The 55,352-nt window shown below is 72.0% G+C and carries 56 protein-coding genes, 1 tRNA gene and 1 pseudogene (1 of these 58 running past the window's edge); 30 read left to right on the forward strand and 28 right to left on the reverse strand.

The genetic code is table 11. The annotated features are described in order from the left end of the window. Positions 1-614, forward strand: a pseudogene (locus IEZ17_RS33760) (Rossmann-fold NAD(P)-binding domain-containing protein); the annotation flags it as partial. A gap of 451 nt (positions 615-1,065) precedes the next feature. On the opposite strand, the gene IEZ17_RS33765 reads toward IEZ17_RS33760, so the two are convergent. Beyond that, positions 1,066-1,130 (reverse strand) — tRNA-OTHER (locus IEZ17_RS33765). A 219-nt stretch (positions 1,131-1,349) separates the two neighbouring features. After that, positions 1,350-1,451 (reverse strand): bL33 family ribosomal protein, encoded by a 102-nt coding sequence (locus IEZ17_RS43245; RefSeq protein WP_229852890.1) that lies wholly within the window; start codon positions 1,449-1,451, stop codon positions 1,350-1,352. Between the two features lie 148 nt (positions 1,452-1,599). Here IEZ17_RS43245 and IEZ17_RS33770 point away from each other — a divergent pair, with 148 nt between their 5' ends. The 6 genes from IEZ17_RS33770 (at position 1,600) to IEZ17_RS33795 (ending at position 6,406) form a co-directional block, all read left to right on the forward strand. Further along, the gene (locus tag IEZ17_RS33770) at positions 1,600-2,586 is read left to right on the forward strand and encodes a metal ABC transporter solute-binding protein, Zn/Mn family (RefSeq protein ID WP_189306922.1); all 987 of its coding nucleotides are present in this window, start codon (positions 1,600-1,602) and stop codon (positions 2,584-2,586) included. A 9-nt stretch (positions 2,587-2,595) separates the two neighbouring features. Beyond that, positions 2,596-3,534, forward strand: a complete 939-nt coding sequence (locus tag IEZ17_RS33775; RefSeq protein WP_189306924.1) for a metal ABC transporter ATP-binding protein — start codon at positions 2,596-2,598, stop codon at positions 3,532-3,534. Beyond that, positions 3,521-4,426: a metal ABC transporter permease gene (locus IEZ17_RS33780; protein ID WP_229852891.1), complete on the forward strand. Its 906-nt coding sequence runs from the start codon at positions 3,521-3,523 to the stop codon at positions 4,424-4,426. The genes IEZ17_RS33775 and IEZ17_RS33780 overlap by 14 nt, the downstream gene beginning before the upstream one ends. Continuing rightward, positions 4,423-5,286, forward strand: coding sequence for a metal ABC transporter permease (locus tag IEZ17_RS33785; RefSeq protein ID WP_189306928.1), 864 nt, complete (start codon positions 4,423-4,425; stop codon positions 5,284-5,286). Before IEZ17_RS33780 ends, IEZ17_RS33785 begins: the two co-directional genes overlap by 4 nt. Positions 5,287-5,300: 14 nt before the next feature. After that, the gene (locus IEZ17_RS33790) at positions 5,301-5,750 is read left to right on the forward strand and encodes a Fur family transcriptional regulator (protein WP_189306930.1); all 450 of its coding nucleotides are present in this window, start codon (positions 5,301-5,303) and stop codon (positions 5,748-5,750) included. Positions 5,751-6,112: 362 nt separating this feature from the next. Beyond that, a complete protein-coding gene (locus tag IEZ17_RS33795) occupies positions 6,113-6,406 on the forward strand; it encodes a hypothetical protein (RefSeq protein WP_189306932.1) in 294 nt (97 codons plus the stop codon). 152 nt (positions 6,407-6,558) lie between these two features. Here IEZ17_RS33795 and IEZ17_RS33800 read toward each other — a convergent pair whose 3' ends face one another. From IEZ17_RS33800 to IEZ17_RS33810, 3 genes are all read right to left on the reverse strand, one after another. Continuing rightward, complete coding sequence (locus tag IEZ17_RS33800; RefSeq protein ID WP_189306934.1) at positions 6,559-6,870, reverse strand: ArsR/SmtB family transcription factor; 312 nt, start codon at positions 6,868-6,870, stop codon at positions 6,559-6,561. A 106-nt stretch (positions 6,871-6,976) separates the two neighbouring features. Continuing rightward, on the reverse strand, positions 6,977-7,414 hold the full coding sequence (locus IEZ17_RS33805; protein ID WP_189306936.1) for a (2Fe-2S) ferredoxin domain-containing protein: 438 nt from the start codon (positions 7,412-7,414) through the stop codon (positions 6,977-6,979). Beyond that, on the reverse strand, positions 7,411-7,725 hold the full coding sequence (locus tag IEZ17_RS33810; protein WP_229852892.1) for a WD40 repeat domain-containing protein: 315 nt from the start codon (positions 7,723-7,725) through the stop codon (positions 7,411-7,413). Before IEZ17_RS33810 ends, IEZ17_RS33805 begins: the two co-directional genes overlap by 4 nt. A gap of 98 nt (positions 7,726-7,823) precedes the next feature. On the opposite strand from IEZ17_RS33810, the gene IEZ17_RS46065 reads away from it, so the two are divergent. Then, positions 7,824-8,486, forward strand: a complete 663-nt coding sequence (locus tag IEZ17_RS46065; protein ID WP_506005271.1) for a TroA family protein — start codon at positions 7,824-7,826, stop codon at positions 8,484-8,486. Positions 8,487-8,606: 120 nt separating this feature from the next. Here IEZ17_RS46065 and IEZ17_RS33820 read toward each other — a convergent pair whose 3' ends face one another. Together IEZ17_RS33820 and IEZ17_RS33825 are read right to left on the reverse strand one after the other, a co-directional pair. Further along, complete coding sequence (locus tag IEZ17_RS33820) at positions 8,607-9,059, reverse strand: DUF4442 domain-containing protein (protein ID WP_189306938.1); 453 nt, start codon at positions 9,057-9,059, stop codon at positions 8,607-8,609. 147 nt (positions 9,060-9,206) lie between these two features. Then, a complete protein-coding gene (locus IEZ17_RS33825) occupies positions 9,207-9,377 on the reverse strand; it encodes a DUF4442 domain-containing protein (RefSeq protein WP_373300025.1) in 171 nt (56 codons plus the stop codon). Between the two features lie 273 nt (positions 9,378-9,650). Here IEZ17_RS33825 and IEZ17_RS33830 point away from each other — a divergent pair, with 273 nt between their 5' ends. Continuing rightward, positions 9,651-10,928, forward strand: coding sequence for an MFS transporter (locus tag IEZ17_RS33830; RefSeq protein WP_229852893.1), 1,278 nt, complete (start codon positions 9,651-9,653; stop codon positions 10,926-10,928). Here IEZ17_RS33830 and IEZ17_RS33835 read toward each other — a convergent pair. The 3 genes from IEZ17_RS33835 to IEZ17_RS33845 form a co-directional block, all read right to left on the reverse strand. Continuing rightward, positions 10,915-11,790, reverse strand: coding sequence for a spermidine synthase (locus IEZ17_RS33835; RefSeq protein ID WP_189306942.1), 876 nt, complete (start codon positions 11,788-11,790; stop codon positions 10,915-10,917). The two genes, IEZ17_RS33830 and IEZ17_RS33835, sit on opposite strands and share 14 nt — an antisense overlap. Before the next feature lie 131 nt (positions 11,791-11,921). Next, entirely contained in the window at positions 11,922-13,097 is a 1,176-nt protein-coding gene (gene tuf / locus IEZ17_RS33840; RefSeq protein WP_189306945.1) for an elongation factor Tu, read from the reverse strand. Between the two features lie 109 nt (positions 13,098-13,206). After that, positions 13,207-13,383 (reverse strand): hypothetical protein, encoded by a 177-nt coding sequence (locus IEZ17_RS33845; RefSeq protein WP_189306947.1) that lies wholly within the window; start codon positions 13,381-13,383, stop codon positions 13,207-13,209. A gap of 191 nt (positions 13,384-13,574) precedes the next feature. On the opposite strand from IEZ17_RS33845, the gene IEZ17_RS33850 reads away from it, so the two are divergent. Continuing rightward, positions 13,575-14,276: a TVP38/TMEM64 family protein gene (locus IEZ17_RS33850; protein ID WP_189306949.1), complete on the forward strand. Its 702-nt coding sequence runs from the start codon at positions 13,575-13,577 to the stop codon at positions 14,274-14,276. A 30-nt stretch (positions 14,277-14,306) separates the two neighbouring features. On the opposite strand, the gene IEZ17_RS33855 is transcribed toward IEZ17_RS33850, so the two are convergent. The 7 genes from IEZ17_RS33855 to IEZ17_RS33885 all read right to left on the reverse strand — a co-directional run bounded on the left by IEZ17_RS33855 (position 14,307) and on the right by IEZ17_RS33885 (position 20,934). Beyond that, positions 14,307-14,993, reverse strand: coding sequence for a pyridoxamine 5'-phosphate oxidase family protein (locus IEZ17_RS33855; protein WP_189306951.1), 687 nt, complete (start codon positions 14,991-14,993; stop codon positions 14,307-14,309). A gap of 200 nt (positions 14,994-15,193) precedes the next feature. Continuing rightward, the gene (locus IEZ17_RS33860; RefSeq protein ID WP_229852894.1) at positions 15,194-15,967 is read right to left on the reverse strand and encodes a hypothetical protein; all 774 of its coding nucleotides are present in this window, start codon (positions 15,965-15,967) and stop codon (positions 15,194-15,196) included. A gap of 357 nt (positions 15,968-16,324) precedes the next feature. Further along, complete coding sequence (locus IEZ17_RS33865) at positions 16,325-17,206, reverse strand: SCO6745 family protein (RefSeq protein ID WP_229852895.1); 882 nt, start codon at positions 17,204-17,206, stop codon at positions 16,325-16,327. A gap of 583 nt (positions 17,207-17,789) precedes the next feature. Further along, the gene (locus tag IEZ17_RS33870) at positions 17,790-18,014 is read right to left on the reverse strand and encodes a hypothetical protein (RefSeq protein ID WP_189306953.1); all 225 of its coding nucleotides are present in this window, start codon (positions 18,012-18,014) and stop codon (positions 17,790-17,792) included. A gap of 2 nt (positions 18,015-18,016) precedes the next feature. Then, positions 18,017-18,274, reverse strand: a complete 258-nt coding sequence (locus tag IEZ17_RS33875; protein ID WP_189307016.1) for a DUF6400 family protein — start codon at positions 18,272-18,274, stop codon at positions 18,017-18,019. Between the two features lie 380 nt (positions 18,275-18,654). Continuing rightward, on the reverse strand, positions 18,655-19,833 hold the full coding sequence (locus tag IEZ17_RS33880; protein WP_189306955.1) for a PP2C family protein-serine/threonine phosphatase: 1,179 nt from the start codon (positions 19,831-19,833) through the stop codon (positions 18,655-18,657). Positions 19,834-20,229: 396 nt separating this feature from the next. Beyond that, complete coding sequence (locus IEZ17_RS33885) at positions 20,230-20,934, reverse strand: TetR/AcrR family transcriptional regulator (protein WP_189306956.1); 705 nt, start codon at positions 20,932-20,934, stop codon at positions 20,230-20,232. Positions 20,935-21,296: 362 nt separating this feature from the next. Between IEZ17_RS33885 and IEZ17_RS33890 the strand changes: the two genes are divergently transcribed. Both IEZ17_RS33890 and IEZ17_RS33895 read left to right on the forward strand, forming a co-directional pair. Next, complete coding sequence (locus IEZ17_RS33890) at positions 21,297-22,787, forward strand: APC family permease (protein ID WP_189307017.1); 1,491 nt, start codon at positions 21,297-21,299, stop codon at positions 22,785-22,787. A gap of 83 nt (positions 22,788-22,870) precedes the next feature. Further along, positions 22,871-24,526, forward strand: a complete 1,656-nt coding sequence (locus IEZ17_RS33895; protein ID WP_189306959.1) for an amidohydrolase — start codon at positions 22,871-22,873, stop codon at positions 24,524-24,526. Between the two features lie 35 nt (positions 24,527-24,561). On the opposite strand, the gene IEZ17_RS33900 is transcribed toward IEZ17_RS33895, so the two are convergent. Then, on the reverse strand, positions 24,562-24,972 hold the full coding sequence (locus tag IEZ17_RS33900; protein WP_189306961.1) for an organic hydroperoxide resistance protein: 411 nt from the start codon (positions 24,970-24,972) through the stop codon (positions 24,562-24,564). 148 nt (positions 24,973-25,120) lie between these two features. Here IEZ17_RS33900 and IEZ17_RS33905 point away from each other — a divergent pair, with 148 nt between their 5' ends. The 6 genes from IEZ17_RS33905 to IEZ17_RS33930 all read left to right on the forward strand — a co-directional run bounded on the left by IEZ17_RS33905 (position 25,121) and on the right by IEZ17_RS33930 (position 30,321). Then, positions 25,121-25,582, forward strand: coding sequence for a MarR family winged helix-turn-helix transcriptional regulator (locus IEZ17_RS33905; protein WP_189306963.1), 462 nt, complete (start codon positions 25,121-25,123; stop codon positions 25,580-25,582). A gap of 298 nt (positions 25,583-25,880) precedes the next feature. Continuing rightward, positions 25,881-26,114: an acyl carrier protein gene (locus IEZ17_RS33910; RefSeq protein WP_189306965.1), complete on the forward strand. Its 234-nt coding sequence runs from the start codon at positions 25,881-25,883 to the stop codon at positions 26,112-26,114. Beyond that, positions 26,111-27,352, forward strand: a complete 1,242-nt coding sequence (locus IEZ17_RS33915; protein ID WP_189306967.1) for a beta-ketoacyl-[acyl-carrier-protein] synthase family protein — start codon at positions 26,111-26,113, stop codon at positions 27,350-27,352. The genes IEZ17_RS33910 and IEZ17_RS33915 overlap by 4 nt, the downstream gene beginning before the upstream one ends. Before the next feature lie 44 nt (positions 27,353-27,396). Then, entirely contained in the window at positions 27,397-28,296 is a 900-nt protein-coding gene (locus IEZ17_RS33920; RefSeq protein WP_189306969.1) for an alpha/beta fold hydrolase, read from the forward strand. A 103-nt stretch (positions 28,297-28,399) separates the two neighbouring features. After that, positions 28,400-29,251, forward strand: coding sequence for an SRPBCC family protein (locus IEZ17_RS33925; RefSeq protein WP_229852896.1), 852 nt, complete (start codon positions 28,400-28,402; stop codon positions 29,249-29,251). 380 nt (positions 29,252-29,631) lie between these two features. Further along, entirely contained in the window at positions 29,632-30,321 is a 690-nt protein-coding gene (locus tag IEZ17_RS33930; RefSeq protein WP_373300031.1) for a transglycosylase SLT domain-containing protein, read from the forward strand. A 130-nt stretch (positions 30,322-30,451) separates the two neighbouring features. Here the strand turns inward: IEZ17_RS33930 and IEZ17_RS33935 are convergent, their stop codons facing one another. Next, positions 30,452-30,667: a hypothetical protein gene (locus tag IEZ17_RS33935; protein WP_189306973.1), complete on the reverse strand. Its 216-nt coding sequence runs from the start codon at positions 30,665-30,667 to the stop codon at positions 30,452-30,454. Between the two features lie 553 nt (positions 30,668-31,220). On the opposite strand from IEZ17_RS33935, the gene IEZ17_RS33940 reads away from it, so the two are divergent. From IEZ17_RS33940 to IEZ17_RS33950, 3 genes are all read left to right on the forward strand, one after another. Then, positions 31,221-31,877 carry a transglycosylase SLT domain-containing protein gene (locus tag IEZ17_RS33940; protein WP_189306975.1) on the forward strand — a complete coding sequence of 219 codons (657 nt, stop codon included), beginning with the start codon at positions 31,221-31,223 and terminating at the stop codon, positions 31,875-31,877. Between the two features lie 300 nt (positions 31,878-32,177). Further along, positions 32,178-33,056, forward strand: coding sequence for a lysozyme (locus tag IEZ17_RS33945; RefSeq protein ID WP_189306977.1), 879 nt, complete (start codon positions 32,178-32,180; stop codon positions 33,054-33,056). Between the two features lie 155 nt (positions 33,057-33,211). Next, a complete protein-coding gene (locus IEZ17_RS33950; protein WP_189307021.1) occupies positions 33,212-33,664 on the forward strand; it encodes a spore-associated protein A in 453 nt (150 codons plus the stop codon). 35 nt (positions 33,665-33,699) lie between these two features. Here IEZ17_RS33950 and IEZ17_RS33955 read toward each other — a convergent pair whose 3' ends face one another. The 5 genes from IEZ17_RS33955 to IEZ17_RS33975 form a co-directional block, all read right to left on the reverse strand. After that, positions 33,700-34,386 (reverse strand): response regulator, encoded by a 687-nt coding sequence (locus tag IEZ17_RS33955; RefSeq protein ID WP_189306978.1) that lies wholly within the window; start codon positions 34,384-34,386, stop codon positions 33,700-33,702. Beyond that, positions 34,383-35,702, reverse strand: coding sequence for a sensor histidine kinase (locus IEZ17_RS33960; RefSeq protein ID WP_229852898.1), 1,320 nt, complete (start codon positions 35,700-35,702; stop codon positions 34,383-34,385). Before IEZ17_RS33960 ends, IEZ17_RS33955 begins: the two co-directional genes overlap by 4 nt. A 10-nt stretch (positions 35,703-35,712) precedes the next feature. Further along, positions 35,713-36,966, reverse strand: a complete 1,254-nt coding sequence (locus tag IEZ17_RS33965; protein ID WP_189306981.1) for an acyltransferase family protein — start codon at positions 36,964-36,966, stop codon at positions 35,713-35,715. Then, positions 36,959-37,981, reverse strand: coding sequence for an alpha/beta hydrolase (locus IEZ17_RS33970; RefSeq protein WP_189306983.1), 1,023 nt, complete (start codon positions 37,979-37,981; stop codon positions 36,959-36,961). Before IEZ17_RS33970 ends, IEZ17_RS33965 begins: the two co-directional genes overlap by 8 nt. A gap of 277 nt (positions 37,982-38,258) precedes the next feature. Next, positions 38,259-39,353, reverse strand: a complete 1,095-nt coding sequence (locus tag IEZ17_RS33975) for a LacI family DNA-binding transcriptional regulator (RefSeq protein WP_189306985.1) — start codon at positions 39,351-39,353, stop codon at positions 38,259-38,261. A gap of 251 nt (positions 39,354-39,604) precedes the next feature. On the opposite strand from IEZ17_RS33975, the gene IEZ17_RS33980 reads away from it, so the two are divergent. Genes IEZ17_RS33980 through IEZ17_RS34005 form a run of 6 tightly spaced genes read left to right on the forward strand, consistent with a single transcriptional unit; the run spans position 39,605 to position 49,354 of the window. After that, the gene (locus IEZ17_RS33980; protein WP_189306987.1) at positions 39,605-40,900 is read left to right on the forward strand and encodes an ABC transporter substrate-binding protein; all 1,296 of its coding nucleotides are present in this window, start codon (positions 39,605-39,607) and stop codon (positions 40,898-40,900) included. Between the two features lie 8 nt (positions 40,901-40,908). After that, entirely contained in the window at positions 40,909-41,874 is a 966-nt protein-coding gene (locus IEZ17_RS33985) for a carbohydrate ABC transporter permease (protein ID WP_229852899.1), read from the forward strand. 56 nt (positions 41,875-41,930) lie between these two features. Then, a complete protein-coding gene (locus IEZ17_RS33990; RefSeq protein WP_229852901.1) occupies positions 41,931-42,779 on the forward strand; it encodes a carbohydrate ABC transporter permease in 849 nt (282 codons plus the stop codon). A 53-nt stretch (positions 42,780-42,832) separates the two neighbouring features. Next, positions 42,833-44,110 carry a glycoside hydrolase 5 family protein gene (locus IEZ17_RS33995; protein WP_189306989.1) on the forward strand — a complete coding sequence of 426 codons (1,278 nt, stop codon included), beginning with the start codon at positions 42,833-42,835 and terminating at the stop codon, positions 44,108-44,110. A gap of 48 nt (positions 44,111-44,158) precedes the next feature. Next, the gene (locus IEZ17_RS34000; protein WP_189306990.1) at positions 44,159-46,261 is read left to right on the forward strand and encodes an endo-beta-N-acetylglucosaminidase; all 2,103 of its coding nucleotides are present in this window, start codon (positions 44,159-44,161) and stop codon (positions 46,259-46,261) included. 45 nt (positions 46,262-46,306) lie between these two features. Next, positions 46,307-49,354, forward strand: a complete 3,048-nt coding sequence (locus IEZ17_RS34005; protein WP_189306992.1) for an alpha-mannosidase — start codon at positions 46,307-46,309, stop codon at positions 49,352-49,354. 43 nt (positions 49,355-49,397) lie between these two features. Here IEZ17_RS34005 and IEZ17_RS34010 read toward each other — a convergent pair whose 3' ends face one another. Continuing rightward, complete coding sequence (locus IEZ17_RS34010) at positions 49,398-49,718, reverse strand: hypothetical protein (RefSeq protein ID WP_189306994.1); 321 nt, start codon at positions 49,716-49,718, stop codon at positions 49,398-49,400. Positions 49,719-49,910: 192 nt separating this feature from the next. Here IEZ17_RS34010 and IEZ17_RS34015 point away from each other — a divergent pair, with 192 nt between their 5' ends. The 3 genes from IEZ17_RS34015 (at position 49,911) to IEZ17_RS34025 (ending at position 51,816) form a co-directional block, all read left to right on the forward strand. Beyond that, on the forward strand, positions 49,911-50,936 hold the full coding sequence (locus tag IEZ17_RS34015; protein WP_189306996.1) for an alpha/beta hydrolase: 1,026 nt from the start codon (positions 49,911-49,913) through the stop codon (positions 50,934-50,936). 64 nt (positions 50,937-51,000) lie between these two features. After that, entirely contained in the window at positions 51,001-51,195 is a 195-nt protein-coding gene (locus IEZ17_RS34020) for an antitoxin (RefSeq protein WP_189306998.1), read from the forward strand. A 45-nt stretch (positions 51,196-51,240) separates the two neighbouring features. Then, positions 51,241-51,816, forward strand: coding sequence for a GNAT family N-acetyltransferase (locus IEZ17_RS34025; protein WP_189307000.1), 576 nt, complete (start codon positions 51,241-51,243; stop codon positions 51,814-51,816). 97 nt (positions 51,817-51,913) lie between these two features. Here IEZ17_RS34025 and IEZ17_RS34030 read toward each other — a convergent pair whose 3' ends face one another. The 3 genes from IEZ17_RS34030 to murJ form a co-directional block, all read right to left on the reverse strand. Continuing rightward, a complete protein-coding gene (locus IEZ17_RS34030; protein WP_189307002.1) occupies positions 51,914-52,126 on the reverse strand; it encodes a cold-shock protein in 213 nt (70 codons plus the stop codon). Positions 52,127-52,418: 292 nt separating this feature from the next. Continuing rightward, on the reverse strand, positions 52,419-53,633 hold the full coding sequence (locus IEZ17_RS34035; protein WP_189307004.1) for a D-alanyl-D-alanine carboxypeptidase family protein: 1,215 nt from the start codon (positions 53,631-53,633) through the stop codon (positions 52,419-52,421). Between the two features lie 261 nt (positions 53,634-53,894). Continuing rightward, a protein-coding gene (gene murJ, locus IEZ17_RS34040; protein WP_229852902.1) for a murein biosynthesis integral membrane protein MurJ crosses the window boundary here: on the reverse strand, positions 53,895-55,352 show its 3' portion. The gene runs 111 nt beyond the window's last position; 1,458 of the gene's 1,569 nt are visible here — the last part of the coding sequence; its start codon lies beyond the right edge, outside the window; it ends in the stop codon at positions 53,895-53,897.

A 55,352-nucleotide genomic window follows, 5' to 3' on the forward strand; every position in this document is an offset into this window, starting at 1 on the left:
GCCGAGGAGAGCGCCGCCCTCGCAGCCCTCGGCGAGGAACTCGTCGGCAGCGACCGCCCTTTCGTGACCGTCTCGGGTACGCCCCAGGCCCCGGGCCGTGTCTCCACCGAAGCCGACCCAGTGCCGACCGACGGACCGGTCGGCGGTCGCGGCCGCGCGGTCACAGCGGTCCTGGGCCTTGCCGCGCGCGGGGTCCGGAGCACGGCCGTACGCCTGCCGCGCACGGTCCACAACCAGGGCACGGGCGGGTTCGCCGGCCTGCTGACCGACATCGCACGCCGGACCGGGGTGTCCGGCTACCCGGGCGACGGCACACAGCGCTGGCCGGCCGTCCACGCGCTCGACGCGGCGGCCCTCCTCCGGCTCGCCCTGGAACACGCGGAAGCCGGCAGCGTCTGGCACGCCGTGGCCGACGAGGGGGACAAGGTACGGGACATCGCGGCCGTCATCGGCCGAGCCTGCCGGTCGAGTCGGTGCCGTCGCAGACGTACGGCCCTCTCGGCCCGATCTTCAAGGCCGACCAGCCCTCGTCCAGCGCCCACACCCGGCAGACCCTCGGCTGGGAGCCGAAGCACCCCAGCCTCTTGGAGGACCTGGAGAACATCCAGCCCTGACCGGCGACCGGGAGGCCCGCTTACGGCGCTCGCGCCGACAACGGCAGACCCTCACCCCTCACCTACGTCACTCGCGGTCAACGCGGCTCCGGCTCTCGACTTGATCCCCACGTCTTCGCCGACAGCCATGCCCGCGAGTCAGTGGGCCGCCGCCAACGGCGTCCCGGTCCTGACCTCCGTCATCGCCGAAAAGACGTTTTATGGGACCCCCCAAGAGCGCCCTCGACCACGTTCCTTTGATGCACCGTGGACGCGCCCCGGGGATCGTCCACTCATCACCCAACGGCAATCACCTGCTTGTCCACCGCTCTGCACGCTCGCTGCACGCCTGTCCACCGGATGTCCACCGGTAGCGATCACGGCTTCCACGAAGCGCCGCCCCGCTGCCACAGAATGATCACAGTAAGAGCAAAGGTCCAGGTCAGAGGCTATCTGACCTGGACCTTCCCAGAGCCCCCTGTCGGATTCGAACCGACGACCTTCAGAAGGTCTTCTCCCAGATTTCTCCCAGGGAGCCGAGGCCAGCCTGTCGCCGCACGGCAACTGCCGCTTCGTCAGGGTTGCCGAGATGAGGGCCGCAGGCGCCGGATCTATGCCCCCCCGCGCACACTGCTGCCGGCGGAGTGCGGATTGCTTGCGCGAAGGAATCCCGCTGCCGGGACAGAGGCGTGACGGGCCCGGCCGCGGCCCCGCTTCAGGAGCGGGATCGAATACCTGGTCGGGAGCGCTGGGGGCTCAGCGCTCCTCCCGGAACTCGATGTGGCGGCCGACGACGGGGTCGCGCCGGCGCCGGGTGAGCCGGTCGGGGGTGTTCGCAAGGGCGGCTGATAGCGGCATCGCCGGGGTGATATCGCACGCCAGGTCAAAAGATGGCAACGGTTTTCATCTCTCATTGATATGAAAATCATTCCCATCTAGCTTGTGGGGGTGTCCCTGTGGCTGGATCGCGCCGCTCCGCGTCCGGCATTGCCCGAAGGAGCCTCATATGTCCCCCCTCTCTGTCCGCGTCCCACGTTCCGTCCGACGAACCGTACGCATCGCGCTCGGTGCCGCGGTGGCAGTCGTGACCGCCGCGACGGCCACGGCCTGCTCGACCTCGTCGCCGAAGACCGCCAACGCCGGCGATGCCGCCTCCACCGGGGGCGGCTCGGGCAAGACGGTCCAGGTGGTGGCGGGGGAGAACTTCTGGGGCAGCATCGCCTCCCAGCTCGGTGGCAGCCATGTGAAGGTGACCAGCGTCATCACCAACCCGGACACCGACCCGCACGACTACGAGCCGACCGCCGCCGATGCCCGCACGGTGGCCGGTGCCCAGTACGCGATCGTCAACGGCATCGGCTACGACGCCTGGGCCGACAAGCTGCTCGCCTCCAACCCGGGCAGCGGGCGCACCGAGCTGAAGGTCGGCGACCTGGTCGGGATCACGCCAGGGGGCAACCCGCACCGCTGGTACTCCCCGGCCGACGTCCACAAGGTCATCGAGAAGATCTCCGCGGACTACAAGAAGATCGACCCGGCCGACGCCGCCTACTTCGACCAGCAGAAGACGACCTTCGAGACCAAGTCGCTCGCCGGCTACAACAACCTCATAGCCGACATCAAGGCGAAGTACGCGGGTACCCCGATCGGCGCCTCCGAGTCCATCGTCACGCCACTGTCGGACGGCCTGGGGCTGAAGATGCTCACCCCCGAGACGTTCCTGGACGCGATGAGCGAGGGCACCGACCCCACGGCCAAGGACAAGGCCGCCATCGACGACCAGATCAAGAACAAGCAGATCAAGGTCTACGTCTACAACTCCCAGAACTCCACCCCGGACGTGCAGACGCAGGTCAAGGCGGCCAAGGATGCGGGCATCCCGGTCGCCACCGTCACGGAGACCCTGGCCCCCGCCGGGGCGACCTTCCAGCAGTGGCAGACCACCGAACTCCAGGGCATCGAGCAGGCCCTGGCCAAGGCGACCGGGAAGTGAACTGACGCCATGAACCCGATAGCGAAGGTCCGCGAAGCCGTGGCCCACAGCGGTCACACCGTCCCCGCGCCCCGAACCGAAGACCACGACACGGCCGCAGAAGCCGGAAGCGGCCCGGTGGTCGCCCTGCATGACGCCGCCGTGCGGGTCGGCGGGCGCACTCTGTGGTCGGGCGTGGACCTTCGCATCGGGCCCGGCGAGTTCACCGCCGTCCTCGGTCCCAACGGGGTCGGCAAGTCCACCATGATCAAGGTGCTGCTCGGCGCGCTGCCCGCCGCAGGCGGCGAGGTCAGGGTCCTCGGCGCTCGTCCGGGGCAGGCCAACGGCCGGATCGGCTACCTGCCGCAGCGCCGCAGCTTCGACGCCTCGATGCGCGTCCGCGGCACCGACGTCGTCCGCCTGGGCCTCGACGGTGACCGTTGGGGCGTGCCGCTGCCGTTGCCGACCGCCCGCCGCCGGGCCGTGCGTGAACGCGTCGCCGAGGTCGTCGAGTTGGTCGGGGCGTCGGGGTATGCGCACCGGCCGATCGGGCAGTGTTCCGGTGGCGAGCAGCAGCGGCTGCTAATCGCGCAGGCGCTGGTCCGCCGCCCCGAACTGCTGCTGCTGGACGAGCCGTTGGACAGCCTGGATCTGCCCAACCAGAGCGCGGTGGCCGCGCTGATCGGCCGGATCTGTCATCAGGAGGGGGTGGCGGTGGTGATGGTCGCCCACGACGTGAACCCGATACTCCACCACCTCGACCGGGTCGTGTACCTGGCCGAGGGCGGCGCGGCCACCGGCACCCCGCAGGAGGTCATCACCTCCCGGACGCTGACCCGGCTCTACGGGACCCCGGTCGAGGTACTGCGGGCCTCAGATGGGCGGCTGGTCGTGGTCGGCCAGCCGGAGGCGCCCGCCGTGCACACCGACCGGCACGGGATCCCGGGAGGCGTCCGTGCTGCTGGCTGACACCGCCGTACCTGCCTGGTCCTGGAACCTCATCGCCGACTTCCAGCAGATGTGGTCGTTCCCGTTCATGGTCAACGCCTTCCGCGCGGGAGCGGTCACCGCCGTGGTGTCGGCCGTGGTGGGGTGGTTCGTGGTGCTGCGGCGGCAGACGTTCGCCGCGCACACCGTCTCGGCGGTGGCCTTCCCCGGCGCGGCCGGGGCGGTTCTGCTGGGGGTCAGCGCGGTATACGGGTACTTCGCCCTGTGCGTGGCCGCCGCCCTGGTCATCGCGGCCCTGCGAGGCAGCGGAGACCACGAGGAATCCGCGCTCACCGGAACCGTCCAAGCCTTCCTCCTCGCTGCCGGCTTCCTCTTCATCGCTCTGTACAAGGGGCTGTTGGAGGGGCCGCAGACCATTCTGTTCGGCACGTTCCTCGGCATCACCTCGACGCAGGTGACCGTGTTGACGGGTGTCGGCATCGGGGTGCTCGCGGTGCTGGCGCTCATTGGGCGACAGCTGCTGTTCGCTTCTATCGACCCGCAGGTCGCCGCCGGGCGCGGGGTGCCCGTGCGTGCTCTCTCCGTCGCCTTCCTCGTCCTCTTGGGTGCGGCCACCGCGGAAGCCAGCCAGATCACCGGGACACTTCTGGTCTTCGCCCTGATGGTGATCCCCGCAGCAACCGCCCAGAACCTCACCGCCCGGCCAATTCTGAGCCTTGCGCTCGCCGTGCTCCTGGCGCTCGCGGCCACCTGGCTCGGGCTGACCGCCGCCTACTACTCGCCCTACCCGCTGGGCTTCTTCGTGACCTCGTTCGCCTTCGCCGGATACGTCACCGCCCGGGGCATGCACGCGCTGCACACGATCCGCGGCCGGATCAGGCCCTCCCTGCCGGCCAAGGAGGTCACGGCATGACTGATCTGCTGGCCGCATCGCCGCTCTCCCAGCCCTTCTTCCAGCACGCCCTCCTCGCCGGGACCGCCATCGCCGCCGCCTGCGGGCTCGTCGGTTGCTTCCTCGTCCTGCGCGCCCAGGTCTTCACCGGCGACGCCCTCAGCCACGTCGCCTTCACCGGCGCCATGGCCGCCCTCGCCTTCGGCTACGACCTCCGCCTCGGGCTGTTCGCCGCCACCGTCGCCATGGCGCTGCTCTTCGGCACCCTCGGCCGCAAAGCCCGGCCCGATGACGTCGTCATAGGGAGCGTCTTCTCCTGGATCCTGGGCCTGGGAGCCTTCTTCACCACCCTCTACACCACCTCCCGTAGCACCTCCAACGGCACCGCCGGGGTCAGCGTGCTGTTCGGCTCGATCTTCGGCATCTCCGCCGGGCGGGCGACCGTGGCGGCTCTGGTCGCCCTTGGCGTCTGCCTGCTGGTATTGCTCATCGCCCGCCCGCTGCTGTTCGCCACCCTCGACGAAGCGGTGGCCGCCGCCCGCGGCGTGCCGGTCCGCCTGCTCGGATACGGCTTCCTCGCGCTGGCCGGGGTCAGTGCCGCCGAGGCCGCCCAAGCGGTCGGATCCCTGCTGCTGCTCGGCCTGTTGGCCGCACCCGCCGGCGCCGCGATCCGGCTCACCGATCGCCCCTACAGGGCCCTCGCCCTCTCCGCCGCACTGGCGGTGCTGGAGATGTGGGCAGGGCTCTTCGCCTCCTACGCGGTCCCCACGATGCCACCGAGCTTCGCCATCATGGCCGCCGCCACCGCCGTCTACGCCGCCACCTTCCTGATACGGCGGCCCACCACCCGTACCCCCACCCCAGCCCGCGCGGGGGCCTGAACGAAAGCACGGTGATGGCACGCAACCGACCGCGCACCGCCGCACCTTCGCAGGAAGTGGCGCTGATCGGCCGTCTCACCCAGCAGCGCGCCATCGTGCTGGAGGCCCTCATGGCGGTGGAAGGCTTCGTCGGCGCCCAGGCCCTGCACAACCGGCTGACCGGCGACGGAACGCCGGTCGGCCTGACCACGGTCTACCGCACCCTGACCGCCTTCGCCGAAGCCGGCCGCGCCGATGTCGTCCGCGAAAGCAACGGTGAACGCCTCTTCCGCTACCGCCCCGGCCCCGACCACCGCCACTACCTGATCTGCACCGGATGCGGCCTCAGCCTCCCGGTCGACTCGGAACCCGTCGAGACCTGGGCCGAGAAGATCGCCCGCACCTCCGGCTTCGCGAACGTCCGGCACACCGTCGAGCTCGCCGGCCTCTGCCCGGACTGCAACCAGCGGGCGCGCGGGCGATGACAACACGGGCGCGGGCGGACCCGGCGTCCACCCGCCGGCACGCGGTGTAGGGCCCATACGTACACCGCGTCTGCGTCCCCGCCCGGCGGGGCCACGACGCCCCCTGGATCGCCAGGTTCGCCGACCTGCCCTTGCCCGCGGGTCAATCCCGCCGGCCACGAACTCCACTGGCACCTGGACACCACCGCCCCTGGAAGGCCCACGTCACGACAGCTCGTGCAGCCCACGACACCTGCGCGGAGGGCAAACCGGCTGTGACGGCAGCCAATTGCTCACCTTTCACGCCCCGTTGACCGGCCAGCTCGCAAGGTGCCCGCATGAAAATCCGGTTTCTCCCGCTTACCCGGCGCACGACGGCCTCCGTGCGTCCCGTACTGACGCACTGCACGCTCCAGGCCGTGTGCGATCGCCGCGTCGAGAAGAAGGTACGCGCCCTGTGCTTCCGCGCGTTCGCCGAAACCGACACGCGCCTGCACAGCGTGCACACCATCAATCGGGACGGCAGCGTCGATGTTCTCCTGCAGATGGCACTCACCCCGGAAAGCCCCGCAGCCGCTGCCCTGGAACGGCTGGTCGTCCTGCTGACCCGCGAACCTCAGGTGCGTGATCTGCGCTGGCACCTGTACCCCGACCACACCCCTCCGAACACCGCCTGACCGTCCGCCCCCTGGTGCGCGGAGCCTGACCGTCAGCGGTACCGGGCGCTGCCCGATCGGCGTGACACCGCTGACCTGTCCCGGCACCGAGCTTCCACAGTTGTCCGTGTGCCGGGTGCCGTGTGCCGTGTGCCGTGTGCCCGTGGCGGCCTCTACGCTCGGCTGTCCCGGATCCCGAGCGCGCGGTGCTCGATGTGGTGGACCGCCTCATCGAGGAGTTGGGCGACGTGGTTGTCGTAGAGGCGGTAGACCATGCGACGCCCCGCCCGCTCGCCGGCCACCAGGCCGAGGATGCGCAGCAGGCGGAGCTGGTGGGAGACGGCGGACTGCTCCATGCCGATGGCGGCGGCGAGTTCGGTGACGGAGCGCGGCTCTTGCCGGAGTGTCGTGAGGATCTGCGGGCGGGAAGGGGCGGCGAGGGCCTGGAGGGTGCCGGCGACGGTCGTGATGGTGGCTGCGTCCATAGGGGTCGCCGCACTCGCACGCGGTGGGGTCGGTTCCCGTACGGCCGAGGCGGTAGGCGCCGGGCACTTGGGCCATGGGCATCGGGAGAACCGATCGGCCGCAGCCTCACCTGCGTGCACGGCCCCGCCTGCCTGTCCGCCTGCGTACCTCGCCCGGCGGGCGGATGAACTGCAGCTCCGACGTGGGCGGCGGCTCGGCGATCCCCGGACCGCCGTCGGCGGCCCAGCGCAGGACGTCGTCGGTGGCGGCATCGTCCATGGCCCAGCCGATCCACGTGGCGCGCCCGCCGCGGCGCCGCCCCTCGCCGGAGGGCTGGACCACGATGACGTTGGCCTGGTCGCACGGGCCCAGGCAGTCCGTCGTACGGACCGTGAATCGGCCTTCGGAGTCGCTGGCTGCCGAGTACAGCCGGTCCAGTTGCCACTCGTGGTCGCTGCCGGGGTGCTTGCGCGGGTTGCCGCAGCAGCATCCCCGGCACACCACCAGCGTGCACGGCCGTTCGCGGGACGCGCCGATCACCGTACGAGCCGTGCCCGCGGTCACAGGACGGTCCGGGAGGGCAGGTGGTGGGCGCTCACCCGCCCGTCCTGGTAGGCGGCGATCAGGAGATGCGGTCCGGCCCAGGCCAGGGCGGCCACCGCCGCGTCGCCGTCGAGCGTGCGCTCCGGGCGCAGCCGGGCTTCCGGCCGTCCTGCGGTCGCCCGCCACAGGGCGATCGTGCCGTCGTGGCCACCGCTGGCGAGGTGGCCGCCGGCACCCGGCCGCCAGGCCAGGGCGGTGACGGGCTCGTGGCAGCGCAGCGAACGCGGCGCGGTGCCGGCCGGGCCCTTGCCGGAGAAGTCCCACACCGTCACGTCCGGGGCACCGTCCGACCGAGGAGGAGTTCAAGGCGGCCGGGATCAGGCACATCTACCTGAAGTCCACCGCCTGCGCGGCGCGGAGCAAGAGCCCGGTGACGGACCTGTCGGCGGTCGAGGCCGACATCACCTCGCTCGGCGCGGTCACCGGCACGAGCGCCAAGGCGAAGGAACTCGTCGCGGGGATGAAGGAGAAGGTGGGCGCTGTGCAGAAGGCGGTCGGCGGTACGGCGGAAGGCAAGCGGCCGACGTACTTCTTCTTCGACTACGAGGCCGGTACCAAGCAGCCCACCGTCATCTGCAACCGCCAGGTCGCCAACGCGGTGATCACCCTGGCCGGAGCCCGCAACGTCTTCGCCGACTGCAACAGTGACCGCAAGCAGGTCGGCTGGGAGGACGTGATCGCCAAGAACCCGGACTGGATCCAGCTCGGGGTACGCAACCGGGGCAGCGACGCGGCGAACAAGAAGTTCCCGCGCTCGTCGCCGCCATGGCCACCCCTGCGGCCCGGCTCCGTGCACCTATCGCTCACACCGACTACAGCGAGCGGCTGTCCGGGGGCCCCTCACCCCGTGAGCACAACTCTCGCCCCCAGCAACGGCAAGCCGTGGGTCTCCCTCGGCGGAACCGACGGCTTCCTGAAGGCCGTAAATGACAAGGGCAGTTCATGGAGCCAGCTGAGCCAGGTCGGACCACGGGCGCGTGCAGGCCCGAGTACCAGCCCTCAGCCGTCTCCCACAACAAGAAGCGGTACGTGATGTACCAGCGTCAAACGTGATACACCGCCACTGAAGAGCGTGCCCGGTGAGACCAGCGACAGGACCCACCGGACACGCTCTGGGAAGGTGCCGAAGTCCTCGTGTCTCCGGTCCCCCAACTCAGCTGTTGGGACGGAGAGTCCACACCACGGTCATCTCACCCGTGACCGCCTCGTCCTCGCGCTGGATGGCAATGCTCACCGGGAACTCCGGACGCTGCCCCGCGTCGAGTTCCGCGACGACCTCGGCAATCGGGCGCCCCAGCGTGGCCGTGGCCGTCACCGCTCCCTTGGCAAGCTTCTTGTAGCCGATCTCGGCCCGCACCGCCAGTGGGACGGCCCGTGAGAGCTGGTCTCCGAACGCGGAGAGGACGATGGCACCACTGGCCGACTCGGCCAGCGTAAACATGGCACCCGCATGCGGGCCGGCGATGTGGTTGTGGTAATCCGGCTGGTCAGGGAGCCGGAGCACGGCACGTTCCGGAGTGACTTCCAGGAACTCCAGGTTCAGGGTGCGCACCATCGGCACCGTGGAAGCGAGCATCTCGCCGATCGGCGTCTTCTCAACTGTCATGGACTCAATGTTACCCATCAGTAGAATCGCCCGCCATACCCGTTCCCGGCACACCGCCAGCCCGATAGAGACCCCTCGGGTCGCGGACTCGCCCCGCCGCCGAAATCAGCAACTCCGTGCGGAACCCCGAGGTGTACCTATGGGGCATCACGCCCCCGCGTGCGGCCCGCCGACGTGGTTGTGGAAGTCGGGCTGGTCGGGCATGCGGACCACGGCACGCTCGACGGCGGTCTCGGTGAACTCGGGTTTCAGGGTGCGGACCATCGGCACGGATGCCGCCATCATCTCGCCGATCGACGGCAGGGTCTCTGAGGGCATGGCGTCATGTTACCTATCGGTAGCTTTGCTGTGAAGAGGTCCCGCGACCGGGCACGGAGGGCGCATCCGACCGGCGGGCGGGGCGGATCCGGCGCACCGGCAGGGCGCGATCCGGCGTCCCGTACCCGCCCGGAATTCGCTGTCGATCGCCGCCCCTGCCCGCCTATCGTGGGCCGTCATGGGGTCGGGACAACAGCACACCAGGCACTGGCAGCACCACGGGGGCGGGCGGCACGAGGGGCGCGGGTGGTCCGCGGACCCGCGGGTGCGGTCTTGGTGAGGGCCCGCCCGCCGTGGGCGGGGCGCAATTTCCTCCTGCTCAGCGCCGCCACCGTCGTCGCCGGCCTGGGCAGCAACGGGGCGCTGATCGCGACCTCCTTCGCGGTCCTGGGCGCCGGCGGTTCCGCCACGGACGTCGGGCTGGTCTCCGCGGCCCGCATGATCCCGCTCGTCTTCTTCCTCCTCATCGGCGGCGCGATCGCCGACCGGCTGCCCCGGCACCGGGTGATGGTCGCCGCGAACAGCGTCAACTGCGTTGCGCAGGGCCTCTTCGCGCTGCTCGTCCTGGCCGGCGAGCCCCGGCTATGGCAGATGGCGCTGCTGGCCGCGGTGGGCGGCACCGGGCAGGCGTTCTTCGCCCCGGCGGCCGAGGGCATGCTGCTCGCCAGCGTGTCCGGGGAGGACTCCGGGCGCGCGTTCGCGGTCTTCCGTGTCGGCGTGAACGGCGCGACCATCGGCGGCGCCGCGCTGGGCGGCGCCCTGGTCGCCGCCGTCGGCCCGGGCTGGGTGCTGGCGATCGACTCCGCCTCCTTCGCCGTCGCGGGAGCGCTGCGCGCCTTCCTCGACGTGAGCGGCGTTCCGGCGCGCGCTCCCAGCGGCGGCGTGCTGCACGACCTGCGCGACGGCTGGCGCGAGGTCGCCGGCCGGCCCTGGCTGTGGGGGATCGTGGTGCAGTTCTCCATCGTCAACGCGGTGATCATCGCGGTCCAGTCGGTCTACGGTCCGCTCGTCGCCGAGGAACACCTGGGCGGCGCCGGGCCCTGGGGGCTGGCGCTCGCCGCGTTCGGCGCGGGCACCGCCGGCGGCGCCCTGCTGATGACCCGCTACAAACCGCGCCGGATCCTCCTCGCCGGCACCCTGTCCGTCTTCCCGCTCGCCCTGCCGTCCGCCGCCCTCGCCGTCCCGCTGCCGACGGCCGGGCTCGCCGCGGTCCTGTTCGGCAGCGGCGTCTCGATCGAGGTCTTCGCGGTGACGTGGATGCTCGCGCTGCACCAGGAGATCCCCGAGGAGAAGTTCTCCCGCGTCTCCTCCTACGACTGGCTCGGCTCGCTGGCCATGGTCCCGGTGGCCACCGCGCTGGCCGGCCCCGCCCAGGACCTCGTGGGACGCCCGGCCGCCCTCTGGGGCTGCACGGCCCTGGTCGTGCTGCTCACGGCAGCCGTCCTGTGCGTACCGGACGTCCGGCGCCTCACCCGCCGTACGGCCGTCGTCGCGGACGGGGACGGCGACGCGGCGGACGACCGGGGCGGCGCGCGCATCACCCCACGCTGAACGCGCCGTCCGGTGGCTCCGGTGACGCGACCGCGTCGGCATCCCGTACGGGCGCCGCGTCCGCGATCAGCCGGCGCAGCGCCGCGCCGTGCTCGACGCGCGCCGGGAACGGGTCTCCGGCCACCCGCCGGGCCAGCGCCGCCACCGGGATCTCCGCCGGCGAGGCGACCAGCACCGCGTTGCCGAAGCGCCGGCCGCGCAGCACGGACGGCTCGGCGATGAGCGCGAGGTGCGGGAACACCTCGGCGAAGTTGGCGAGTTGGCTGCGCAGGAAGGTGAACGGCGCGCCGTCGGCGAGGTTCGCCGCGTAGCAGCCGTGCGGGCGCAGCACCCGGGCGGCAGAGCGCGCGTACTCGACCGAGGTGAGGTGCGCGGGCACCCGCGAGCCGCTGAAGACATCCGCCACGATCACATCGACGCTGTCCCGCGGCGCCGCCTCCAGCGCCGCCCGCGCGTCCTGCGCGTGCAGCGCGATACCGGAGCCGTCCGGCAGCGGCAGCTCGTCCGTCACCAGGGCGAGCAGTCCCCGGTCGGCGTCGACCACGTCCTGCCGGGAGTGCGGGCGGGTCGCGGCCAGATAGCGGGGCAGGGTCAGCGCTCCGCCCCCGAGGTGCAGGACGTCCAGCGGATCGCCGGGGGCGGCGGCCTCGTCCAGCACGTGGGCGAGCCGGCGCACATACTCGAATTCGAGGTGTGTGGGTGCGTCGAGATCGACGTACGACTGCGGCGCACCGTCCACCGTCAGCAGCCACGCGCGGGGCCGGTCGACATCCGGCAGCAGCTTGGCGGTGCCGTGGTCCACGGCCCGGGTGAGGGGTATGGGCTCGGACTCGGGGCCGGGCCGGTGTGTTGCGTCGTCCACCGTGCCATTGTGCCGGGTGGCCGCGGACGGGCCGGGGCGAGTGCCGGGAACGGTGCCGGTCCGGTCGATCGTCGTGATCGGCCGGACCGGCCCCGCAGGCCGGCACCCCGCTGTGCGCCTGCCGGCCGCGCTCAGTCCTCGACGGTACGGACCGTGCCCGCGCCGACCGTCCGGCCGCCCTCGCGGATGGCGAAGCCGAGGCCCGGCTCCAGCGGCACCTCGCGGCCCAGTTCGACGGTGGCGGTCACCGTCGCGCCGGGGCGGGCGACGGCCCGCTCACCGAGATCGAGGTCGCCGACCACGTCCGCGGTCCGGATGTAGAACTGCGGGCGGTAGCCGGTGGTCACCGGTGTACGACGGCCGCCCTCCTCCGTGGAGAGGAGGTACACCTCGGCGGTGAAGCGGCGCCGCGGTGTGACGCTGCCCGGCGCCGCGATCACGAATCCGCGGCGCACGTGCTCGCGGTGCACCCCGCGCAGCAGCAGCGCGACATTGTCCCCGGCCTCGGCGGACTCCATCGGCTTGCCGAAGGTCTCCAGCCCGGTGACGGTCGTCTGCACCGTGTCCCCGCCCAGCACGGCCACCTGCTCGCCGCACCGCACCGTGCCGCGCTCGACGGCTCCGGTGACGACCGTGCCGCGCCCGGTGATGGTCAGCACGTTCTCGACCGGCAGCAGGAACGGCGCGCCCACATACCGCTTCGGCATCGGGACGTAGGTGTCCACGGCGTCCAGCAGCGCGTCGATCGCCGCCGTCCAGTGGGGGTCGCCCTCCAGGGCACGCAGTCCGGAGACCCGTACGACGGGGACGTGTTCACCGTCGTAGCCCTGCGCGTCGAGCAGTTCGCGCACCTCCAGCTCGACCAGGTCGGTGAGCTCGGGGTCGCCGGCGTCGGCCTTGTTGAGGGCAACGACGATGTGCCGTACGCCCACTTGCTTGGCGAGCAGCACATGTTCGGCGGTCTGCGGCATGATCCCGTCGAGCGCGGAGACGACGAGGATCGCGCCGTCGAGCTGCGCCGCGCCGGTGACCATGTTCTTGATGAAGTCGGCGTGGCCCGGCATGTCCACATGGGCGTAGTGCCGGGTACCGGTCTCGTACTCGACGTGCGAGATGTTGATGGTGATCCCGCGGGCGGCCTCCTCCGGGGCCCGGTCGATCCGGTCGAACGGGACGAACGTGCCGCTCCCCCGGTCGCTGAGGACCTTGGTGATGGCGGCGGTGAGCGTCGTCTTGCCGTGGTCGACATGGCCCATGGTGCCGATGTTCAGATGCGGCTTGGTGCGTACGTATGCCGTCTTGGGCATGGTGTTCTTCCTCGCAACACTGCGGTGAGAACGGCGCGGTGGCGCCGTGGGGACCCCTGAGCCGCTCCGACCCTCCCCTTGCGGGGTCCGCCGGACATTCCGGAGAGGGTCAGATTCGGGCGCCGTCGGCCGCTGCTGCGGCGGCGGCCGGGACGGCTGCCGCGACGGTGGCGGCTGCGGCCACGGCGAGCGCGGCGGCATCGGCGACTGCGGTGAAGAAGACGACGGCAGCCTTCGGCGCGTCCGCGACTGCGGACGACAGCGAGAGGAAGGCGTGCCGGAACATGCGTCCTATGGTGCCGGGTTGGGACTGCGGCGTCGAATGATTTTCCGGCCCGGTGCCGGCCGCCGCGGCTCCGGGACCGCTGTGCCGCCGAGGGCTCCACCGGACCCCTTCCCGTGTGCGGCGGAAACGGTTTCGGTGCCGTGCCGCCCGGATTACGGCCGCTCGCCACCTTGGTCGGTTACGCTCCCGGGATGCTCGAACCCGCTGCAACGCCCGACGGCCCCGCCGCGCGCTGCCTGCGTGTGCTGCTCTCCCCCTGGTCCCGGCTTGCCCTGCTGCTGGTCCTGCTGGCCTGTGCCGCGGTCGCGATGGTGCTGTTGCATCCCCAGCGGCTGCTGGCCGGCGGCTGGCCCGGGCAGCTGTCCGGGCCGACCGCCCTCGTGGTCTTCGCGCTGGCGTACGGCGTCTGCACCACCGCCTTCGTCCCGCGCCCGGTGCTCAACCTCGCCGCGGGCGCCCTCTTCGGGAGCCAGGGCGGGATGGCGACCGCGCTGGCCGGCACGGTGCTGGGCGCCGCGCTGGCCTTCGGGCTGGGCCGGCTGCTCGGCCAGGACGCACTGCGCCCGCTGCTGCGGGCCCGCTGGCTGACCGCCGCCGACCGGCAGCTGAGCGAGCACGGCTTCCGCTCGATGCTGGCGATCCGGCTCTTCCCGGGGCTGCCGTTCGCTGCCATGAACTACTGCGCCGCGGTCTCCCGCATGCGCTGGTCGTCCTACCTCCTGGCGACGACCGTGGGCAGCATCCCGAACACCGCGGCCTACGCGGTCGCGGGCGCCCGGGCCGCGACGCCCACCTCACCCGCGTTCCTGCTCTCCACGGGCTTCATCGCAGTCAGCGGCCTGGCGGCACTGGCCGTGGCCTGGTACAAGCGCAAGGCGCTCCGCGGGGACTGACACCGGTGCCGTGCGTGCACCCGGTGGCCGTCACGACGCGGGCCTCCCCGCCCGGTCCCCTATATGGGCGGGCGGCACCGCGTCCGCGGCGAGCAGCGGGTCCGGCTCGGGAGTTCCCCATTCCGTACGGAGCGGCAGCACCCCGGCCCACAGCCCCAGTTCGGCGTCCGGCCCCTCGCCGTCATCGGGTGCGCCGGTCCTGAGCTTCACGGATGCCTCGTCGAGCGAGAGCGCGAGCAGCGCCGTGGCGGCCAGCTCCTTGCGGTTGGGCCGCCGGGCGTAATCCCACTGTCCGGGCGCGGACTGCTCGGTGAGGCAGCGCAGCCCGGCGCGCTTCTCCGCCTCGTCGGTGACCAGGCGCGGCACCCCGTAGACCATCGCGCTGCGGTAGTTGACCCCGTGCTCGAACACGGAACGGGCCAGCACCAGCCCGTCCACATGGGTCACCGTCACACAGACCGTCGCCCCAGGGGACGCCACCAGGCTGCGGCTGGCGACCGAGCCGTGGAAGTACAGCGTGCTGCCGTCCGACCCGTAGACGGTGGGCACCACCATCACCGTCCCGTCCACCGTCACCCCGAGATGGCAGACGAACCCGGCCGCCAGTACGGCATCGAGCTCGGCGCGGTCGAGGCTGCCCTGCTCACGCAGGCGGCGGTGCCGGGTGCGCTCGGTCACGGGCAGCGAGGAACCGGGGGCGGAGCGGGGCGCGGTCATGACGGTCTGCCGATCTGGGGCCGGGAGCGGGCTGCACACGAGACGGGCAGCCCGGCAGGAACACCCCTCAGGCTACTGATTCCACGCCAGTCGGGCCAGGTATATAACTAAATTCGTTGAGAATGGGCACTGCGACAACTAATTCCCTAAGCACCTCGTCGTCCGACCGCAGCCCGACCACCGTCGGACCGTCGTCCGGGCTAGGAACTGAGGTGGTACTGCGCCCACGGCTGGTGGGACGGTGCGGACTCCTCACGGGCGGGCGCGATGGTGCCCCACGGGGCGAGCGCGCTGTCCCATTCGGACGAGAGGGCGGCGACATCGGTAACGGCTTCAGTCGACGGCATCGCGCCCGAATGCCAGGCGGCGGCCATGTGGTGGGCGGGGGGTGCGGTGGCATTCCAGGAAGCCGACTGCTGGGCGGGGATGGTGTATTCGGCCTCATGGACATCGCCGGGGCCCCGGCGGTGGCGGCCCGCGTGGGATTCCGCCGGGCCGGGATAGAAGCGCCCCTGCGCCGAGAGCTGCTGGGCACGGGTGACCAGCCTCGTGAGATCGAGGCCGAATTCGGAGGCCAGCTCCCGCAGGTCCACTCCGGTCTGCCAACTCCCGATCAACACGGCGTCTATAGCGGGCGACCAGTTCTGCTCCGTCGTGACGCCGGAATCGCGCGCCGCACCCGTTTGACGGACCCCCGCGGACGCCGCCGCAGAGGAGAAGTCCGCAGCATGATCGGGCGCCGGGGACGGCTCTTCCGGCTCCTGGGGCTGCACCGGAGGGGCGGAGAGCAACTCCTCGGCGACGGCGCGGGCGTCGTCCTTTCCCACCGTGCGCCGGGCGACCCGCACTTCCCGTTCGTTCAGACCGAACAACCCCGCCACGGCGCCCGTACTGCCCACCGTCACCGCGAACGCCGCCAAAATCCGCGAGCGGTCGGCCTGCGCCTCGTCAAGTCTGGCCTGTGCCTCACGCACACGTTCGTCACCCAGACAAAACGCCTCTGCCAGCACAGCGTTCCGGTCCCACAATTCTCTCGGATCCATACTCAGACAACGCCCCTTCCGTCGGAGGTGATCCGATCTGTCGCTGCAAAGCACCCCAAAGCACCCATCGAACCACCAAATGACAATCACGTCGCAGCTCAACGGCGTCCGGCCGCACAGAAGTCGATCTTGCGTGCGGGCCGATTGTCAGTGCCGCGGGTTACCGTCTGCATCAGTCGCAACTTCCCCGTCCGTGCGGGGTGTTGGTGGGGGGGACGATGGCTCCGCTCAGGATCAGACTCGGGCACGGCACGCACGCCGGAGGGCGCACATGTCCCAGGACGGGCGCTACGGGGTGTCCGGGTGCGGCAGGCCGATCGGATTGGGGAAGGGGAGGACGTCCGCGGCCAGGATGCGGCGGACGACGGGCTCCAGCAGCCCCAGGAGGCCGTCGGCCTGCGCGGGGGACAGCGAGCGGAGCAGCCGCGCGGCGAGCCGGTCGGTCTCCTCCTCGATACGGGTGCGCTCGCACAGCCCGGATGCGGTGGCGTCGCCCTGGGCGTCCACGAGGTCGCGGGCGCGGAGGCGGTCTGCCGCCGCTGCCCACTCCTCCTCGGTCCAGCCGCGGTCCTCCCGGATGGTGTCCTTGGGCACCAGGCCGGAGGCGGCGGCGAGGACCAGCGCTTCGCAGCCGTCGACGTCCCGGTCGGCGAGCACGGAGAGATGGGCATCGCCCCGGAACTCCCGTAGGGCGGTCGCCAGTTGCCACAGCCGCTCCACGGGGTCCGCGGGGTCGCACAGCGCGCGGTTGGCGGCGAAGAGGGGGCGCGCGGTGGCGGGTGCGTCGTCGACGATCGCCTGGAGCAGCGGCAGCAGTTCGGTGGCCGTCCGGTCCAGGTGCGGGTGGATCCGCCGCAGGGCGTGTGCGGCGCGCCGGCCGCGCTCGTCGAGGACGTGCGCCGGGCCCGCGGTGCTCCAGGCGGCGGGCAGCGCGCGGGCCACCATCCCCGGGGCGAAGACACCGAGTACGGCCGTGGCGGCTGCGGGTTCCACGGCTCCCAAGGGGGCGGTACGGGAGGCGAAGTAGCCCATCCAGAAGCCCTTGAGACCGAGGGCCCTGCCGAGGGACCGGCAGTCGTCGTCGAAGTAGCAGACGGCGTGCAGCGGTTCGGTCATCAGCCAGAGCGCGCGGGCCTGCCGGGCCGCGGACGACTGCGTGGACTGCTCCATGGACGGCTCCCTCAACGGCACTTGTACGGCGCTGGACGACTCCCTGCACCGCACGCTAACGCCGTCGGTCCGGAATCGCACGGGATCGGTCGTGCGGCCGGTGCGCAAAGATCGCTGCCGGCGGGCGGGCCGGAGTTCAGGACCACCAGCCGGACCAGGCCGGGGCGGGCGCCTCGCCCGGCTCGGCGTCACACGGTAAGGAGGGGGAAGGGGATGCAGCGGACGCCTGCGACGGGGAATGCGCAGATCGTCGATGCCGCGCTGGAGCGCATAGCGGCCGGGTATGTCTTCCCGGAGCGGGCGGCGGAGATCGACACGGCGATACGGGGCCGGCTGGGCGCCGGCGAGTACGACGGGCCGACCGGGCGGCATCCGGTGACGGAGCACACCACGGTCACGGTGCCGACCGCGCGGACCGTCAACGCGGTCACCGGGACCAACTGGGAAGGCGTCGGCGTGCGGCCGGACCGGGCGGTGCCGGCGGAGCGGGCGCTGGAGGTCGCCTACGAGGAGGCGCGGGAAATCGGGGCCCAGCCGGCCAAGGCCGCGCGTGGCGGTGCGAGGGGTGCGCGGCGCAGTGGCGCTACGGGCGTCCGCCGGCGCCGAAGCCCGACTCCCACGCCCACAGGTGGGTGCAGTTCGGGCACTGGAGGTGCAGCAGGCTGCCCCGGTTCGACAGCAGGTAGCGCCAGTGGTCGTCGCAGGTACGGCCGTCGTCGCAGGTCCCGCAGCCCTCGTGGTCCTGGCAGCGGGGGCAGGGGACCCAGGCCCGGCGGCCGATATCGGCGGTGGGGTCCAGTGGCAGCATGCTCAGCCCTGCCCGGCTGCCGGCAGTACACCGGCGGCGACCAGCATGTCGTAGGTCGCCTGCTGCTCGGCGTCCAGGCCGGAGTAGAGGAGCCGCTGGGCGTCCGCCTCGCCGGTCATCGCCTCGATGGGGTCCCAGGCGTCGCCGAGCGCCGCGAGGACTTCGGCCCGGCGCCGGGCTTCGTGGCCGGCGAGGTCGAGCTCGAAGGTCCCGGACGTGCCGTCCCCGGATATCCCGGACACCGAGGAGGTGTCGAACATCCCGGAGGTCCCGGATATCCCGGATGGCTGGTGGTCCGGGGTGTTGCGGTCGTTCATGGTGCGCTTCCTGTACCACGTGCGGACGATTCGGACGAGTACCCCCGATCGGACGTGTCTACCAAGTGGGACAGCATTGAGGAAGCGTCAGACGGAGGATGCCGCCGGTTGGGCGCCCGGGAGGGCGGCATATCGGGGGCCGCGGGGCCGGGGAGCCGTCCCGGAGTGACGGATGTCATCTCCCGCGACCGGCCTCAGGCGCCCGCCAGGACCCTCCCGGGGGTCGGCAGCAGGACCGCCCGCCGCCACCCCCGGACCGGTGGGCCGCCAGGGCCCGCCCGGTGCTGTCCGGTGATGTCCGGTGATGTCCGGTGGATCAGGCTCTAGCCGCGGTCCGCGTGCCGGTGGTGGTGTCCGGTGCGTGGTGGCGGGGCGGGCGACCGCAGTACCGCGACCGCCGCGGCGTCGTCGGTCAGCCGGCCGTTCGTATGCTTCAGCAGGTCCTCGCGCAGCCGGCGCAGCACCTGCCGGGGGCTGCCGGAGCTCCAGGCGCCGGCGCGCTCGGCCAACGGATAGAAGGTGCCGTCGCCGTCCCGCGCCTCCGTCACGCCGTCCGTGTAGAGAAGCAGCAGATCTCCGGGCTCGAAGGGGAAGGTCTCGACCACGTAGTCGGGAGCTCCGGGGAGGCCGCCGAGGCCGATCGGCAGGCCGGTGTGCTCGACGTGCAGGGCGATGGCCCGCCCGTCGCGCAGCAGGAGCGCGGGCGGGTGGCCGCAGCTGATGGTGCCGAGTTCGTGCAGCCGGTCCGGGATGTCGAAGAAGGAGACCGTCGCGAAGGTCTCTTCGGCGTCCGGCGCGTGGACAGGGGCAGGGGCCGCCCGGTGGGTGGCGCGGGTGGGGTCGCCGTCGGCCGGGGCGGTCCGGCGGGGTCGCGGATTGGCGTGCCGCCACTGGCTGTTGTCCCAGCGGACGGCGCCGTCGAGGTGGCGGGCGAGGTTGGGGAGGGTGGCCTGGCGGTGGGCAGCCGCACGGAAGGCCCCGAGGAGCAGGGCGGCCTGGCTGTACGCGGGCAGGCCCTTGCCGCGGACGTCGCCGATGACCAGCCGGGTGCTCTGTGCGGTGCGGGCCGCGGCGAAGAGGTCGCCGCCCATCTCCGCCTCCTCCTCGGCGGGCAGGTAGATCGAGGCGATCTCCAGGTCCGCGCTCCGCTCGGGCAGCGGCCGGAGCAGTACCTGCTGGGCCACGGCGGCCACCGAGCGGGTCTTGAAGAGCTGCCGCTCGTAGCGTTCGCGGACGACGGTGAAGACGAAGAGCAGCGCCGCGACGACGATCAGCGAGCCGATCTGGGCGTAGAGGTTCGCGGTGAACAGGGAGTGGCGCGCGATGCCGATGCCCACTTGGGCGGCGACTGCCAGCGTGCCGATCGCGGCCGTCGGCCCGGGCCCGGCGAAGGCCGCCGTGATCGCGGGGGCGGAGACCAGCAGCGGTCCCAGGTGGATGTCGGCCGGCGCGAGGACGTCGGCCAGGCAGACCACGACGATCAGCCCGATCGGGATCAGCATCAGAGCATGGCTCGGCTCAGGGCGTTGCCTCAGACGCGTCAGCCGTGAAAAGGGCATGCATCATGTTTGCACTGGTTTGCGAGAAATGCCCGGATAGCCCGATCTCTCGTCGGCGACGGCCGGGGGGGGACCGCACCGGGCGCGGCGGGGCGGTCGCGCCGGGCCCGTACGACACCGGCACCGGCACCGGGGAAGCCCGGCCTCCGGTGTGCGGCCGGGCCCGGCTCCTCCACTCCTCTCCCGGATTGCCCCTCCCATCGGTGAGCGAGCAGCGGCGGGCCATGACGCCCGAGCACGCACTCCCCCGCCCCGCCTCGACGCACCGACCCGGGGCGACGGTCCGGCACTCCCGCTCGCCCATCGGGCCGGCGGCACCTCCGTCGCCGCGCCCCGGCGTCAGCCCGTCCGCTCCGCCGCCTCCTGGCGCAGCGCCGCGATGAGCAGGTCGAGGGCCGGCTCAACGGCCGAACCGGCCATGTGGGGAAGGTGGTTCCGCACCCGGTGCAGGCTGGGATAGGCGTCGGCGGGCAGGCTGCCGTACGCGGCCTGCCAGGCGTACTCGTCCGCGGCGCGCTGGGCGGGAGCCAGCCGCAGGACGCCGGCGTCGAGGGCCGCGTGGCCGAGGGCGGTGTCCACGAGGGAGTGGTAGTGGCGGACGGCGGTGGCGTCGTCGAAGCCGGCCTGGAGGAGCAGGCCGATGCCCGTGTCGACGGCGCGCTGCTCGTGCGGGCGCCCGGTGACGCGGACGGTGCTGAAGACCGCGACCTGGGGGTGGCGCAGCGCGGACCGGTAGGCGCGCAGGGCGAGTTCGCGCAGGTCGGCGGCCCAGTCGCCGGTGGTCGTGAAGCCCTCCATGGACTCGCCGATGAGCCGGTCGGCGAGCGCGAGGAACAGGTCCTCGGTGTTGCGGAAGTAGCGGTAGACGGCGGACGGATCGGCACCCAGCGCCGCGCCCAGTTTCCGCACGGTGAACGCCTGCGCCCCGTGGGCGTCGATCAGTTCGCGTGCCGTGTCGACGATGAGGTCGACGGACAGGACCACGCCTGCACTGGTCGGCCGGCGCCGTTTGCGCTCGGCCGGTACGCGTTCGCCACCGGTCATCCCGGTCCCCCATTCCGCTGCGGTGCGCTCCGGATGCTGCGTTCGCCCCGGCGCCGGTACGGGCCCGCCGGTGCCCGGGCCAGTTAATCATCAGGTTACGTCAACACCGTTGACACAAGGGCCGCGGGGCGGTTTCATCGGCGCACCGGTCCACACCCCTGGATCCGCGCCGCCCCGCCGCGGCCACGCCCGCCCACCCCCGCGTCCGCGCCCCGGCTCCCCCCTTCCCGCCGCCCGGCCCACCCGTCCAAGGAGTGAGTGCCATGCCCGCCGCAGTTCCCCCAGGGGCCCCGGAGCCCCCCGCGCCCGCAGTGCCCGTACCGCCCTCCGGTCCGCGTCAGGACCCCCGCCCGCCCGGGACGATGCGCCGCTCGCTGGGGGTGCGCGACGGCGTGGCCATCGCGGCGTCGAGCACCGCCGCCACCACGAGCATCGGCATCGGCATGGGCACCCTGGCCGCCTACGCCGGCCGGCAGACCCCGGCGCTGTTGCTGCTGTCCTTCGTGCCGATCCTCGGTATCGCGCTCTCGTACGCCCGGCTCAATCGCACCGAGCCGAACTGCGGCAGCGGCTACACCTGGGTGGGCCGCTCGATAGGCCCCTGGCCCGGCTTCCTGACCGGGTGGGTGGTGCTGGTGGGCAACGTGATCTTCATGGCGTACACCGGTGCGGTCACCGGATCCGTCGTGCTCCAGTTCCTCAACAAGATGGGTCTGGACAGCGTGTTCGGGGTGCGCCTGGATCCGGCGTCGACCGGTATCAGCACCGCGGTCGGCCTGGTCGCGCTGGTGGCCGTCACCGTCACCGCCATCACCGGCGTACGGGCCGCGACCCGACTCCAGATGTGGCTGCTGATCTTCGAGTACGTGGTGCTGCTGGGGTTCTGCGGCGTCGCACTGATCACCGGCGACCAGCCGTTCAGCCTGTCCTGGCTGAACCCGTTCGCGATCGGCTCACCGCAGGGGCTGGCCCAGGGGATGGTGCTCGCGGTGTTCTTCTACTGGGGATGGGACGCGGCGTACAGCGTCAACGAGGAGACCCGGTCCGCCTCCGACGCGGCGCGCGGCGGTCTGATCGCACTGGTCGCGATGCTGGGGCTGTTCCTCGTCGGGGCGTTCGCCTTCCAGCGGGTGATGAGCACCGGCGAACTGCTGCGCAACGGCCCGCAGGCGCTCACCTTCCTGGGCAGCCGGCTGGCGCCGGAGCCCTGGGCCTCGCTCCCGTTGGCCGCGCTGATGTGCTCGGCGTTCGCGTCCCTCCAGTCCAGCGTCATCCCCACGGCCCGCGGCGCGCTGGCGATGGCCCGGGACCGGACGCTGGGGCCGGTCTGGCAGCGCGTGCACCCGCGCTACGGGTCGCCGGCCGCGGGCACCCTGCTGATCATGGCCGTCGCCGCGCTGCTGGCCGTGCTCGCCGTCGGCATCCCCAAGCTCAACGACATGATCCTCACCGCGGTCAACTCCATCGGCCTGACGGTGGCCCTGTATTACGGGCTCACCGCGCTCGCCTGTGCGGTGCGCTTCCGGGGCAGCCTGCGCGCCGGGCCGGTCCGGGCGCTGCGCGACGTGGTGGTGCCCGCGGCGAGCGCGCTGACGCTGTTCGGCCTCGGCGGCTACCTGGTCTGGGACTACGCGACCATGAGCGACCACTTCGCGGCCAGCCCGGACAACGGCTGGTTCCTGCTCACGCTGCCCGCCGCCCTCGTCCTGCTGGGGCTGGCGGTGGCCGCCTGGGCGAAGTGGGGACGCCGGGCCCCGTATTTCCGTACCGGACGGGGGACGGACGCGGACACGATCAACCTGCCGATGGACGACGGCGGTATCGGGCGGGCCCCCGCGCCGTCCGAGGGGTGATCCGGCACCGGCTCCCCCACCGCGTCGGCCCGCCCGCCACCTGGCACCGTCCTGTCAACTCCCTTGTAAGGAGCGCCCGCACCATGGCCACCACCCCCGCCGACCTCGTCTTCCGCGGCGGCCCCGTGCACACCGTCGACCCGGCCCGCAGCAGGGCGAGCGCGGTGGCGGTACGCGGCGACCGCATCGTCGCCGTCGGACCCGACGACCGGGTCCGCGACCTGATAGGGGCGCGCACCGAGGTCGTCGACCTCCGGGGCAAGCTGCTCATCCCCGGCTTCCAGGACGCGCATGTCCACCCCGTCGGCGGCGGGCTGGAGTTGGGGCAGTGCGACCTGAGCGCCGCGGCCAGCGCCGACGCGTACCGCGAGCTGATCGCCCGGTACGCGGCGGCTCGTCCGGAGGCCCCGTGGATCACCGGCGGCGGCTGGTCGCTGGAGGCGTTCCCCGGCGGGATGCCGACCCGGGAATTGCTGGACGCCGTCGTGCCGGACCGCCCGGTGTTCCTCGTCAACCGCGACCACCACGGCGGCTGGGCCAACTCCCGCGCCCTGGAGCGGGCCGGGGTCACCGCCCGTACCCCGGATCCGGCCGACGGCCGCATCGAGCGGGACGCGGCCGGCGAACCGTCCGGGATGCTCCAGGAAGGCGCCATGCGGCTGGTGGGCGATCTGCTCCCGAAGCCGTCGTCGGCGGAGCAGACCGCGGGGCTGCTCCGGGCCCAGCGGCTGCTCCACTCGTACGGGGTGACCGCCTGGCAGGACGCGATGCTCGGCAACGGTCCCGGGACGACCGACCCGGTGCCCGCCTACCTGGCCGCCCGGCGCGACGGGCAGCTGACCGCCCGGGTGACCGGGGCCCTGTGGTGGGACCGCTCCCGCGGCATCGAGCAGCTGCCCGAACTGATCGACCGGAGGCGGGAATTGACGGGCGGCCGGCTGCGGGCCACCAGCGTCAAGATCATGCAGGACGGTATCGCCGAGAACCACACCGCGGCCCTGCTCAGCCCCTATCTGACCGCGTGCGGCTGCCCGTCCGACAACAGCGGGATCTCCTTCATCGACCCCGAGGCGCTGCGGACGTACGTCACCCGGCTCGACGCGGAGGGCTTCCAGGTGCACTTCCACGCCCTGGGCGACCGCGCGGTACGCGAGGCGCTGGACGCGGTGGAGGCGGCGCGCGCCGTCAACGGCCACCGGGACACCCGACCGCACCTGGCCCATCTCCAGGTCGTGCACCCCGACGACATCCCGCGCTTTCGCCGGCTCGGCGCCACGGCCAACATCCAGGCCCTGTGGGCGGCCCACGAACCGCAGATGGACGAGCTGACCATCCCCTTCCTGGGGCGGCAACGCGCCTCCTGGCAGTATCCGTTCGGGGATCTGCTGCGCTCGGGTGCCACCCTCGCGGCCGGCAGCGACTGGCCGGTCAGCTCGGCCGACCCGATCGCCGCGCTCCATGTCGCGGTCAACCGCCGCACCCCGGAGGCCCCGCCGTCGGCCCCGGCCTTCCTCCCCGAGCAGCGCCTCGACCTGGGCGCGGCCCTCGCCGCGTACACGGCGGGCAGCGCCTACGTCAATCACCTCGACGACACCGGGTCCGTGCAGCCGGGCAAGCTGGCCGACCTGGCCGTCCTCGACCGGGACCCGTTCGACGGCCCGGCCGGGGAGATCGCCGCGACCCGGGTGCTCCAGACGTTCGTCGGGGGGCAGCGGGTGTACGCGGCGGACGACGCGTGAACAAGGGGGAAGCGAGGGGCCGGGGGCCGGCCGGGTCACTCGATGACCAGCTCCACGTCGATGTTCCCGCGGGTGGCTTTCGAGTACGGGCAGTACTGGTGCGTGGCCTCGACGAGCTGCCGGCCGGCCTCCCCCGCCAGGGCGTCCGGCAGCTCCACCCGCATCACGACCGCGAGGCCGAAGCCGGTGTCGTCCTTGCCGAGGGAGACCTCGGCGGTGACCGAGACGTCCTTGGTGTCGAGCTTCATCTGCCGGCCGACGTTGGCCATCGCGCTGGCGAAGCAGGCGGCGTACCCGGCGGCGAAGAGCTGCTCCGGGTTGGTGCCGGCGCCGTTGCCGCCGAGGGCCTGGGGCATGGCGAGGGCGAGGTCGAGCCGGCCGTCGGAGCTGACGGCCCGGCCCTCGCGGCCGTTGGCGGTGGCGGCGGCGGTGTACAGCGCGTCCATGGTGTGTTCCTTCCGGTGGATCCGCGGCCGTGGCGGTCCGGGTGACCGGTCACGGCGGGTGCGACGGGGCCAACAGTCGCACACATTTAAATTGCGTGCAACTAAGTTGTGCGCAACTCAATCGCACGCGGCGCGCTAACCTGGAGCCATGGCCACGCTCCCGACGCTCCCGGTACCGGACTCCGACCTGCTCCGCCTCGACCACCAGGTCTGCTTCTCCCTGCATGCCGCCTCGCGCGCATTCGGCAGCGTCTACCGGGACGCCCTCAAGGAGCTGGGGCTCACGTATCCCCAGTACCTGGTCATGCTGGTGCTGTGGGAGCACGGCCCGGAGCCGGTGAAGAGCATCGGCGAGCGGCTGCGGTTGGACTCCGGCACGCTCTCGCCGCTGCTCAAGCGGCTGGAGGCGGCCGGACTGGTGCACCGCGAGCGCAGCCCCGAGGACGAGCGGTCCGTGACCATCCGGCTCACCGAGGCCGGCGAGGCCCTGCGGGAGCGGGCGCTGCCGGTACCGCGCCGGATCATGGCGGCCACCGGCCTGACGGTCGACGAACTCCGCACCCTGCGCAGCCTGTTGGGACGGGTCACCGGCGCGCTCGACGAAGCCTGAGACCACCGGCGGTGCCGCACGGGCCCTCGGGCGGCACCCTCCGACGCTCCACCGGCCTTCGCCCGTACCCCCCGGGACTCCGAGGCGTTAGACAGCAAGCCGCCTTCCGCGGAGCGCACCGTCCGCACGCATGCCTCTCGCCCGCTCCGGCGCGCCCATCACCCCTTTGAGCTACCACGGTTGGGGAGCGCCCAGGACAAAGGCGTATAAAGGGTGGCCAAACCAGCCGGAACCACCGGCGAAATCCGGCCCAGGGCGCGGTTGGCAGCATCGCCTACGAACAGCGGAGGAGCGCCACGTGAATGCGGCAGAAGTTGTCAACACCTTGCTGGAGGAACGATTCGGGGTCACGCCGGGGGAGGTCACCGAGGGCACCGCGCTGCGCAGCCTGCGACTGGACTCCCTCGCCCTGGAGGAGCTCCGGGTGCTCATCGAGGAGCAGCTGGACGTCGATCTCGAAGAGGTGTCGCTGACCTCGCGTGACACCGTGGGTCAGCTGGTGGCGGCCATCGACGGCAAAGTCACGGCGTGACTGCCCGGCGGAAGCCGTTCGCCGCGGCCGTGACCGGACTGGGCCTGGTGACCGCGGCGGGCGTGGGGACGAAGGCCACCTGGCATTCCATCACCCATGACACCGTGCCCGGCGGGGTGTCGTACCAGGACGAACTCGCCGATCTCCCCTGCGACTTCATGTATATGGCCACGGATCTGGACACCACCGAGCTGCTCGGGGTGGCCACCCGGCGGCTGATGGACCGCTTCTCGCAGCTCGCGGTGATCGCCGCGCGGGAGGCGGTCGGCGATGCCGGCCTGGACCCGGAGAGCTGGGACCGCAGCCGGGTCGCCGTGGTCATCGGCTCCGCGCACGGCGGGCTGCCGTTCTACGACCAGCAGTTCACCGCCATGACAGGGCGCGGCGCCCGGCGGGTGTCCCCCAAACTCGCCCCGCTGACCGTGATCAACAGCGCCGCCAGCAGCGTCTGCATGGATCTCGGCGCGCAGGGCCCCAGTCTGGGGGTGGCGACGGCCTGCTCCTCCGGGACCGTCGCGGTGGGTACCGCGCATCAGCTGCTGCGCGCCGGGGTCTGCGACATCGCCATCGCGGGCGGCGCGGAGTCGGTGCTGTCCCGGCTGCTGATCGCCAGCGCCTGCCAGATGAAGGCGGTCTCCACCCGGCGCGACGATCCGGCCACCGCCTGCCGGCCCTTCGACGTGGACCGGGACGGTTTCGTCGTCGGCGAGGGCGCGGGGCTGCTGGTGATGGAGCGACCGGAGGACGCCAGGGCCCGCCGGGCGCCGATCCGCGCGCGGATCGCGGGGTACGGCGCGTCCAGCGATGCGTATGCCGCGGTGGCGCCGGATCCGGAGGGCAAGGGCATCGAGCAGGCGCTGCGCACCGCGATGGCGGACGCGGACGTGCAGGGCGGCGACGTCGGTCATGTGAACGCGCACGGCACCTCGACCGTCGTCAACGACCACGTGGAGGCGATGATGTTGCAGCGGGTGCTCGGCGATCATCCGCTGGTCACCTCCACCAAGGCGATGACCGGGCACACGCTGGGCGCCGCCGGCGGCATCGAGACCGCGCTGACGGTGCTCGCCCTGGAGGAGCAACTGGTGCCGCACACCGCCAATCTGACGGTGCCCGATCCCCGTATCCCGATCGAGGTCGTCCGCGCGGAGCCGCGGCGGGCGGCGTTCGACTGCGCGGTGAAGACCTCGCTGGGCTTCGGGGGCCACAACGCTGCGCTGGTCCTGACCCGCAGCTAGCGCACCCCGACCGCAGAAGCCGGTCTCGCCGGGAAGGAAGAGCCATGAACGAGGAATCGATCCGCTCGTTGTCGGTGCGCGGGGTGTCGTATGCGTACCGGCTGTTGCGGCACCCGGAGCCGGTCACCGAGCCCGCGCTGGTGCTCGGCGGCGCGTTGCAGGGGATGTTCGGCTGGCCGCAGATGGACGAGGAGCTGGGGCCGGTGGCGGATGTGGTGACCGCCGATCTGCCCGGTATGGGCGGTGCGGAACCGCTGCCGCCGGGGCCGAGCATGGAGGTGCTCTGCGCCGCGATCCTGGCCGTCATCGACGATCTCGGCGCCCCGCGGATCAACCTCTTCGGCTTCTCCTACGGCGCGGGCATCGCCTTCAGCTGCGCCCAGCGCTTCCCGGCCCGGATCGCCCGGCTCGTGCTCGGCGGCGTACCGGCAGATGTCGGCGACCCCCAGGTGCACGCGTGGCAGCAGGCCGCCGAGCACCTCTCGCAGGGGGACGCCGCCGCCTTCGCCACCCTGGCCGCCGAAGGGCTGCTCTGCCTCGACGAACGCCGGTACGTCGCCCGCCGGAGGCTGGCTTTCCGCTATGTCCGGCGGGCGATGCTCCAGGCGGCGCTGTACTCGCCGCACGCCGTGGATTCACTGCGCCGGGCGCTGACCGACCGGCCGGACTTCGCCGGCGGGCTGTCCGGCATCCCCACCCTGGTCTTCAGCGGCGAGCACGACACGGTGACCGCCCCGGACCGGCAGCGTGCCTTCGCGGCCACTATCGGGGGCAGTCGCTTCCTGACGATCCCCGACGCGGACCACTGGGTGGTGCTCGAACGTCCGCAGGAGGTCGCGGAGTTGACCGCCCGCTTCTTCACGGACGAACCGCTGGAGACGGCGCCGGCGCTGGTCCCGGCGGCACGCCCCGAGCGGGCCGCGGGGGATCCGGCGTGCGTATGAGGCGGACGGCGTGCGCCGCGCCCGTCGCCGTACGCGACAGCGGCAGGTGCCCCCGGCGTCCGCAAGGGCACCCGCACCGTGGCCCCGAGGAGGGGGCATTCCTGTGAACCCGCACTCCGACACCCTGACCGAGGCCGCCGACGGCCGGACGGCGCTGCGCATGGAGCGGCGGCTGACGCATCCGCCCCACGAGGTCTGGACGGCGCTCACCGACCCGGCGCGGGTGGGGCAGTGGTTCCCCTGCGATGTCGCGGTCGAGCTACGGGCCGGCGGCACGATCACCTTTCTCATGCCGCAGGTGAGCGGGCCCGCCATGACCGGTACGGTCACCGACGCCGAGGAACCCCGGCTGTACGGCTTCACCTGGGGCGATGACCGGCTGCGCTGGGAGATCGCGCCGGAGGCGGACGGCTCGCTGCTGACCTTGGTGCACACCTTCGGCGACCGGTTCGGCGCCGCCAGCTTCGCGTCCGGCTGGCACCTGTGCATGACGGCGCTCTCGCAGCTGCTCGACGGTGAGTCGCCGGCCGTGGAGCCCGACTCGGGCGAGCTGCACGAGGCGTATCTGGAGCAGTTCGATCTCGGGCACGGGGCCGTGGAGGAGACGGCGGAGGGGCCGCGGATCCGTTTCGAGCGGCAGTTGGTACGGCCCGCGGAGACGGTGTGGGCGGTGCTGACCGGGGGTGACGAGCCGGCCACGGGTGAGCGCGCCCCGGAGGGATTCGCCTCAAGGACGACACCGGCCGGGCCGGTCATCGAAGTACGGGAGCCGTCCGTTCTCGCCTACCGCTGCCGTCCGGAGGGGACGGTCCGCTGGGAGCTGGGCCGGGGCACCGGGCACGGCGCCCGCCTGGTCCTGACGCAGACCGGGCCGCGGGGCGCCGACGCGGAGGCGGCGCGGGATGCCTGGCACGACCGCATCGAGCATCTGGCGGCACGGCTGCTGGAGGACTGAGCGGCACCCGCGAGGGGGCGCCGGGGGTGTGACCCGGGCAACTCGGCGGCCCGTCCGGAGGGGGCCGCGCGGGCCGTATCCGGTGATGCCGGGCACGCGACGTACGTCACGTACGAACGCGGCTAGTCGATAACGATCCGGTGTACGCCCTGAATTCCGGCATTTATATCGGGCATTTCGCCCTTACGCACGAAGATGGGTAGTACACGGCATCTTTGCCACCATCCCGGGCCGGCGCTAACCATGTTTCCGGTAGCACCGAGAACGAGCCTGCGGACTCCGCCAGAGCGGCGAGCGCGGCACTGACCCTCGGTCCTCATGGGCCACCGAAGGCCACTCACCCGCCACCCAGCCCTGGAAGAGGTTAGTTCCGCATGCCGATACCCAGCTTCTCCCTGCCCCGCACCGCCCGCTTCACCCGCACGCACAAGGTCTCCGCGGCGCTGGTGGCCACTGCGAGCTGCGCGGCGGCCCTCGCCCTGACCGCGGCGCCGAGCAACGCCGCCGCCCCGGCCGCCCACGCGTCGGCCGCGGTCAAGCCGGTCGCCGCCAACGGCCTGCCGGTCGTGGCGAAGGCGAAGGCGGCCGAGGACAAGAAGCAGGAGAGCGTGTCCGTCGCGGACAGCCTGAAGGTCACCGCCGTCGCCGAGCAGGGCCACGCCGCCCAGCAGGCCGCCAGCCGTTCGACGGAGCGCGCGGAGATAGCGCCGCCGAAGGAGGCCGCGCCCAAGCCGGCCGCCCCGCGCTACGCGGACAACCTGGACGGCTGGATCCGCCAGGCGCTGGACATCATGAAGTCCAAGGGCATCCCCGGTAGCTACGAGGGCCTGCACCGCAACATCATGCGCGAGTCCAGCGGCAACCCCAACGCCGTCAACGACTGGGACATCAACGCGCAGAACGGCATTCCCTCAAAGGGCCTGCTCCAGGTGATCCAGCCCACCTTCGAGACCTACCACGTCGCCGGCACCGCCGACAACCTCACCGACCCGGTGGCCAACATCACCGCCGCGGCCAACTACGCCGCCCACCGCTACGGCTCCATCGACAACGTCAACTCCGCCTACTGAGCGGGAGAACCGAGCCGGCGCGCCCCACCGGTGCCCTGCATCGGAGAAGCACCTCCACGGCAACGGCAATGGCCCTGACCGCACTTCGCGGTCAGGGCCATTGCCGTTGGCGTTGATGCCGATGCCGGCTTCAGTAGCGGTTCCAGTCTCGCGGCGGGCCGCCGAAGAGGGAGTCGAGGACATGGCCGGCGACGCGCAGGCCCTCGCGCTCCCTGGGGGTCAGGGTGCGCTCGTGGTGGCCGCGGTGGTCGCGGTAGTGGTCGACGGGGGCCGCGCCGGCGGCGCCCGTACCGAGGATTCCGGCGGCGGCGAGAACGGCGAGAACGGCGGCGGAACGACGGAACATAAGCACTCCCCTACGGTGAGTGACGGTTGTGTGTGGTCTCACTCTCCGGGACCCCCGGGCGAGCCGCAGCCCGACAGCCCGGACGCTGCCACGAACGGACCAGCGGCGCCGCCGCAGGGACGGATCCGCCGGGGCGCGGCCCTTTCCGCCACCCCCGGAAGGCGAACTAGGCGATTCCGGGCGGCAATTCAGGGTGTGACCCAGGCAACTTCCCCGGGGCGCGAAAGGGGGCCGAACGGGCCCCGGCAGGTGACCCCGGGCACGCGACGTACGTCACGTACGAGTCCGCCTAGTCGACGCCGGGGCGTACCGCGCCGCGAAATACGGGGCGAATAACTGAACAAAACGGTCATCGCGCCACATTTCACGATGATAGGTAGTACAAGGGGTCATTGCCACGATTCAGGTCGGCCGTTAACCATGGATCCAGTCGCACCGAGAGCGGGTCTGCGCCCGACGCCCCGAGGGCGAGCGCGACACGAAGAGCCTCGGTCCGAACGCGCCAACGATGGCCGCCTCCCCGTCCCCCGCACCTGGAAGAGGTCACCCCCGTATGCCCGGTTTCACCCTGCCCCGCGCTGCCCGCATCGCCCGTATCACCCGTACCCACAAGGTCGCCGTGGCCGTTCTCGCCGCCGCCGGCGCCACCACGGGCCTGGCCGTCACCGCGGCCCCCGTCAACGCCGCCCCGGCCGCGCACGCCTCCGCCGCGGTCAAGCCGGTCAGCGCCAGCGGGATGCCCGCCAAGGCCGACAGCGCCAAGGTGGAGCGCCCGGTGCGCGCGTCCGTCGCCGACCGCATCAAGGTCACCGCGGTCGCCAAGCAGGACCGCGCCGCCGAGCAGGCCGCCAGCCGTTCCGCCGAGCGTCCGGCCGCCCCCAAGAAGTACGCCGACAACCTCGACGGCTGGATCCGCCAGGCGCTGGACATCATGAAGTCCAAGGGCATACCGGGCAGCTACGAGGGCCTGCACCGCAACATCATGCGCGAGTCCAGCGGCAACCCCAACGCGGTCAACGGCTGGGACGTCAACGCCGTCAACGGCTGCCCGTCGAAGGGCCTGCTCCAGGTGATCCAGCCCACCTTCGAGGCCTACCACGTCGCCGGCACCGCCGACAACCTCACCGACCCGGTGGCCAACATCACCGCCGCGGCCAACTACGCCGCCCACCGCTACGGCTCCATCGACAACGTCAACTCCGCCTACTGAGCCACCGGCGATGAGGGACGCGACAAGCGATCCGGCAGGATCGGCATAAGAGAGGGCGAAGCGGCGACATGGCGCGTTCGCCGCTGCGCAGGAGAGCGGGCCCCGGCACTGCCGGGGCCCGCCGGCGTTGCACGCGACAAGCCAGGGCAGCCAGACGGGTGAGATGGCCCGGCCGGTCGGCGGACTGAGGGGCTGTCGGGTCTTGGGTTCCGGCAATTCAGCGTATAAGTCTTCTTATCGGCAGAATTCTGCTCAAAGGCTGCCGAAACTGACTCAACCGAAGTCCTTCGGAGGCACGCGATGCCCTTGCGCAGATCCGCACCGGCCCGCCGTACGGTCCCCCTCACGGCCGGAACTCTCGTTTCCCTCTTCTCCGTGCTCGCACTGCCGCTCGTCCTGCCCGGCACCGCCACCGCGTCGCCGGACGCCGGGAAGACGCCCGCCCACCCCGAGCAGGACTGGATGGGTTCCACCATCGCCATGCACGAGGGCATCGAGCAGGCCGCCGACTCCGAGCCGCGGGGCGCCTGGTCGAAGAAGGCCGTGGCCGGTGTCGATGTCTCCAGCCACAACGGCAGGGTCAACTGGCGGAGGCTGCGCCGGCACGGGGTGCGGTTCGCCTACGTCAAGGCGACGGAGGGCACCAGCTACACGAACCCCTACTTCAGCCAGCAGTACCACGGCTCGTACCACGCGGACATGATCCACGGGGCCTATCACTTCGCGCTGCCGGACCACTCCGGCGGTGCCACGCAGGCGAGGTTCTTCGCACACCACGGCGGCGGCTGGTCGCGGGACGGCAGGACGCTGCCCGGTGCGCTGGACATGGAGTACAACCCCTACGGCGCGACCTGCTACGGCAAGAGCCATGCGGGGATGGTGAACTGGATCGGGGACTTCGTCCGGGCCTACCGGGCGGAGACCGGCCGCGACGCGGTCATCTACACCTCGAACAACTGGTGGAAGCGCTGCACCGGCAATTCGGCCCGCTTCGGCCGGACGAACCCGCTGTGGATCCCCCACTACGGCGGCGGCGTCGGCACGCTGCCGGGCAGCTGGCGATTCCACAGCATCTGGCAGCACACCTCCTCGGGGCACACCGTCGGGGACCACAACCGCTTCAACGGGACGTACGGCAGGCTGAAGGTGCTCGCCTACGGGGAGGACGACGACGACTGACCGGGGAGCCTTGCCTGGGGTGAGGCAGCGTCAAGTTCTGCGGGAGTGCGTGGAATTCGCGTACAACCATCCCCACCCGGCCGGTGTCCAACACGGTGCATCACCATCACGGTGAAATGACCACGCGACGGACACCACCTGACGGGGGTTTTCCCATGCAGCGTTCACGTGCCATTGCAGGATCCGCGGTACTGGCGGCGGCCGGTATCGCCACGATGGGTCTGGCCACCACGGCATCGGCCGCGCCGGCGAGTGCCGCGGCGTACAACGGAGCGTGCGGCACCGGATATCGTGTCGTGAATTCCCTACCGGTCACCGGAAAAGGAACCGTATATCTCATGTACAGCGCGAAGACCGGAAAGAACTGCGTCGTGACGGTCCGGAACAGCCCCGGTAAGCCGGTGTTCCTCTACACGTATCTCGGACCCTCCGACGGCAGCTCCGACACGGTTTTCGACAGCGGTAATTACACCTCCTATGCGGGCCCGGTGTATCTCGCGGCGAAAGGCCGGTGTGTGGACTGGGGCGGGACCGTCGAGACGGTGAGCGTCAGCGTCTCCGGCTCGAACTGCGGGCGGCTGGCGCCCGGGGTCGTGACGCACCGCTGACGCACCCGGTTCGGTGGGGGAATCCGGCAGGCAGTTCAATACCCCGTCGGCCGCACCAGTCCGGTCTCGTAGGCGAAGACCGTGGCCTGCGTCCGGTCCCGCAGGCCCAACTTTACCAGGATGCGGCCCACATGGGTCTTCACGGTCTGCTCCGCCACCACCAGGCCCGCCGCGATCTCGGCGTTCGACAGGCCCTGGGCGATCAGTGACAGCACCTCCGTCTCGCGCTCCGTCAGTCCGCCGACGCGATCCTTGAGCGGGGCCCGCGGGGCGCCGGTCATCCGGGAGAACTCGGCGATCAGCCGCTTGGTGATGCTCGGGGCCAGAAGGGCGTCTCCGGCCGCCACCACCCTTACCGCCTGGGCGAGTTCATCGGCCGAGGCGTCCTTGAGGAGGAAGCCGGAGGCGCCCGCGCGCAGCGCCTCGTAGACATATTCGTCGAGGTCGAAGGTGGTCAGGACGAGGACCTTGACGGTGGCACCGGGCGGTTCGGTGATCCGGCGGGTGGCCTCGATGCCGCCGAGCTCCGGCATCCGGATGTCCATCAGGACGACGTCCGGAGCGAGTTCGGTGACCTTGGCGACCGCGTCGAGGCCGTCCACGGCCTGGCCGACGACCTCGATTCCGGGTTCGGCGTTGAGCAGCACGGTGAATCCCTGACGGACCATCATCTGGTCGTCCGCGATCAGTACGCGGATGGCGGTGGTGGTGGCGGTCGTCATCGGGTGTCCTCGGCGGGGGCGGCGGGCAGGTTCGGGGTGCGGGCGGGGAGGATCGCGGTCACTTCGTATCCGCCGTCGGGGGTGGGACCGGTGGCCAGTTCGCCGCCGAGCATGGTGGCGCGTTCGCGCATGCCCAGCAGGCCGTGCCCGGTGCCCGTGGAGGGCGGGGCGGGGCCGTCGGGCGCGGTGTTGGTGACCCGGAGGGTCAGGTCGTGGCGCCGGTAGCCGATCTCGACGCGTACCGCCGCCCCGGGGGCGTGCCGCATCGCGTTGCTGAGCGCCTCCTGGACGATGCGGAACGCGGAGAGTTCGGCGCCGGGCGAGAGCGGGCGCGGCTCGCCGGCGGTCTCGACGGACACGTCGAGGCCGGCGCCGCGTACATTGCCGACCAGTTCGCCGAGCCGGTCGAGGGTGGGCTGCGGGGCGTGCCGGGCGCTCTCCGACAGGGCGTCCTCGGAGCGCAGCACGTCGAGCACCCGGCGGAGTTCGGTGAGCGCCTCGACCGCGTTCTGGCGGATGCCGCGGAGGTTCTCCCTCAGCTCGTCGGAGGGGTTGTCGGCGAGGTGCGGGGCGACCTGCGCCTGGATCGAGATCACCGACATGTGGTGGGCGACCACATCGTGCAGTTCCCGCGCGATCCGGCTGCGCTCCTCCAGGAGGGTGCGCCGGGCGCGTTCCTCGGCGGTGAGCTCTTCCTGCGCGACGAGTTCGGTTCGGGCCACCTGCCGGCCGCGCAGTGCGGTGCCGACCACGACGGAGAGGGTGAGGACGGCGACGGGGAAGCGCGCGTCGTTGAACCGGCCGGAGAGCACCGCATTGGTGAACAGGCCCGTCAGCACGTCGATCACCAGCATCTCGACGGCGATCCGGGGCCGGACCCGCAGCGCCGCCAGGAACAGCACCGCCGCCTGGAGAGGGAGCCCGCTCTGGTACCAGGGCAGTGGGGTGAACGGCTCGATATGTCCCGCCGCGTGGTACGCGACCAGGACCATGGCTCCGGTCGACACCCACCAGGCCGGGACCGGGCGGTACAGCGCGGCGACGGGCGCCGCCGACTGGAGCGAGGCGACGAGGAGGCCATAGGGCAGGCCCATCCCGTAGGCGAAGGCATACCGGTTCGTGTCGACGGCGAGCAGGACCACCGCGGCCAGCAGCAGCGGCATCACGATCGCCGGTCGCCAGTCCAGCCAGCGCGGGCGATGCGCGGTGCTCGGCAGCGGATCGTCGCCGGCCGTCGTCCACAGGTCCTCGCGCAGGTTGCGCGGCACCGCGCGCACCGCCGCCACCAGCCGTTCGGCCCGGTTCCCCCTCTTCACGGGATGCACCTTAGGCACGGGGCGCCACCGCCGGTCGGGCGGGGCGCCCTTCGCGGATCACCGGGGCGGGCGGCTGCGGCCCGCGCGGTCCGGGCGCACCGGGTGTGTGCGGCCCGCGCGGAGCGTCCGTCCCGCGCCGGCGGGGCCGGTGCTGTTCGTACGTGCGGAACGCGGCCCAGCAGACCAGCAGGGCACCCGCGAACACCGGGAGCCACAGCAGCCGGGCGAGTATCCAGGCGGGGCCGTCGGGTGCAGTGTGCAGACCGGGCAGGGGGCCGGCGATATACAGGCCGGTGGCGGTGACCGCCATCATCGAGGTCTGGTGCCAGAGGAAGACGGTCATCGCGGAGAGGTTCAGCACGGCCACGGCGGCCCAGACGGCGGGGCGCCGCAGCACCCGGTTCAGCGGGTCGCGCAGCAGCAGGGCCGCGCCGCACTGGGCGAGGCCGAAGGTGGCCGCGGCGAGCGTGGGCGGGTTGAGGTTGGAGATCGCGGCGCCGGGGACGCCGACCATCGAGGCGGGGTAGCCGGCGAACAGGATCAGCCCGGCGGTGGCCGCGGCCCCGGTGAGCAGCAGCGCCCAGCCGGCCGTCCGGCCGCGCAGGCCCCCGCGGGACCAGGTCGCGCCGAGGCAGTACGGGACGAGCCAGCCCGCCGGCAGGTTGAGCCAGCCGAGCCAGCCCGGGGCGCCGCAGCCGAAGCGGAGGACGTCGACGAGCAGGACGACGGCGAGCGGCCACAGCGGATGCAGCCGGGCGACCAGCGGGGTCGCTGCCGTCAGTGCGGCGAAGACCAGCAGGAACCACAGCGGGGACAGGACGAGTTTGACCAGTGTGTGGACGGTCTCGAAGCCGACGCCGGAGGCGAGCATCGCGCCGGTGGCGACGGTCCAGACCGCAAGGACGGCGGCGACCGGCCGGAACAGCCGGGCGAGACGGGCGTGCAGCCAGTGCCGGTAGGCCGTGCCGCGGACGCGGGCGGAGGCGTGGCTCCTGGCGGCCACCTGACCGCCCACCAGGAAGAACACCGCCAGGGTCTGGAACAGCCAGGATATGGGGGCCAGTTGGGGCATGGTCCGGAGCGGGCTGGCGACGTGCAGGGTGCCGCTGTCCGCGATCAGCGCGGTGACCAGCCAGTGGCCGAGCACCACGCCGAGGATGGCGAAGGCGCGCAGTGCGTCGGTGGCCCGGTCGCGCCCGGGCGGGGTGGCGAGCACGATCCGGCGGATCAGGGCCCGCACTGCGGATCTCACGGAGTCACGCATGACGGCCTTCCTGGGCAGCGGCCCGATCGGAGAGGGCGGCGTCCGGCCCGTCGGGGTCGGCGAACCGTCCGGTGACGATGCGGGCGAGGTTGGTGACGGATGCGGAGCCGGGCTTCAGGTAGTCGCTGTGGCCGCCCCGGCCCGCCGGGAAGACCCGGGCACCGAACTCCGGGGAGACCGGATCGGTCCCGAACCCGACGGTGACGAAGAGAAGTCGGAGCCGGGCGTGCGGGACGTCGGCGATCCGGTCGCCGGTGCCGCGGCCGGCCCAGACGGTGGCCCGGGTGCGCAGGGCGGCGGCGCTGTCGTAGCCGGTGCCGGGGCTGCCGTAGAAGACGATGTCCGCCACGGCGAGTCCGGAGGCGGCCCGGGCGCAGACCACCGATCCGTAGGAGTGGCAGAGGAGGGAGATGCGGGAGGCGGGCCGGGCCGCGCTCAACTCCCCGATGAACTCCCGCAGGTGCGGGGCGGCTGCGTCGGCACGGCCGGTGGTGATCGCCTCGGCGCTCACCATGGTGGGCGTGGCGTAGCCGAGCCAGGCGACGACCGCGGTCCGGGTGCCCGCTTCCTGCCGGAGCTGCCGCTGGAGCGCCAGCGCCCCGGCGCGGAAGCGTCCGTACGTCTCGAAGCCGGTGTCCGAGCCCGGGACGAGCACGGCGATCCGCTCGGCGCGGGAGAGGTCGCCGTAGACCTCGGCGCTGCGACCGCCGTCGCGGCCGTCGAAGGAGAGGAAGTGGCGCGCGGGGACGGCCATGGCGTGCAGCGCGGTGGCCCGCTTGTGGTCGCCGTGGGCGGCGGCGGTCCGCTCGGCCGCGCTGATGTCACGGCGGGTGGTGGCGTACCGCTCGGCGAGGGCGGCGGAGGTGGCGTTCCGCAGCGGGGCGACAGCCGTGGGGGCGGGCGCCGGTACGGCCGTGGGGCGGGCGGCACCCGATACGGGTATGGCCACCGAGGCGGTGACCAGCACGGCCAGCAGGGTGCGGGGCAGGCGGCGACTGCGCGGGCGGGACGCCATGGCGGGTGGTCCTTCCGTACCGGAGGTGGGTGGTGGTTCCGGCACCGAAGCTATGGAGCACGGCGTGTGGTCGGCGTCCCGCCGTGGAGCCACCGTCCGCGTAGCTCTCAGGTATTACGGGTAGGGGGTGGGGCGCGTGGGGGTGGCGCGGAGGCGGCGATGTGCCGGTCGGTCACGTGGTCTTGACTATGCGTCAGAATCGCGGGCTGGGCACGAATGGCCGAGGTTGCGTCAGCGCCTGCATACCCGACGCTGCACCAGCCCCACTGAGGATCCGTCAGCGGTAGTGCGGGGCCGGTCCGCTGCTCTCCCGCCGTTCCAGGTGCGGGAGTTCGCCCTGTACGGTGCGGGGCGGTCCGCCGCCGAGGAAGGCGAGGAGTTCGGTGGCGGCGAGCCGGCCGAAGCCCGGGGTGTCGCGGACCAGTGCGGTCAGCCGGGGGTGGGTGACCCGGCACAGCGGGGAGTCGTCCCAGGCGACGATGGACAGCTCGCCCGGCACGGAGATGCCGCGCCCGGCCGCCACCGAGGCGCCGGCCACCGCCATCACGTCGTTGTCGTAGATGATCGCGGTGGGGGGTGCGGCGGCGTCGAGGATGCGGCGGGTGGCCTCGGCGCCTTCGGCGTCGGAGTAGTCGGTGGTCACCGAGCGGACCTGCCGCTCGTCGAGGCCCCGCAGGCCGGCTTCGGCGCGCAGCGAGCGGATCCGGCGAGCCGTGTGGGCGAGGCCGGGCATGCCCGCGACATGCGCGATGCGGCGGTGGCCGAGGCCGTGGAGGTGGTCGAGGATCCGTGCCATGGCCTTGGCGTCGTCGGCCCAGACGGTGGAGAGCACGGGGTGCGGGGCGGGGGGTTCGGCGGCCGGTCCGGGGGTGGCCGGGCCACCGATGACGACCGCGGGGAGGCCGAGTGCGGCGAGGAGTTCCGGCCGGGGGTCCTGCGTGCGGGGGTCGACGACCAGGACGCCGTCCACCCGGCGTTCGGCCCACCAGCGGCGGTAGAGGGCGCACTCGGTGTCCAGGTCCTCGACGACCTGGAAGAGGAGCGCGGTCTTCCGCGCGGAGAGCACCTCTTGGATGCCGGAGACGAGTTGGAGGAAGAACGACTCCACGCCGAGGGTCCGGGCGGGGCGGGCCAGCACCAGGCCCAGGCAGTCGGCGCGTTCGCCGGAGAGCGCGCGGGCGGCGCTGTTGGCCTGCCAGCCCAGCTCCTCCGCGACGCGCCGTACCCGGGCGCGGGTGTCCCGGGAGACCCCCGGCCGGTCGTTCAGCGCGAAGGAGACGGCGCTCTCGGACACCCCGGCGCGGCGGGCGATGTCCTTGATCGTCGGCCGGCGCGCGGGTTTGCGGCGGGACGCCTCACCGGGCGCTGTCATGCCGGCGCTCCTCCCGTGCTGAACCGCATTAGTGCACGACAGTCTGATCAGGGCCGCGCGGCATGTCAATCGGATGCCGGCCCCCGCTGAAGAATCGCTTGCGGTCGGAGTATTGACACCCGCTAAATCGCATTAGTAGCGTCAGCCGCATCGTCGCCGGAGGTTCGTCGGAACCGCCGTGGAGATCCGGATTCACTTCGGAATATTTCTGGTCGGAGCACCTGAGCCACATCTGAGCCAAGGAGCCAGCCGTGCGTCGTTTATCCCGCCGGGCAGCCGCCGCCACCGCGGTTCTGATCACCTCGGCACTCTCCTTGACCGGGTGCGGAGCCCCAGGTGAAGCGGGCGGATCGGACAGCGCCTCGGGGAAGGTCGAAGGGCAGGTCACCTTTCAGACCTGGAATCTCAAGACACATTTCAAGAAGTACTTCGACGGGGTCATCGCGGACTTCGAGAAGAAATATCCCGACGCCCAGGTGAAATGGGTCGATCAGCCGGCCGAGGGGTATCCGGAAAAGCTGAGTGCGGATGCCGCGGGCGGGACGCTGCCGGATGTGGTGAATGTGTCACCGGATCTCGCGTATCCGCTGGCGAAGGCCGGGCTGGCGCTGAATCTGGAAAAGGCGGCGGGGAAGTACCGCGGCGAGTATCTGGAAGCGGCGTGGCAGAGCCATGGGATGCCGGGATTGCAGGGCGTCTATGCCTTTCCGTGGTATCTGAACACCGGGCCGATGTTCTACAACAAGGATCTGTTCCGCAAGGCCGGTCTGGATCCGGACAAGCCGCCCACCACATACGACCAGCTCTTCCGGGACGCGGTGGCGATGGCGCAGAAGAGCGGCCGGAAGATCGCGATGCTGGCGAGTACGCCGTCGATCGAGGATTTCGGGCGCTACGGCGTACGGCTGATGAACGCACAGGGCACCGCCTTCACGTTCAACGAGCCCAGAGGCGTCGACCTGCTCCAGCACTACAAGGAGCTGTACGCGGCCGGGGCGCTGGACTCGCAGGCGCTCACCGCCCAGGCGGAGTCCGCCGGGCGGAAGTTCGAGCAGCAGTCGGTGGCCATGAACCCGGGCAGCGCGCTCGATCTGGGGAACTTCAAGAAGGACGCCCCGAGCCTCTACAAGAACATCGGCATCACGGACGCGGTGAACAACACCGGTAAGGCCAACATGTACGTCCAGGGCCTGATGGTGAACGCGCAGAGCAAGGTCAAGCCGGCGGCCGTGACCTTTGCGCACTTCGTCACCGACCGGCAGAACCAGATGGCGTTCGCGAAGCAGGTCACGATCTTCCCGAGCACGAAGGGCTCGCTGGACGATCCGTACTTCACCGAGGAGGACGGAACGGATGCGACCCGGGTGCGGGTGGCGTCGGCCAAGTCCCTGAAGACCGCGGTGAATTACACCCCGGTACTGCTCAGCGACCAGATGAAGACGGTGCTGCGCAATGCCGTCGCGAAGGCCGTTCAGGGCAAGCAGTCGCCGAAGGCGGCACTGGACGATGCGGTGGCGGAGTGCACTCGCCTCCTCAAGACCGGTTGAGGCGGGCCATGGCACGGCAAACCGCCCTTGAGGGCCGCCGGGTCACCGGTCCGCGCGGGTTTCCCGCGTCCCGTACGGCCCGGCCGTTCCGCGGATCCCGCGGCATCCGCAGGCAGCTGACGGTCACGCCGTGGCTGTTCCTGGCGCCCGGACTGCTGATCGTCGGCGGATTCAGCCTCTATCCCTTTCTCAGCACGGTGGCGCATTCCTTCACCGATGCCCGCACCCTCACCGCGGGGCGGTTCGTCGGCGGCGCCAATTACCAGGAACTGGTCCACGACGCGCTGTTCTGGACGGGGCTGCGCAACAGCCTGCTCTACGTCCTGGGTGCCGTGCCGCTGCTGGTGGTACTGCCGCTGCTGCTGGCCCTGTTGGTCCAGCGGCAGATTCCGGGGATCGCCTTCTTCCGGGCCGCGTTCTACACGCCGGTGGTCGCCTCGGTCGTGGTGGTCGGGCTGGTCTGGGTGTGGCTGCTGGACGACCGGGGGCTGATCAACGCGCTGCTGGAGGCGGTGGGGTTCGGCCGGGTCGGGTTTCTCGGCGATCCCTGGCTGCTGCTGCTCAGCGCGATGGCGGTGACGGTCTGGAAGGGACTCGGCTACTACATGATCATTTATCTGGCGGCGCTGGCCGACGTCCCCCGGGAGCTGCACGAGGCGTGCGCCGTCGACGGTGCCGGGCCGGTGCGCCGCTTTCTGACCGTCACCGTGCCGGCGGTGCGTTCCACGATGGTGCTGGTGGCCGCGCTCTCCTCGGTCAACGCGTTCAAGGTGTTCTCCGAGGTCTATCTGATGGCGGGGCCGACCGGCGGTCCCGGCGGCGAGGACACCACGCTGGTGATGCTCGTCCGGCAGGTCGGCACCGGGCTGAGCGGCCGGGTGGGCTACGCCTCGGCGCTGTCCGTCGTGGTCTTCGTCCTCACCCTCGGGCTGATGCTGCTGGTGCTGCGGGCCCAACGCCGGGAGGACGGATGAGCGCCGTGGTGGACATGCGGTCGCGGGCCGAGGGGCGAACGGGTGGTGGGCGGCGGATGCCGGTCCGGCGACGGCGACCGACCGGCCGGCGACGGCTGCCGACGCTCCGCTATCTGCTGCTGCTAGCCGTGCTGGCACTGTCGGTCGGCCCCTTCCTGTGGCAGCTGTCGACCTCCCTCAAGGGTCCCGGCGAGGACCTCTACCGCTATCCACCGAGCCTGGTCCCGCACGAGGTCACCCTCGGCAACTACGCCGGGGTCGCCAGGATCATCCCGGTCTGGGACTTCGCACTGAACTCGCTCAAGGTCGCCGCCGCGAACGTGCTGACCAACTGCGCGGGCGCGGCGCTGGCGGGCTACGCACTCGCCCGGATGCGCTTCAGGGGCCGTCGGACCGCGCTGCTGATGTTCATCACCGCGATGCTGGTCCCGGTCGAAAGCATCATGATCGCCCAGTTCTTGACGATGCGTCAGCTCCAGTTGAACAACACCCTGCTCGGCGTGGTGCTGCCCGCCTGCATCGGCGCGATGAACGTACTGCTGATGCGGAACGCCTTCGCGGGCCTGCCGTACGAGGTCGAGGAGGCCGCGTATGTCGACGGCGCCACCGCGTGGCAGCGGTTCGTCCGCATCGCGCTGCCGTCGGTCAAGGGCACCCTCGCCGTCGTCGCGATCTTCGCCTTCATGGGTGCATGGGACGACTTCCTGTGGCCGCTGATCGTGCTGAGCGACCAGTCGAAGTTCACCCTGACCGTCGGCCTGAACTTCCTGCACGGCACGTTCGCGGACAACCAGCGGCTGGTCGCGGCCGGCACGGTCATCGCCGTCCTCCCGCTGATGGTGCTGTTCGCCTGCCTTCAGCGTTACTTCTTCCGCGGCCTCGGCGAGGGCGCCGTCAAGGGCTGAACCCCGGCCGTGGCCGATGCCCGCACCGCACCCGTAGAGGGACAGGACTTCACATGCCCGTACAGGACACCGCCCACCGGCTGCGCTTCGGCGTCAACTACACCCCCACCCACGGGTGGTTCCACCACTGGCTGGACTTCGATCTCGACGCGGTACGCGCCGATCTCGACTCCATCGCCGCCCTCGGCCTGGACCACATCCGGGTCTTCCCGCTCTGGCCGCTGTTCCAGCCCAACCGCACCCTGATCCGGCCGCGGGCCGTCGACCAGTTGGTGCGGCTGGCGGACGCGGCGGCCGAGCGCGGGCTGGACATCAGCGTGGACGGCCTCCAGGGGCATCTGTCCAGCTTCGACTTCCTGCCCGCCTGGACGCAGACCTGGCACCGCCGCAACATCTTCACCGACCCCGAGGTGCTCGCCGGCCAGGAGGAGTATCTGCGGACGCTGGCCGCGGCGCTCGCCGATCGGCCCGCCTTCCTCGGCATGACGCTGGGCAACGAGATCAACCAGTTCTCGGACGGCCCGCACCCGGATCCGGACCGCATCACGGCCAAGCAGGCGACGGCCTGGCTGGAGCGGATGCTGGCGGCCTGCGAGCGCGGCGCGCCCGGCCTGCCGCATCTGCACGCCGCCTACGACGCCGCCTGGTACCGCGACGGCCATCCCTTCACGCCCGCCCACGCCGCCCGGTTGGGCGCCATGACGGCGGTGCACTCCTGGGTGTTCAACGGCACCGCGCAGCGCCACGGCCCGGCCGGCACCGCCACCGAGCAGCACGCCGCCTATCTCATCGAGCTGTCCAAGGCGTGGGCGCTCGATCCGCACCGTCCGGTGTGGCTCCAGGAGGTCGGCGCGCCGGCACCCCATGTCCCCGACGACCACGCGGTGCGCTTCACCGAAGCCACTGTCCGCAACTCCCTCGACTGCCACGGTCTTTGGGGCATCACCTGGTGGTGCTCGCACGATGTGTCCCGGTCGCTCGCGGACTTCCCCGAGCTGGAGTACGGGCTGGGGCTGCTCGGCAACGACCGTACGGTCAAGCCCGTGGGGCGGGCGCTGGCGGCGCTGGCCGCGGAATGGCGGGGGCGTCCGCACCGGCCACCGGTCCGCCGCACCGCGCTGGTCGTCGACGCCGGCGACGCCGAGGCCGCGCCGCGCCGCTCGGTGTGCGCACCCGGCGGCCCGGTTTTCGAAGCCTGGGCGGAACTCGCCGCACAGGGCGCCCGGCCGACTCTCGTCCTCGCCCAACATGCCTCTGATCAACGACACTTGACGGCGCGTGGGATCACCGAGGTGTGCACACCGGAGGAGGTCGGGAGCGTCTCGGACTAGCGCGCGTCCGCACAGGTCCGTCGTCCGCCTCCCCCGAAGGAGCCCCCCATGACCCGGCATCGCCTCTCCTTCTCCCGCCCCCTCCCCCGCCGCCGCGTGCTGCTCGCCGGGGCGGGTGCCGCGGCGGCGGCCCTGGCCGGCCCGCCGCCGGGCACCGCGGTGGCCGCACGGCGTCCGCGGGCCGCGGCCCCCTTGCAGCCGTACGCCGCGTACTGGTTCCCCGACTCGCTGCCCTCCGGCACGCCCGGCGACGGCATCGTCTGGCGCAGCCTGGCGAACTGGAGGCCGGAGACCGACCTGGACCTGCCGTTCAACACCGCGACGGTGCCGCTCGCCGAGCGGTTCACCCCCGTCCCGGCGAACACCACGGCCCGCGCCGGACAGGCCCGGATCAGCGCGCTGGCGGCCTTCGACCACACCGCGGGCAACCCCTCCCAGGGCTCGGCCACCGCCGACTACTACGCACCGACGCACTGGGCGTACCTCGACGAGCTGGTCTTCTGGGGCGGCTCCGCCGGCGAGGGCCTGATCCTGGCCCCGAACGCCCCGGTCGTGGACGCCGCGCACCGCAACGGCGTACCCGTACTGGGCACCGTCTTCCTGCCGCCGGTGGCGTACGGCGGGCAGCTGCGCTGGACCCGGGACCTGGTGCGGAAGGACGCGGCGGGGCGGTTCCCGCTGGCCGCGAAGCTGGCGGCGGTCGCCCGCGCGTACGGCTTCGACGGCTGGTTCGTCAATGCCGAGACCGACGGCGGTGATGCCGCACTGGCCGCCGATATGCGGGGGTTCCTCCGGGCGCTGCGGGCGGCGGGCGCGCCGCACGGGCTGCGGATCACCTGGTACGACGCGATGGACGGCAGCGGCCGGGTCGGCTGGCAGGGGGCGCTCGACGAACGGAACCGGGATTTCTTCCAGGACGCCGCGGGCCCGGTGGCCGACACCCTGTTCGTGGACTTCCGCTGGAGCGCGCGATCGCTCGCCGACTCCGGGCGGCTGGCCGACCAACTGGGCCGCAGCCGCTACGAGTTGTGGGCCGGGGTGGATGTCGAGTCGGCGGGCTGGGACACCGCGGCGGACTGGGACGCGATCATCCCCGCCGACCGCGACCATGTGGTCTCGTACGGTTTCTACCGGCCGGAGTGGACCCTGGGCCATCTGCCCGCGGGACGTACCCCGGGCGATTTCCATGCCGCGGACGACCGGTTCTGGTCCGGCGCGGGCCTCGATCCGACCCGGCCCGGCGGGTCGGGCGGCGGCTGGCGGGCCCCGGCCGCGGCGGTCGCCGACCGTTCGGCGGTCACCGCGCTGCCGTTCGCGACCACCTTCAACACCGGCCACGGCCTGCGCTGGTACGACACGGGCACGGTCACCTCCGACGCGCCCTGGAACCACCTCGGCCTCCAGGACCGGCTGCCCCCGAGACGCTGGGCGGTCCGGACCGCCGGCCGACGCCCCGACGTCACCCTGGACTTCGCCGACGCCTGGCGCGGCGGCAGCAGTCTGCTGGTCCGCGGCGCCCTCGACTCCCCTGCGACGGTCGAGCTCTTCACCACCCGGCTGCCGTGCGGTGCCGCCACGGTCCTGGACCTCACCCACCGTCTCGACCCGGGCTCGGGCCCGGTGGCCGTGGAGGTGGCCGTCGCTCCGCGGGACGCGCCGGCGCCGGGTGAGCCCGCGCCGTACGTCCATCTGCCCGCCGGGACCGTCGAGGCGGGCGACGGCGGCTGGCGCACCGTCACCCTGCGGATCGGCGGCGTGCTGGGCACCGGCACCGTCCGCGCGCTGGGCGTACGGCTGACCGGGCGCGCGGGAACCCCTGTCGCGTGGCGGCTGGGCCGGCTCGCGGTCCACGACGCCGCGGGGAAGCCCGGTGCGCCCCGCGGGCTGAAGGTCACCGACGCCGCCACCTCGGGCGGGACGACCGCGCTGCGCATGACCTGGCAGCGCTCCGCCGGGCCGGTCCGCCATTACGAGCTGCACCGTCGCCTCCCGGACGGCACACGGGTGTTCCTGGGAGGTACCTGCGGCACCGCCTTCCACCTCCCGGGGCTGCGCCGCGCGGCGCACGAGCCGGCGGCGCTGCTGGAAGTCCGCGCCGTGGACGAACTCTTCGCCGCCTCCGCCCCGTCGAGGACCCGGCACCCCTGGTAGCCACGACCGTTCCCGTCACTCCCGCCCGACTCCACGGAGCCCCCCATGCATGACGATCGCGCACTGGTCGAAGCCCGTCTCCGCCGTGTCCTGGACGAGCGCATCCGGCCCGCCCTGTACCCGGAATCGGTGCCCTTGGAGGTCGCGGCCTGGGTCGCGCCCGGTGAGCCCGTGCCGGTGGCGGAGGGGCTGGCCGCCCCGCACGCACCCGTGGCGGTGGGTGACGCATGGGGCGCACCCTGGGCGACCACCTGGTTCCGGGTGCGGGGCACGGTCCCGGAGGCGTGGGCCGGGCGCACGGTGGAGGCGGTGCTCGACCTGGGCTTCGACGAGCGGATGCCGGGCTTCCAGTGCGAGGCGCTGGTCCACACGCCCGACGGGAGTCCGGTGAAGGGTCTCAATCCGCGGAACCAGTGGGTGCGGGTGGGCGATCCGGTGCGCGGTGGCGAGCGCGTCGAGTGGCATCTGGAGGCCGCGTCCAATCCGGTCATTCTCGACGTACACCCTTTCCTGCCCACGAAGTTGGGCGACCCGGAGACGGCGGGCGGCGAGCCGCTGTACCGGCTGGCCCGGATGGATCTGGCGGTGTTCGACACCGAGGTGTGGGAGCTGGTCCAGGACCTGGAGGTGCTGGGTGAGCTGATGGTGGAGCTGGCGGTGGACAGTCCGCGGCGCTGGGAGCTGCTGCGCGCGGTGGGCCGGGCGCTGGACGCGGTCGACCTCCAGGACGTCAACGGGACCGCGCAGGCCGCGCGCCGGCAGCTGCGCGAGGTGCTGGCGGCGCCCGCGGCGGCCTCCGCGCACCGGATCAGCGCGGTCGGGCATGCGCATATCGATTCGGCGTGGCTGTGGCCGCTGCGGGAGACGGTCCGCAAGGTCGCCCGGACCACGTCGAACATGACGGCGCTGCTCGCGGACGAGCCGGAGTTCGTCTACGCCATGTCGCAGGCGCAGCAGTACGCGTGGATCAAGGAGCACCGGCCGGAGGTGTACGCCAAGGTCAGGCAGGCGGTGGCCGAGGGGCGGTTCGTACCGGCGGGCGGGATGTGGGTGGAGTCGGACACCAATATGCCCGGCTCGGAGGCGATGGCCCGTCAGTTCGTCTACGGCAAGCGGTTCTTCCTGGAGGAGTTCGGCATCGAGAACGACGAGGCGTGGCTGCCGGACACCTTCGGTTTCGCCGCGGGACTGCCGCAGATCATCAAGGCGGCGGGCTCGAAGTGGCTGCTGACCCAGAAGATCTCCTGGAGCAGGATCAACGCCTTCCCGCACCACACCTTCCGCTGGGAGGGGATCGACGGCACCCGGATCTTCACCCACTTCCCGCCGGTGGACACCTACAACTGCCAGCTGTCGGGTGCCGAACTCGCCCATGCTGCAAGGAACTTCAGGGACAAGGGCACGGCCCGGCACTCCCTGGCGCCGACCGGCTGGGGCGACGGGGGCGGCGGCACCACCCGCGAGATGATCGCCAAGGCGCGCCGGCTGCGGGACCTGGACGGTTCGCCGGTGGTGGCGTGGGAGCGGCCGGCCGACTTCTTCGCCAGGGCGGAGGCCGAGTACCCCGACGCGCCCGTCTGGGTCCGCGAGTTGTATCTGGAGCTGCACCGCGGCACCCTCACCAGCCAGGCGCGGACCAAGCGCGGCAACCGCCGCAGCGAGCAGCTGCTGCGCGAGGCCGAACTCTGGTCGGCGACCGCCGCGGTGGTCGCGCAACACCCTTATCCGTACGAGGAGTTGGACCGGATCTGGAAGACGGTGCTGCTGCACCAGTTCCATGACATCCTGCCCGGCTCCTCCATCGCCTGGGTGCACCGCGAGGCGGAGCGGACCTATGCGGCACTCGCCACCGAGCTGGAAGGCCTCATCGCCTGCGCCCTGGCCGCGCTGACCGGCGGCGGCAGCCGGCCGCTGGTGGCGAACTCGGCGCCGCACGCCCGCGGCGGGGTCCCGGCCGGCGCGGTGGCACCGGCGGTCTCCGACGGCGCCGCGGTGCGCACCGAGCCGCGGCCCGGCGGCGGCTTCGTCCTCGCCCACGACCTGCTCCGCGTGGAGATCGACGGCCGCGGTCTGGTGGTCTCGGCGTACGACCCGGTGGCCGAGCGCGAGGCCGTCGCGCCCGGTGCAGCCGCGAATCTGCTGCAACTCCACCCGGATTTCCCCAATATGTGGGATGCCTGGGACGTGGACTCGTTCTATCGCAACGTGGCCACCGACCTGACGGACGCGGACGAGGTCGCCCTCACCGAGGCGTCGCCGGACACCGCCACGGTCCGGGTGGTGCGCAGCTTCGGCGACTCGCGGGTGGTGCAGTCGCTGACCCTCGCGCGCGGGCAGCGGCGGCTGGACATCGACACCGAGGTCGACTGGCGGGAGACCGAGAAGTTCCTCAAGGCCGCCTTCCCGCTGGACGTGCACGCCGAACGCTATGCGGCGGAGACCCAGTTCGGGCATCTGTACCGGCCCACGCACACCAACACCAGCTGGGAGGCGGCCAAGTTCGAGGCGTGTGCGCACCGGTTCGTCCATGTCGAGGAGCCGGGCTGGGGCGTGGCGCTGGTCAACGACGCGACCTACGGCCACGACGTCACCCGTACGGTCCGGGAGGACGGCGACGCCGGGGGGCGCAGCACCACCACGACCGTCCGGCTGTCCCTGTTGCGCGCCCCGCGCTTCCCCGACCCGGAGACCGACCGGGGCAGCCACCGCTTCCGGTACGCGCTGGTCCCCGGTGCCGCCATCGGCGACGCGGTACGCGAGGGCCATCGCATCAACCTGCCCGAGCGCCGGCTGACCGGGGCCGGCGCGGTGGCACCCCTGGTCGCGGTCGGCAACGACGCGACGGTGGTCACCGCCGTCAAGCTCGCGGACGACCGGAGCGGCGATGTGGTCGTCCGGCTCCACGAAGCCCACGGCGGGCGCGCCAGGACCGCTCTCACCACCGGTTTCGCGCTGGCCGGCGCGGTCACCACCGACCTGCTGGAGCGCCCCACGGACGACGGCCCGGCGCTGGAACGGGACGGGAACACCGTCCGGCTCACGCTCCGCCCGTTCCAGATCGTGACACTGCGGCTGAGCCGGGCGGCGGACTGACGGGCCGGGCGGCCCGCCGACCGGGGTCGACGGGCGGGACCGCTCAGCCGGGATCCGCCGAGGGCGTGCGGGCGCCGCGGCAGGTGTCGCGGCGCCCCTCGTTCCGCCGCTCGCGCCCCGCGCCGCGCCCGCGGCCCGCCTGCCGGCCACGGGCAGGCTCCTGACCGTGGGCACGTTCCTGGCCGCGCGCCGCCTCCTGACCCGGATCCCGGCTCGGGTCCAGCCCCAGCATGTCCATCAGCAGGGCCAGATCTCCCGCGTCCCGGGCGCGGCCGGCCAGCGCCTGCCTGGCGAGCCGCCGTTCCTCGTCACACGGCAAGGGGCGCGCGGCGGTGTCCTCGGCACTGCGGTGTTCATCGCTCACCGCTGCATTCTCGGCCGGACCGCGGCGCCGTGCAGGTCGAGCGGGCCGAAGGGCTCACGGACCCGCCACCGGGGGCACATCGGACAACAACGCCATAACGGTTCGAGTACCGCAACCGGTCACGGAACCGGCAGTGCCTGTTTTCCCTCTTTATGGTCACTTGCACGTGATCATTCAGTAGCGGAGAGACCGTTGAAACACCCTTACGCCGCCGCCCTCACGGCGACCCTCCTCGCCTCCTGCGCCCTGCTCACCGGCTGCTCGGAGAACGGCAATCCGGTCGACTTCGACGCGGGCGCCAAGGGCGACGGCGGCACCCCGGTCAAGCCGGTCGACAGCGACACCCGGATGCCGACCGGCCCCAAGAGCGACTTCCGGATCACCCGGACCCTGGACGACGGCACGCACATAGGCCGGGCGACACTCAACGGCCCGAAGTCGGGCGTCACCGGCAGTGTGTGGGTCTGGGCGCCGAAGGAGTACCAGGACCCCAAGTACGCCAAGAGCGGTTTCCCGGTGCTGATAGCCCTGCCCGGCGGCCTGGGCAGCCCGCAGGACAAGAACGGGGTCACCAATTACTGGGTCGGCGGGGATATCAAGCTCCAGGAGAATCTCGCCAAGTTGACCGCGGAGGGAAAGAGCCTGCCGTTCATAGTGGTGATGCCGATGCTCAATCCGGACACCCGCTATCACGACGGCAGTGACATTCCCGGCCAGCAGAAGATGGGAACCTGGCTGACCGAGGACGTCGTCGATCTGACCAAGGCCAATTTCCGTACCTTCAAGTCGCGGGACGGCTGGGCCTTCATGGGGTCGTCGTCGGGCGGCTTCGCCGGCTTCAAGTCCGTGCTGAAGTCCCCGGAGAAGTTCAAGGCGGCGATAGCCAGCGGCCCGGACATCGTGCCGGACTCCCCGATGTGGGCCGGCCACCAGAAGGAGAAGGACGCCAACAATCCGGAGAAGCTCGCCGCGCAGCTGCTGAAAAAGGGAGGACCGGACGTGTATATCGCCTTCCAGGCCGGCTCGAAGGAATCCCCCACCGCGGTAGTCAACCCCATCCACAAATTCCGCGAGAAGTACGGCAAGGGCCCGATCCACACCTCGTTCCAGCTCATTCCCGGTGGCCGGCACAACGCCTGGGACTACCAGAAGGGGATGGCGGCCGGATCCCTCAAATTCATCAGCGATCATCTGAAGGCCCCGGTTCCCGGCTCCTGATGCACATCGGCCGTTCGGGGGCGATGCTGGTGGCGAGGGGGGACCGTGGTGAGGAGGACGCCCCATGTCCGTGCTGGACAAGCTGAAGGAACTGCTCAAGGGACACGAGGAGCAGGCAGGCAAGGGCATCGACAAGGCCGGGGACTTCGTCGACGAGAAGACCCAGGGCAAGCACACGGGCCAGGTCGACGCCGCCAGGGAGAAGATGCGGGAGCAGTTCGGCAAGCCCGAAGGCGAGGACCGGCCACCGCAGACCTGAGCACCGGCCGGGTCCGCGGCCGCGCTCCGCGCTTACGCTGAACGGATGATCACCACGTCCGTCCAGGTCGCCCCCGACGTACTGCTGCGCCCCGCCGAACCGGCGGACGCCGACGGCCTCGCCCGCGCCTACGGGCGCAGCCGCGACCACCTCCGCCCCACCGAGCCGGACCGCGGCGAAGCGTTCTACACCCCCGCCGGCCAGTCGGAGCGACTCCGCTTGCAGCTGGCCGAGCGGGACGCCGGGCGCGTGATGCCGTGGGTCCTGGTCCGCGAGCCGGACGACGCCGCCGGCGAGCCGGAGATCGCCGGTGCGATCACCCTCTCCCAGATCACCTACGGCCCGCTGCACAGCGCCTCGGTCGGCTACTGGATCGACGCCGGCCACCTCCGGCGCGGTCTCGCCTCCGCCGCCGTGACGGCGGTCTGCGCGGCGGCCGACGCGGAACTGGGCCTGCACCGGCTGGAGGCGGGCACGCTCCTGGACAACCTCGCCTCGCAGCGCGTCCTGACGAAGTGCGGCTTCACGCCCTACGGCACCGCCGAGAACTACCTCCACATCAACGGCGCCTGGCGCGACCACCGGCTCTTCCAGAAGATCCTCAACGACCGCCGGCCCTGAAGGCCCCCGGAACCCGTACAGCGGCACCGCACGGCGCCCGCCCCTCTGCGTGAGGGAGCGGGCGCCGTGCGGTGCACCGGCGGACCGGCCGGGGCGCTTACGGCGTCGGCGCCACCCGGATCTTCTCCGCCTGCGGGCCCTTGTGCCCCTGCGTGACCTCGAAGGTCACCTTCTGGCCCTCCAGGAGTTCCCGGTAGCCCGTCGCGTCGATGTTGGAGTAGTGCGCGAAGACATCGGCGCCGCCGCCGTCCTGCGCGATAAAACCGAATCCTTTTTCCGAGTTGAACCACTTCACCGTGCCGGAAGCCATGTCCGTCTCCTTCTTTCAATGGGCTCGAATCGGCTCCCGCACCACGCGGAACCCGGAGGTGATCGCCCTGGTCCGGAGAGGCACTGGACAACAAGAACGCCCGTGAATGCGACACGGGCGCCCGGCACTTCGGAACCACGACAGCTGTTCAGGACGCTACACCGACCAACGGCGCCAGTCACCACAAACCATGGCAAACGCGCCATCCTTCACCGGGCAAGGCCACACCACTTCCTCCGGATACCTGACCGATCGCACAGGCGTACGACACCCGGCGGCTCTTGGGGCGGCCTCAGGACGGCTGCCCGTCCTGCGGCCCGTCCGGGTGGCGTCGGCGCCACCACAGCGCGGTGCCCAGCCCGGCGACCGCGACCGCACCGGCGGCGGAGAAGGACCACACGATCACCGCGTTCGCACGGGCACCGGGCCTTTCGACCGCCGCCTGGTGCAGCCGGGTGGCCGGGCCCCCGTGCGCCGCGTGCTCCGTCCCGGGGTCGCGGTCGACGGGGGCGGGCAGCATGCCGACCGCCGCGGCCCGGGGCGCCGCCGCGAAGCCCCAGTCCAGCAAGGCGCGGGCCTCCTCGTAGACGGCGTTCTCGGCGCCGGACCGCGGGTTCATCACGGTGACCAGCAGCGTCCGGCCACCGCGCTTGGCCGCGGCGATCAGGGTGTTCCCGGCATGCGTCGTGTAGCCGTTCTTCACGCCGATCAGGCCGTCGTAGGGCGCCACGCCGTGCGAGCCGACCAGCAGCCGGTTGGTGTTCTGGATGCCGTAGGTGTCCGCGCCGCCGTCCACCGGGAACTGCGCGGTCCTGGTCGCGGCGAAGTGGGCGAAGTCCGGGTCGGTGAGCCCCGCCTGGCCGAAGAGGGACAGGTCGTACGCGGAGGAGGACTGCCCCGGGGTGTCGAAGCCGTCCGCCGACTCGACCGTGGTGTCGCGGGCGCCCAGCCGGTCCGCCGTCGCCTGCATGTCGGCGATGGTCTTGCGCCAGCCGCCGTTCATCGCGGCGAGCGCATGCACCGCGTCGCTGCCCGAGGTGAGGAAGACGCCGTGCCAGAGGTCGGCGACCCGGTAGGGCGTGTCCTCTTTGACGCCGGCGAGCGCGCTGCCCGACTCGATGCCGGCGAGTTCCGCGCCGGAGACGGTGTGCACCGTCCCCTGGGAGAACTTCGGCAGCACCGTCAGCGCGAAGAGCGTCTTGAGGGTGCTGGCGGGCGGCAGCGGCCGGTGGGCGTCCTTGGCCGCCAGGATCTTGCGGCTGCCCAGCTCGGTCACGGCCCAGGACAGCGCCGAGACCCGGGGCGGCTCGGGCACCCCGGCCCGGGGCACGAACTGCACACCGCGGTCGTCCAGCCTGCTCTCGGTGCCGGCCGGGGGCGCGCCGCGCAGGTCGTCGATGCCGTACGGGCCATCGGCGACCGCCGGGCCGCACAAGGCGAGCAGACTCGCGGCGCAAACGGCCGCGGCGCTCACCGCTCTGACGGGGGGCCAACTCGCTGTCGACATGTTGGCCACGCTAGGAACGGTGCCCGCCGCGCGCCGGTTGGCGTACTCCATACGATGGCGGACCGCCCCGAGTGCCGTACACCGCGGCGGGCCTGCGCCGTCCGGGCCGGCGGCGACGGTGCGGGCGCTCCGGACGGCGGCCGGACGCACCGTCAGGACCGGGCCGCGCCCACGACGAGTGCACCGTGCCCGCCAACGGCCGGGCCCTGCCGGTGCGTTGCCCCGGGAGCCTCGCGAGTGGGGGGCCTGCGGTGTGCCGCCTCACCGGAGGCCGGGCAGGCTCCCCAGTTCGCCGACCTTCAGCACCCGGGCCAGCGCGACGAAGACCAGGGCCATGGTGGCGCCGCCGGCGGCCAGCGCCAGGACGGGCGTCCAGCCGGGCGCGGTGGCGATCCCCGAGCAGGCGCGGGCCGCCAGCCAGCCGAGGGCACCGGCCGCAGCGGCGGACGCGGTCAGCTTGCCGTAGGTGCGGCACAGCCGGCGGCCGTCGAGACGGCCGGAGAGCCGGCGGCGCAGCAGCAATGCGGTGGCGAGGAGCCCGGCCGCGTACGCGAGGGTGTAGGCGGCGGCCATCCCGGTGACCGCCCAGCGGGCGGGCAGCCACAGATGGCACGCGGTGGCCAGGGCGATGTTGACGCCGGCGATCCATCCGGCCATCCAGAACGGCGTCCGGGTGTCCTCGAAGGCGTAGAAGCCGCGCAGCAGTAGATACTGGGCGGAGAACGGGATCAGGCCCAGGCCGAACGCCTGCAGCATCTGTCCGATGGGACGGGCCGACGCGGCGTCAACGGCTCCGTGGGCGAAGAGCAGTTGGGCGGCCTGCGGACCGAGGAACAGGAAGAAGAAGGCGGCCGGGACGATGAGTACGCCGCTGACCCGCAGGGCGCGGGAGAGGTCGTCGCGCAGGTCGTCCAGGCGGTGTTCGGTGACCGCGCGGCTCATCCGCGGCAGCAGCGCGGTCACCAGCGAGACGGTGACGATCGACTGCGGCAGGGTCCAGATGCCCTGGGCGCTGCTGTAGGCGGTGTATCCGACGCCGGCGGTGGGGAGTTGCTGGTCGGCGGCGTTGGCGTAGTGCGTGACGACGGCCATCGCGGCCAGGTTGGCGAGCACGAGCAGCAGGGTCCAGCGGGCGGCGCCGATGGTCTTGCGCAGCCCGGTACCGCGCCAGTCGAAGCGCGGCCGGAAGCGGAAGCCGGCGGCCCGGACGAACGGGATCAGGGCCAGGCCTTGGAGGGCGATGCCGCCGGTGGTGGCGATGCCCAGCAGATCGATCTGGCCGGGGGTGATGTCCTCGACGCGGTCCGGCCCGGCCAGCAGGCCGATGTACACGCCGAACATCGCGATCAGCACGATGTTGTTGAGCACCGGCGTCCACATCATCGCCCCGAACTTGTCGCGGGCGTTGAGGACTTGGCCGAAGACGAAGAACAGCCCGTAGAAGAAGATCTGCGGGAGGAGGAAGCGGGCGAAGACGACGGTGAGCGCGAAGGCGGCGTGCTGGCCGGGCGTGTCCGGGGTGAAGACGGCGACGATCTGCGGCGCGGCCCAGACCGCGAGCACGGTACCGACGGCGAGCACGCTCAGGACGAGGGTGACCAGCCGCTGCTCGTAGGCCCGACCGCCGTCCGCGTGCTCGGCCCGGGCGCGGACCAGCTGCGGCACCAGCACGGAGTTCAGCGCGCCGCCGATCAGCAGGGTGTAGATGCTCATCGGGAC

It is taken from the genome of Streptomyces albospinus (assembly GCF_014648695.1).
GTDB lineage: Bacteria > Actinomycetota > Actinomycetes > Streptomycetales > Streptomycetaceae > Streptomyces > Streptomyces albospinus.

Coding starts and splice junctions, on each gene's coding strand:
- IEZ17_RS43245 (WP_229852890.1), bottom strand. CDS start 1,451: ATGCCGCTATCAGCCGCCCTTGCGAACACCCCCGACCGGCTCACCCGG.
- IEZ17_RS33770 (WP_189306922.1), top strand. CDS start 1,600: ATGTCCCCCCTCTCTGTCCGCGTCCCACGTTCCGTCCGACGAACCGTA.
- IEZ17_RS33775 (WP_189306924.1), top strand. CDS start 2,596: ATGAACCCGATAGCGAAGGTCCGCGAAGCCGTGGCCCACAGCGGTCAC.
- IEZ17_RS33785 (WP_189306928.1), top strand. CDS start 4,423: ATGACTGATCTGCTGGCCGCATCGCCGCTCTCCCAGCCCTTCTTCCAG.
- IEZ17_RS33790 (WP_189306930.1), top strand. CDS start 5,301: ATGGCACGCAACCGACCGCGCACCGCCGCACCTTCGCAGGAAGTGGCG.
- IEZ17_RS33800 (WP_189306934.1), bottom strand. CDS start 6,870: ATGGACGCAGCCACCATCACGACCGTCGCCGGCACCCTCCAGGCCCTC.
- IEZ17_RS33820 (WP_189306938.1), bottom strand. CDS start 9,059: ATGACAGTTGAGAAGACGCCGATCGGCGAGATGCTCGCTTCCACGGTG.
- IEZ17_RS33825 (WP_373300025.1), bottom strand. CDS start 9,377: ATGCCCTCAGAGACCCTGCCGTCGATCGGCGAGATGATGGCGGCATCC.
- tuf (WP_189306945.1), bottom strand. CDS start 13,097: ATGCCCAAGACGGCATACGTACGCACCAAGCCGCATCTGAACATCGGC.
- IEZ17_RS33845 (WP_189306947.1), bottom strand. CDS start 13,383: ATGTTCCGGCACGCCTTCCTCTCGCTGTCGTCCGCAGTCGCGGACGCG.
- IEZ17_RS33850 (WP_189306949.1), top strand. CDS start 13,575: ATGCTCGAACCCGCTGCAACGCCCGACGGCCCCGCCGCGCGCTGCCTG.
- IEZ17_RS33855 (WP_189306951.1), bottom strand. CDS start 14,993: ATGACCGCGCCCCGCTCCGCCCCCGGTTCCTCGCTGCCCGTGACCGAG.
- IEZ17_RS33865 (WP_229852895.1), bottom strand. CDS start 17,206: ATGGAGCAGTCCACGCAGTCGTCCGCGGCCCGGCAGGCCCGCGCGCTC.
- IEZ17_RS33870 (WP_189306953.1), bottom strand. CDS start 18,014: ATGCTGCCACTGGACCCCACCGCCGATATCGGCCGCCGGGCCTGGGTC.
- IEZ17_RS33875 (WP_189307016.1), bottom strand. CDS start 18,274: ATGTTCGACACCTCCTCGGTGTCCGGGATATCCGGGGACGGCACGTCC.
- IEZ17_RS33880 (WP_189306955.1), bottom strand. CDS start 19,833: ATGCTGATCCCGATCGGGCTGATCGTCGTGGTCTGCCTGGCCGACGTC.
- IEZ17_RS33885 (WP_189306956.1), bottom strand. CDS start 20,934: ATGACCGGTGGCGAACGCGTACCGGCCGAGCGCAAACGGCGCCGGCCG.
- IEZ17_RS33890 (WP_189307017.1), top strand. CDS start 21,297: ATGCGCCGCTCGCTGGGGGTGCGCGACGGCGTGGCCATCGCGGCGTCG.
- IEZ17_RS33895 (WP_189306959.1), top strand. CDS start 22,871: ATGGCCACCACCCCCGCCGACCTCGTCTTCCGCGGCGGCCCCGTGCAC.
- IEZ17_RS33900 (WP_189306961.1), bottom strand. CDS start 24,972: ATGGACGCGCTGTACACCGCCGCCGCCACCGCCAACGGCCGCGAGGGC.
- IEZ17_RS33905 (WP_189306963.1), top strand. CDS start 25,121: ATGGCCACGCTCCCGACGCTCCCGGTACCGGACTCCGACCTGCTCCGC.
- IEZ17_RS33920 (WP_189306969.1), top strand. CDS start 27,397: ATGAACGAGGAATCGATCCGCTCGTTGTCGGTGCGCGGGGTGTCGTAT.
- IEZ17_RS33935 (WP_189306973.1), bottom strand. CDS start 30,667: ATGTTCCGTCGTTCCGCCGCCGTTCTCGCCGTTCTCGCCGCCGCCGGA.
- IEZ17_RS33940 (WP_189306975.1), top strand. CDS start 31,221: ATGCCCGGTTTCACCCTGCCCCGCGCTGCCCGCATCGCCCGTATCACC.
- IEZ17_RS33945 (WP_189306977.1), top strand. CDS start 32,178: ATGCCCTTGCGCAGATCCGCACCGGCCCGCCGTACGGTCCCCCTCACG.
- IEZ17_RS33950 (WP_189307021.1), top strand. CDS start 33,212: ATGCAGCGTTCACGTGCCATTGCAGGATCCGCGGTACTGGCGGCGGCC.
- IEZ17_RS33955 (WP_189306978.1), bottom strand. CDS start 34,386: ATGACGACCGCCACCACCACCGCCATCCGCGTACTGATCGCGGACGAC.
- IEZ17_RS33965 (WP_189306981.1), bottom strand. CDS start 36,966: ATGCGTGACTCCGTGAGATCCGCAGTGCGGGCCCTGATCCGCCGGATC.
- IEZ17_RS33970 (WP_189306983.1), bottom strand. CDS start 37,981: ATGGCGTCCCGCCCGCGCAGTCGCCGCCTGCCCCGCACCCTGCTGGCC.
- IEZ17_RS33975 (WP_189306985.1), bottom strand. CDS start 39,353: ATGACAGCGCCCGGTGAGGCGTCCCGCCGCAAACCCGCGCGCCGGCCG.
- IEZ17_RS33985 (WP_229852899.1), top strand. CDS start 40,909: ATGGCACGGCAAACCGCCCTTGAGGGCCGCCGGGTCACCGGTCCGCGC.
- IEZ17_RS33990 (WP_229852901.1), top strand. CDS start 41,931: ATGCCGGTCCGGCGACGGCGACCGACCGGCCGGCGACGGCTGCCGACG.
- IEZ17_RS33995 (WP_189306989.1), top strand. CDS start 42,833: ATGCCCGTACAGGACACCGCCCACCGGCTGCGCTTCGGCGTCAACTAC.
- IEZ17_RS34000 (WP_189306990.1), top strand. CDS start 44,159: ATGACCCGGCATCGCCTCTCCTTCTCCCGCCCCCTCCCCCGCCGCCGC.
- IEZ17_RS34005 (WP_189306992.1), top strand. CDS start 46,307: ATGCATGACGATCGCGCACTGGTCGAAGCCCGTCTCCGCCGTGTCCTG.
- IEZ17_RS34020 (WP_189306998.1), top strand. CDS start 51,001: ATGTCCGTGCTGGACAAGCTGAAGGAACTGCTCAAGGGACACGAGGAG.
- IEZ17_RS34025 (WP_189307000.1), top strand. CDS start 51,241: ATGATCACCACGTCCGTCCAGGTCGCCCCCGACGTACTGCTGCGCCCC.
- IEZ17_RS34030 (WP_189307002.1), bottom strand. CDS start 52,126: ATGGCTTCCGGCACGGTGAAGTGGTTCAACTCGGAAAAAGGATTCGGT.
- IEZ17_RS34035 (WP_189307004.1), bottom strand. CDS start 53,633: ATGTCGACAGCGAGTTGGCCCCCCGTCAGAGCGGTGAGCGCCGCGGCC.